Raw genomic sequence first — 57,671 nt, forward strand, 5'->3', positions numbered from 1 at the left:
ATTCTTTTCCTCATAGTTTAAGAAGGCCTTTTCCTCTATCACCGCACAAACTAATGCCACTCCAGGTATTTTTTCTAGTTCTCGCTTTCGCGAAAGCGGGATACCAACAGTCTTACCACTTACAGGTAAGATCTTAAGGTCTGGATCAAAATAATTGGAAAATTCAGTGCTAAAATCCTTAAGTCCTGAGAAACCAGAAAGCACAATAAAAAGTGCTGCAGTGCCCACTACAGTGATAATAAAACTAAGAATATTGATAATGTTAATGGCGTTTTTGCCATTTTTTGAAACCAGGTAACGTCTTGCTATGTAAAAGGAAAAATTCACTAAGACCTCTTACGTCGTGGCAGGATATCTGGATTTTCTATAGGATTATTTTCGCCTTTGAGCTCACGGTCTATTTGATCCATGTATTCTAAGGAGTCGTCATTGAAGAACTGAAGCTCTGGCATGCGACGGAACTGGTGGCGCACTCTAGAAGCCACTTCATAACGTATCTCAGCACCCATTTCAACAATTTCCTTCACTACAGTACTGGCCTTATCTGCTGGAAAAACAGATAGGTATACTTTTGCATAACCTAAATCTGGAGTAACCGTAACTTTGGTAACGGATACTATCAGGTTAGTCACAACGTTCTTTCTCATTACGTCTTGAATAACAGCTGATAAGTCTTCCTGTAAGACTCCGGCAATTTTTTTCTGTCTATTACTTTCTTCCATACTGCAAAGGTAAGTAGTTCCTCGTGAATAGTTGATAGTCCATTGGTTAATATGACAATAGAAATACATTCTTGTCGTCTAACTGTACTAACTTTGTAAGGTAAAACAACAAAATATGTTTGGCAAAATAGAACACTTAGGAATAGCCGTTAAAAACCTGGAAGAGGCAAATGAAGTATATACCAAACTTCTAGGCCGCAAACCCTATAAAAAAGAAACAGTAGCAAGCGAATCTGTGGACACCAGTTTTTTTCAAAGTGGCGATAACAAAATTGAGCTATTGAGCGCCACTAGTGAAGACAGCGCGATAGCCAAATACATTTCCAAAAGAGGAGAAGGAATCCATCACATAGCATTTGCTGTAGAAGACATTAAAGCAGAGCTTCTTAGGCTTGAGAAAGAAGGTTTTCAAATCCTCAATAAAGAACCCAAACGCGGCGCTGATAATAAGTGGGTAGCCTTTGTACATCCTAAAGGAACAAATGGAGTTCTTGTAGAATTGTGTCAAGAAATTAAAGAATAGTTTGCGGGTATGAATGAATAGTTTAAATTTGCAGACTTTTTAGATAAGGTAATACCAGCATTTATCTTATTGGGCCTATAACTCAGCTGGTTAGAGTATCTGACTCATAATCAGAAAGTCCCTGGTTCGAGCCCAGGTGGGCCCACCATATCAACCTCAACGCAAGTTGGGGTTTTTTTGTGCTTATAAATTAGATAGAGATTTTATAGAACCTCCCAACTGGGCGAGAAGCCTGTGCCGCGCTTGACAAGCTAAGCCCAGAGTCTATTCCGATTTTTTTCGGAATGGGCCGACAAGAAAAACCTCAACGCAAGTTGGAGTTTTTATGTGTCCTGCGTTTATAAGATTGACACCTAAAGACGCCGCTCTCTTAGAGTTGTGAGGAATAGTTTTTGAGCTCCTTCTCTAGTTACCTCTCAATTCCTTCATCTGCATTTCTAGCATAGCAAGTTTATCCTCAAAACTATCTGACAGATCTGGGATTCTTCTAAAAAACACATAACGCACGCGCCACAATTGCTTTACTTGCTTTTTATCAATGCAAATATCTTCGATTTTTTTATGATCAGCCCGCAGCACAAGACCTTTATGAGTTACATAAAGTCGGCGCAGGATAAGTTCTTTATCGGTGACCGCAAGCACTATGGTACCGTTATTTAATTTGGCAATCACATTCTTAGGCACCTTCTCTGCTACCACCACATCTTTAGGATACAAGCCTTTATCATGGCTGGTCATTTCCAGACTGGTTACCGTATATCCTATAAATTCTTTTTCGGTATTCAGCGGCAAACTAAGCTGAGGTAAATCTGCTAGAAAAGCTTTATTATCGTAGTATTCTATATAATCCTCCACTGTTTTTTCTGTGATACAAGGAATTTGTGCAAACTGTTCTCTGGCTAGTTCTTCTGACGTTAAAGCAAGGCTGTCGTTAAATTTCAACAACTGATTTACGGTTAATTCTGCCGTTAGCATATCCCCTATAGCAATGCTAAAATGATTAGCAATTAAAATAATAGTGTCTATTTTGGGTTCACTCCTTCCTTCTTCATAAGCCCCTAGGGTTCCTCTCTTTAAGTCAAATAAGTCTGCAAAAGCTTGTTGACTCAAGCCCTTTACTCCACGTATTTTTTTAATGTTTTTTCCAAAAAACGACATTGTTTTGCTAATTTTATTTGCATTTAAATATATTTGTGTATATTTACACTAACAATATTAGCTAAATGTTTTTGTTTACACTAATATTTTGAGCATTCTTTCTCGAGATAAAGCGTCTTGAAAAAGTCCTCCTCTAAAAAAGCAACTGTAAAATAGGCCTAGTTTATAGTTCGCAAAACGGCACTCCTAGCATATCAAAGTGAGTAAAGAAAGCAACCGTATTTATAATCTTTAAACTAAAAACCTATGACTCCTATAATTCTTTACATTATTGAAATCGCTTTTCAGATTTTAATGGGATAGAACTAAGCTTTTTCGTAATATTAGATTTACAATAAAACCTATGAATAATTACTTCCATACTATAAAAGAATACTTGTTACAAATAGACTTTGATATCATAAGAGAAAATCCCAAGGATGGAATTATGGTGGTAGAGAAAGAAAGTGCCGGCGTTAAAAATATGATCTTAGGAATTGCTCCACCCATTTTAATTATGGAGCAATACATATTTAAAATCAATAACAAGAACGAAGAAGTCTTCAAAAGCCTGCTACAAAAAAATCGCGATATGGTTCATGGTGCTTTTGTACTGGATGAAAGTGGTACTAAAGTCATATTTAGAGATACCCTTCAAATAGAAAACCTAGATTTTAATGAATTGGAAGGTACCCTCAACTCTTTGAGCTTATTAATGAGTGAGTACTCCGATCATATAATTAAATTTTCAAAATACTAAAAACATATATTATGAACATATTTAAAAATATATTCAAAATAGGAGAGGCACAAGCAAACAAAACCGTGAACAACCTAGAAAGCTCAATCATCATGGCCGAGCAAGGTATACGTGATATGAAAGCAAGCCTTAATAAAAGTGTAGAAGCAATGGCACACGTAAAAGCTCTTGCTATAGGTTCTAAAAACGAGCGTGATAAGCAGGAAGCAAAGGCTAAAGATTATGAATCTAAAGCCACGCTTATTCTTACAAAATCACAAGATGGTGACATAACAATTGCTGATGCCGATAGGCTTGCAAAAGAAGCCCTTGCCAAAAAAGAAGAAGCACAACAACACGCAAACAGAGCCAATGCCGATAACAAAAAGTTTGACAAAAATATATCTGAGTTAAAAAATACCATCGAAACTATAAAAGGAAACATCACCAATTGGGAAAACGAGTTAAGGACTCTTAACGCACGAGTAAAAGTGAGCGATGCAACTAAAAATGTCAACAAACAAATGGCAGAGTTAGACAGCGCTGGAACGGTGAGCATGTTGGAGCGTATGAAAGAAAAGGCAGCTCAAGATGAGGCGCTTAATGAAGCTTCTGGAGAACTCCTCCACACTAAGAAGTCTATAGATGATGAAATAAACGCCGCTGCCGAAACCACTGAAGCAAAACTAGATGATGATCTTGGAAAGCTTAAAGAGCGATTGGGGATGAAAAAAGGTAATACCTAAGAGAAGGTCGCACACGCCTGGATGGTGCTGAGAAAGCAGCCTTATATTTTCACCTAAAAAAGCAACAATGAACGATATCAATTTTAAATGTGTCAAATGTGGTCATCACGACTATGAAACCGGAGAAATGCGTGCGACTGGTGGTACCCTCTCTAAAATATTTGACGTGCAAAATAAAAAGTTTTCTTATATAGCTTGTGCTCGTTGTAAATACACTGAGTTTTATAAAGCCAGTACAGGAGCTTTAAGTAATATATTTGATTTCTTTACAAACTAAAAACCCTTAAACGCCAAAACATTATTCTCTAGGGGACCATCACGATTAGCATGCGATTAGTCATTCTTTTTCTTTATTGGCTACACACTCTAATTACCGGTCTCGATTTTGACCTAGATATTGACGTAGATGTAAATCTTGAGTTCCCAAGCTTACTAATTCATCGTAATAAAGGTCTCTATTTCCAGTTACGGAATGACCTTGTGATTCTAACTTGCTTTGTAGCACGTTCAACAGTTGTCTGCTAGCACTAGCTTCCTGTAAAGGGCTGCTGTCAATTCTAAGAATATTCATAGTATGTAGGTATACATAAATTAGCTGTTAAAACAACTGATCATATATGGAATAATGCTCCACCAAACTTCTACCTTTAATCGGTTTTAAGATGCCCTAAGCTCTATACCGCCCTTAACATCTCGACCAGATCCTTCTCCGTATCTTTTCCTTTATCCTTATTGTACCAGTTTTGTAATTCTTGTTTAAATTCTGGTAAAAGTACTCCTTTTGCAGCTTTTTCGTCTGCTACTAACTGTGTAGCTTTAGTGGGCCTTGGTCCCCAAGTTGTGATAGGTAGATGTGTATTCTTATCTATTAAAATAAGTTTTGCTATAGAACGAGCGCCATTTGTCAAGAAGTGATCCATCAACAACGGATGTTCATCTCTTAAGACTACTTTAAAATCTATTCCAGCGGCTTCGGTCACTTTATTCACCATGGGCATGGTTTGAGCCGCATCACCACACCAACTTTCGGTAATGATCAGAAAGTAAACCTCTTTATCAAACGCGCTTAAAAACTCCTGATATTCTGGTAAAAACTTCAAAGTTTTATCCAGTCGCTTCATGCGCTGATTATTGAGTCTGGTATATGTTGTTAGGGCTTCTGTGAGTTCGTCCCCGCTATTCGTTCCATTAAGAGTATGTGCTTCTACAAAGGCTCTATATTGCTGGTAAGAAATAGCTTGATCTGTTGCTTCTTTGATAATTTGTTCTAACTCCATAGCGCAAAAATAGCTCCAAAAGTTCGTTAAGACCGTTGATAAAAATCATTAATAATGATACATTATTCCTTAGCCCATCCCTAAGCCTTTCCATTAGTAAGGGAATTTAATTCTCATAATTAAAATACGAAACGAATACTATGAAGTCCTTTACCTTAAATGAGTAAGTATAACTATCTCCTATGAACTCAAAAAACAGCAACCAATTCTAAAGTAGCTTGATAAATGGATTTCTTCTCCATTTTAGCTTTTAAATACGCATAAAAGCTCATGACAAAAATATCCTCTCGAGCGGCAGTTTTCCATTCAAAGGCTTGTTCCACCTTATTTTGAAAACGCTCCTCTGTAATCTCATAAGGGCGATCGTAATAGCTTTGCAGCAGCTTCATAAACACCATAACTCGTTGTTCGTTTAAGTCTTCTAATCGCCCTTTAAACCGCCTTATAAAACTCCTCATTTTTGAAGCCACTAGATCTGGTTGTTGTAACTCTATATAAATCAAAATTTCTAGTAGGTTCTTTTGTATCACCCATAATACCCCTTCTTTTTTCTCATAAAACTGATCGCTATGATAAAAATCATTCATCATTTTACGTGCTCTAATAAAACTTTGTTGTTGAAACAAAAAAGTAATATGAACCAGTTGTGTAGATAAATCAGGCTTTTGAATTTGCAGTATATCTTCCATAGCTCTTTCAGGTTCCCCTGTATAATTACGATTCAAGGCCTTTAACAAAAGAGCCCGTCCTAGAAACTGCTTTTTGTAGGCTCCTTTGTTTTTCTGCATTTCTAGCTGCAGTTCACCTACTAGTTGTTGGGATCGTATAAAATCCTTATTCCTAAAACAAGTTCCCGCCATGAGGTTAAGGATCTCTAAATGATAATACAAATGCTTATCTGCCAGGTGTTTTTTATTTTCTACGACCTCATAGATATGATTCATAAAAATGGAAACCCCCGCGTAATCTGATGTTAAAGTTGCTGCATCTGTTACGACTCGCATTAATTGATAAAGCGACTTAAAAGACAAGTTATGATCTATAGAAATATCAAAAACAGCCAATTGTTGTTGGATCACTTGATACACATTTGCTGGATGCGACTTCAAGGTTTTTTGAAGGGTCGCGTAGGCCATTACTAATCTGGACTCGATCAAGTATCTTTTTTCATTCTCTTGATAGGCCGTGATGATTCGTTCTAAAGTAGCTTTAGGATCTAAGTGTGCGTTTTGCACGTGGGTATGATAGATCTCTTGCAGAATAGCGTATGATTCTAAAGATATTGCCTTGGCGGTAGCCTTTTTCAGTGTTTTAAATCCTATCGCATAGTGTTCTTGTTCTAAGAAAATTCGCGCTGCCAGTACTAATTTAAAAAGTTGCATTTCTTCCTGTGAATCACTAGAAAAGCCTCTGGTGGCTGTAAAGTCTACTAAGTTTTCTTTTAACCGATTTTGAAGTGCATGCAACGCATTTTTATTGGCCTTCCCATAGATTTTTAGATCGAGATCTACTCGTACATCTTTGCGTAAGAGTTGAAATAATTGGATGTTTTTTACATCTGTTCGTTGGTTTTTCGCTTTCGCGAAAGCGAGAAAAGCACCCACCTCATCACTACTTAAAGAACTTATCAATGTATTTAAATCGTTCATATCTGTAGTTTAAAACATTGATTTATAGTAATTAATCATATTTAATTATTATTTCAATCGTAAGGATAAGACAAAAATAGGTTATTTGCTGGTAAGATCCTGCTACATATTTGCAGTATCAAAACAAACAAAAATGGAACATCAAGTAAATTACAAAACCGAAAAAAAAGAAGTCCAAAAATCAGAGGCTTTTACTGGAAAACCAACAGCGGCATTTATCGCTGCATCATGGACAGCACTACTCGTGGGAATGGTTTCCTATTGCGTAGGCTTGTGGCGATCTGATATGCTGCTCAACGAGCGCGGGTATTATTTTGTCATCCTGCTCTTTGGACTGTTCTCTGTCATCTCTGTACAAAAAGCGGTTAGAGACAAGCAGGAAGGAATAGCGGTAACTGACCTGTATTACGGTATCAGCTGGTTTGTGAGCATGGCATCTATCGTATTGCTCGTCATAGGCTTATGGAATGCCGATTTATGGCCTAGTGAAAAAGGGTTTTACGGCATGTCCTTTTTATTGAGCCTATTTGCCGCCATTGCAGTACAAAAGAACACGAGAGATGTGGCCTTTATAGACGAAAACTGGAAGTGATAAGAAATAGTAAACCCTAGTGATCGCAAGTGTATAGAATGTCCTTACGGTCTTTGTAACCAATCAAAGAAAAACCACCAAAATTATTATAATTATGAAATTAAACAACTTATCTGCCTTTATAGCCATTTCAATTCTCGGAATGTTATCTATCATACTTCCCGTATTTATTCTAGGGGATTTAAAACCCTATGAATCCCCGTTATTCCCTTTAATTAGAACTGGAATCGAAGGGATATCCCTTTACAGTATAAGCTTCCTTTTCTTATCCAGCTTTATTGTTAAATTATTTAGTAAGCCGTCCTTTTGGAAAATTGGATTAATGAGTGTGGCTTTATTTCCATTAGCCACTTTCTGTGAAATGATATTCGATCCGACTTCGCATAATCTGTTTCCATTTGAATTCATATTCTATGCTATTTTAACGGTTCCAGCAATAATAGGAGCAGCTGTATCTCAAGTTATGAAACGTTTTGTTATAAAAAAAGAAGTAAATACAGGCTACAACAAAATGTAAAAACAATAGGCCATTGCAGTACAAAAGAACGCTAGAGAGGTTACATTTATAGATAAAAACTGGAAGTGAAAAAATTCAGAGTTAGGAGTGAAGTATTATAAAAAAATAGATAATTAAAGGAAGAACGATGAAACAGTATCAAGGCCTATTCATCGCAAGTATTTTGAATGCTGTATTCTTTATCTGGGTTTATATCATACAGATTTATGAAATCAAGTGGACCATCGTTGGTGTGTTTTATGAATTGCTGATTATTCCTATGATGTTACTCGCACCAACTCTATTAGTCCTGTCTGCCATCCAAATCAAGAAGAAGGGTTTACAGGTTCCAAGTTTCATCTCTTTGCTGCTCTCTACAGGAATAACCGTTAGCCTAGTAAGCCTCTTCATCATGGATTAAATACCAATTTGTTTTTAAATGATGTATTGGTATAAAATAGCAAAACCGGCTGTTTACAAATAGAGCAGCCTGTTTTGATAATTAGGAACGACCTTTTCATGATGAGAAGGTCGTTTTTTATTTGGCTTTTATTCAACACCAAAGGTTTTATAAACTTGTAAGATTTAACGGCAAACTAGCACCCTGCTAAGTCAGTCTAAACAATTTACCTGGCAAGGGCTGTACCACACCTTTGAGCTCCATGCTCATCAATTGACCAGCCACTTTATGGACCGGTTGGTTAATGTTTAGAGCAATAATATCCAGCAGTGCTTTTTCATTTTCTTTAAGGTACCTGTAGATTAACTTTTCTTCATCTGTGAGTTCTACAAAAAGTTGTTTCTGTATGGAAACCGTCGGTTCTTTCCAGCCTAGAATATAGGGAACATCGGCTGTTTTAGTGAGCATGTGGGCTTTTGCTTGTTTGATCAGATCGTTACAGCCCATAGCATATTTATCGTTGACCCGTCCAGGTACCGCAAACACTTCCCGATTGTAACTACAAGCAAGGTCTGCAGTAACCAGTGAGCCTCCTTTGGAAGCACTTTCTATCACGACAGTTGCCTCACTCATACCTGCAATGATGCGATTGCGCCCTAAGAAATTATTTCTTTCAAACGTATCTGTATGCCAAAAATCAGTCATAAAGCCGCCGTTTTGCATCATGTCTTCATTATAAGCGGCATGATTACGTGGGTAGGTTTGTTGGAGTCCATGAGCCATAACGGCTATGGTCTGTAACCCATTTTCTATAGCCATTTTATGTGCTAAAATATCCACCCCATAAGCATAGCCACTGACGATAATAGGTTGTAGAGGAGCAATTTCATTAATAAATTTTTCTAAAAAAGCAGCTCCTACGCTGGTAATTTGCCTGGTCCCAACGATGCTCAAAATATACGGATGGTCTAACTGGATCTTCCCTTTTTCAAAATAGATGATAGGCCCATCAATACAATATTTCAACCGCTCAGGATAGTCCTCATTGTAATAAACGCGGTATTTGATCTTGTTCTCTTGTATAAACCTCAACTCTTCTGTCGCTTTAGAAAACAAGCCATCTTTGTTTCTTATAAACTGAGCCTTCTTCTCTCCTATTCCTTCTATGGATGCGATATCACGATACTGCTGTTCAAAAACACCCGCAGCACTTCCGAAAGTACGGATGAGCTTTTTGGCCATAATATCTCCTATAAGCGGTGCTTTTTTAAGTGCCAGAAGAGAAAGGAGTTCTTGTTGGTCCATGTATAAATATAAAACTAAAAATAAAGGGGGAATAAATTTAAGCTTAAATCTAAACTTAAATTTAAAAAAAGATTTGTAAGCCCCATTGTCCTGCGGACATTTCCCCAAAGGGGAAAGTTTCAAAAGCTAGTTATTTAATAGTTGAGAAAGTTTGCTAACCCAATTGCTTAAAATTTCTTTGCGTGAGAAGTGTTTTAGAACGTATTCCCGAGCTTCTTTACCCATGGATGTTCTCCAATCGGGGTCTTGTCTCCAGGCTTCTAATTGGTCTATAGCGGTTGATACATCTGGTTGCGAGAAATAGAGTCCTGCGTTTGCATTTTCTAGGACGGTTTTTACTTCGCTTGCTGGATTTCCTAAAACTAATGAAGGTTTCTCACTCGCCATCATTCCGAGTAATTTTGAGGGCATTACCGTATCTAGTACTTCTGTTTTTTGGAAAAGGAAATGCGCATCGGCACTGCATAAAAGATCTGATAATTCTGCAAAAGGTACTGGGTCGTAAAACGAGATGTTTTCCTGATCTACAGCTTGCATTACTTGCTGGTATTTTGCTCCTGCACCTACTATAATGATCTCGTAAAAGTCTTGTGGTAGCGCTTTCGCGAAAGCGAGAAAATAATCCCAATCTTGCTTATCACCTACATTACCGCTATACAGCAACTTAAATTTTTCACTTTGTAAATAGGAGTGTTGCTTTGCTGTAGATGGATCTACTTGATGTGCATCAATCCAATTAGGCAAATAATAAGTAGGCTGACTGGTCTTCGTTTGCAGCTTTGCGATCATCTTGTGACTGATGGTACTTATGGTAGTTGCTTTGCCTAAAATTCGTCGCTCTAAACTGAAAAGAAATTTAAAAATAAACTTCTTGCTCCCGCTAGAGATTCCTGATTGCAATGCTGCGTCAAATTCAAAGTCCTGAATATGAATCCAGCTTGGGGCTTTGTGTTTTCTCGCATGATAACCACCAAGCCATGCGCTGGCGGTAAAAGGTATGACAGAGATCACCAAGTCTGATTTTTTAATCTTTCTCAAATTAAAAAAACTTCCTTTTGTAAAACTGAGAATGTGAAGGATGCGCTTTAAAAAGGTAGGGTTTTCTGGAACGTACTGTTGGTAACGATACAATTTTGCTCCGTTGTGATCTTCTTGTAAATACTTAGGTTGCGACTGGTATTCTTGAGCAATTTTCCATTGTGGATAATAGGGAAAAGCCGTTACCACGTTTACCATTGCACCAGCGTCAACGAGTGCCTCCACCATTTGAGTAGAATACAGTCCTATAGCAGTGTCTTCTGGAGCATAGTTAAGCCCTATGAATGTGATGTGTTTTCCTTTCAACAATTGAAAATATTTACTTTCAGCAAATTTACTTTATAATCGTTTGTTAATCGACTAATCCATTCCCTAGGTGTTTTTATCTTAAATTTGAGAATAAATCTCTTCCTATGACTCAAATATTGAACTATAAAACCTTTTTATATATTGTATTATCTGGAATCTTCATGTCTTTTACTAGTTGTTCAAGCCAAAATAATGAAGAAACTACTGATAAAATATTGATTGATATAGGTGATTCTTTAACAAAGGGTTCTGGAGGTCAAGGTACTAGTATGTCATCGGTGACCTCAACCCTGTTAGGAGAACAATGGGTTGTTAAAAACATGGGAGTAGGTGGTGAAAACACTTTAACTATAGGGGCAAGATATGGTGCAATCCCTATGTACATAAAAGAATCGATTATCATACCTAAAGACGGTACTACAGTTGAAATTCCATTGGGATTATTCAGCACATATAATAACTCCAAAATAAAGCCTCTTATTCAAGGTGACGCAGGAATCAATCCTTGTTTTGTGGATTCATTGAAATGTACACTTAGTAGAGTTGAAAATTCATACTTTATCAAGCGTAATGATATAGGGGCATCAGATCATTTAACTGAGCCAAATACAACCATAGAAACATCTCTTTCAAAACAAACGAAAGGTATTGCCACTATTTTTATAGGTCAAAATGGTGGATATGAATCGCCACAAGAATTCTTGGAACAAATTGATTTGTTCGTAGCGCATAAAGGTGATTCCAACTTTATAATTATTACGTCACATGGAAATGGGTCAAATGAATTAGTAGCTCCCGTCAAAGAAAAATATGGAGATAGAGTTATTGATTTCAAAAAGTATATGACTACAAAAGCAATAAGCGATGCAATTGAATATGGTTTGTTACCAGATGATGGAAGTTTTCCAACCAATCAAGATATAGAGCTTATGCGTAATAATAAGGCACCCGCTTCTCTACTTATAGATATTGTACATTTAAATCCTATAGGTTATACTTTATTAGGAAAATTGAGATACAAAAAAGGATTAGAATTGGGTTACTGGTAATATCATTATTTTAAATAACCGGTATCAAGTTATCCGAGCTATATCTTGTTAACAATCATCTATCTTTAACAACTTGAGCTGGACTACCTAGGCATATTTTACCTGCTGGAAGATCTTTAAAAACAGCACTTCTTGCCCCTACTAATGTCCCGCGACCAATGGTTATTCCTGGCGCTACGTATACATCTGTTGCAATCCAGCATTGATCTTCTATGATGATCTTATGTGCGTAGATATCAAAATTTACCGCTTGTGAATCGTGCGTTCCTGTGCAGATGTATGATTTTTGAGATATCACCACCTGAGCTCCTATTTCAATTTCGCCTAGACTGTATAAAACTACATCATCTCCTATCCAGCTGTGATCCCCTATGATCACTTTCCATGGAAACTGTATTCTTACAGTAGGTCTTATGATTACTTTTTTGCCGATTTTTGCTCCAAACGCCCGTAATAGAAACCTGCGCCAGCCGTACATAAACTGTGGTGACCAAGCAAAAAGTGTGCTTTGAACCAGCCACCATAATTGTACAGTAACTGCTCCTTTCCCACGGAAGTTTTGTGGCAATTGGAATTTATCGAGTTGTTGGTAGTTTTTCAAATGGTATTGGTTTGTTAAAAACAAAGATAATTTTTTACGGCAGTAACACTGTCATAGAGTGTTCACTATTCTTCACTTGTTTGTATGGCAGCTGTAAAGTGGGTCATCAAAATATGTTCTAAAAGTAATTTTCCATCATCATTAGGGTGAATACCATCTCTTAATAAGTCTTGCGGCGCCACTTCCTTATTTAGATCTAGAAACTTATGCCACTCGCCACGTAAATCAATAAAACCAAAAGCATATTTTAAAGCTAATTTTTCCATTTCTATTGAAGTTTTATCTTCTAGATCGGTTAGCTTTTTATTGTGTTTTTTATCTTCTGGATACGACAAGTGATGATTAAAGATAATCACATCTCCCGTGAAATGGGTTTTTAAGTTTTTAAAGAACTGTTCCAATTCACCAGTTTCTGTGCCGCCATAGGCGTGAAAAAAAAGTAAATCAGCATGTTGCGGATAAATATCTTCTGCCATTAGCGGTAGTAATTGTGGCACTTGAAGACCACTACGAGCAGTGTTTATAATTTCAAAATTAGTAGCGGTAAAAGCACCTTCTAAGGTTTCCTTAATACGTTTTTCTTTGATTCCTTTGACTATGGACTGACCATGGAATTGTATTTTAAAAGAAGTTTTTTTTGAGGACTTATCGTTATCAGTTATAAGCTTGTGAGAATTGTAAAGCTCTGTAACAAGAATTTGCGATGTAGTGATTTCCGGAAGTTGGTATTTATCTAATGGGCTAGAACAAGCACTCAAAAGAAATGTACAGCTTAAAACGCATAAGGAATTTCTCATGTCATAGAATTATAAATCGCTTCCCATTTAGGTTTATTTACTTTCCACGAATACTCCTTAATTACAAATTCTCTCAGTTTCTTACCTGCCATGTCCCTTTCTTGATTGGTCCATTTTGAAGTATCAACCATGGCGTTTCTTAATTCTTCACGATTAGGATTGATAAGAATTCCACCATTATGACTCCATTCATTTAGAAGTCCTGTTTGATGTGTTGTAATTACAGGTGTTCCCATCATGGCAGCTTCTAGGTTCACCATTCCAACTACTTCAGAATAACTAGGCGCTACAAAGGCGTGTGCATCTCTATAAAGGTGTTTTTTATCTAGCCCTCTTACCTCCCCTAGAAACCTAATGCGAGGGTCTTGTTGTGCGAGTCGTTGTAATTCTTTGCTGTGATCGTTTTCTGGACCTGCAATTTTTAAATCAAAATCAAGCATTTTAAGCGATGCAAAAACATTGAGCAATAATTCTAGGCCTTTCTTGGGATGAATACGTCCTAAGAACAAGAAATAGGGTCTTGACGGCGCTTTTCTCTCTACCATCTCTTCTATTTCTACCGCATTGGGAATACACACTACTTCCGTTTTAGGAAATAGCTTTTGTAGGTTCTTTTGTTCCTCTGGTGTTATGGCGTGTATGTATCTCGCTTTCGCGAAAGCGGAACTAGAAACCCCCTTGAAATACAGTTTCTTTTTAAGCCTACCCTCCTTCCAAAGCCAAGGTTCATACATACCATGTGGAGAAAGCACAAAAGGAATATTACTCTTTGCAGCAGTTTTTGCAGCGGCATATTGTGCATGCATCCACACACCATGGATATGAAAAATAGACGTTGAGACTAAACCATTTAAATGGGCTTTTAAATCACTGGAATACAACCATGGCCCTTTATTAGAAAACTCCTGAATATCAAGGTCGTCTTGATCTTTTACGGTCGTTAGAATTTTTGAATCTGGAAATTGTATTTGAATGTCTTTAACAACCGTGCGCACCCCTCCGCTAGCTCTAGAAACATCCTCTGCTATGTGGTAAAGGTTTTTCAAGGAGACGTTTTAAAATTATCTAAAGGAGGTGACTTTAGTCGCTTCTTGTCAAAATTATAATCCAGCATCAAAAATAGGTTTATAAAAAAAGAAAAGAAGAGCACTCCGTTTTCTCTTTCTAAAACATTTTCTGAGAACATCACTATACAGTAGAAAAGAAGTACTGCAATAAATAAATAATTTTTTTTATAAAAGGCTCTGATTAGGTGGTAGAGTAGGAATAAGGAGAAAAACAACAATCCAAGATAGCCTACATTTAAAATGATACCTAAAAATTGATTGTGAGAATTATAGCGATGAGATGCTAAAAACGCTGCGTCTTCCTTGTAGCAATCTATGAGCTGATTTTTTCCATCTCCTATACCATAACCGAAAATTCCAGCATCAGGAATAACGCTGGTAACACATTTATAAATTGAATACCTAATGTTAGTAGAGTTGGTTAAAGAGGCATCTGCATCTTGCACTTGTAACAGTTCAGAAAAACGCTCGTTCACTTTAGGATTAAATACAATTACGGATAATAAGCCTATTGCCCCTAGTCCAAAGACGTAGTACAATTTCTTGTTCTTAAACATGAGTACGAGATATGCCGCAACAAGAATTAATGCTATAATGGGTCCTTTTTTGATCATTATCAGTAAAAAGCCTATAAAGACAATATTGATGATAATGAGTAAAATAAGTTTTTTCCAATGGAGTCCTTTTTGAACTAAAAACAAAGAAAAGATCATCGCAACACCTATATGCATACTGAGATAAATGGGATGAATTTTCCATCCTGAGATATCTGACCTTATGATGTTGACAAAATGCAGAATGACCTCGTCAAAGCTGTACTGCTTACTAAATATGATAAAAGCGCCTACATTGACTATCAAGGTTGCTATGATAAAAAACCACATTAAGGTATAGCGCCTGTCTAGAATATACGATAAGCATCTTTTACTCATGCTAGCGGTAACTAGTGGAAAGATAATTAAGGCAGCTCCTGTAGAAATCTTACGGAACCCATAGGATAAGTCTTCAGTATACAATAAGCTGATCAAAAAGAAGAAAAACAGACTAGAATTAAGTAAAAAATAATTCCATTTAAAACGCTCTCGGTCAATTATTTGACTAGAAATTGCTGCCATTGCATAAAGGCCGATCAAAATAGGCCGCGCGCCTCTAGGGATAATAGGCATAAGAAACATGGCCACGGTCATGTAAAAAAGCAGTTGAGGTAGATATTTAGTTAGTTTTTCTTTGAAACCCATATTTTTTGATCGAGAACAATACCTATTAAATAAATGATTGATTTAGGAACGATGTAAAGCCCTATTAAAGTACCTATAAAGTAGCTAAATCCATTTGTAAAATCCCCTCTTAATAGGAAGATCAAATGCATAGCAAAATAAAAAGCTATTGCTTTTTTTAAATAGTCCTTACTGTTGAGCCAAGTTAGAAAATATACAATTGTGATTGCTAGTAAAAAGGCCATTAGAAATACTCCAAAATAGCCGAAGTTCATATAACCTTCAGAAACTAGAGGGTTAGACAAATTTGCAAACCAAAAATCGTATCTCTCAATGAGATGATCTCCTACTACAAGACCCGAAGAATCTGGCTTTGATAGCCATAAACTTCTAGGGACAAAAAATAAAAATGCACTCAGTGATTGAAAACCATAGGACAACCCATTTTCTTCTACTATTTCAATAACAACACCTATGTTAATAAAGGCGTCATAATTGAGCGACATATAACCAAGGTTTAAATCATTTTTTCTCAGGAATAAACTGGGATTAGAAATTAGGTCTGCAATACCATAATCTACATGTGTTAAAAACTGAAGTGCAGGAAATGCAACTATCATGGAGAAAAAAAGCAAAAATGTTGTTTTAACGTTACTATTCATCAATTTAGGATAAAAAAGGAAAATAAGTAATAAATAAATGGGTCCTAATGCATTTCTTTTTTCTGTCAAAGGGTTCTTTAAAACTAATAGGAAAATCAAAAAAACAGCAATACTGATTATTAAGAAAAGCCACTTACTTGCGGTCAATTTTGATTTTATCAAGTAACTGGTAGAGATAACAATTCCTGCTAAAGGAATTATGAAAAGAACCTTAGTCCTGATTAATAAATCACTGATGTTATAATCGGAAACTTTCCAGCTGGGCCGTGTAAACTCATCCACAAGAAAACCAAAGTTAGTGATGATTATTAAGGCTGATAGGATTAAAAATATAAAAGGAATTATATAAGTTTTACCTTTTAAATTAACCGGTGGTTTTTTAGTGGTTTTAATTAAAGTTTTTGTGCCTATATAAGTGAGAAAAAAAACAATATGAAAACCAGAAATTAAAAAATTAGTTTTGATAAATACCCATTCATCAAAGGGAAACTGATTCCCATAAACCGGGAATTCCATAGCTGTCATGGTGCTTGCTTGAGACATGGGAGCTACCAGAAAAAACAGGAAGTTGAAAACTATATAAGTACTTAAAAAAGGACTGTATGTCTTTTCAATAAAAATATGGAAATACGTTATAAACGTAATGATAATTGCATTACTGAAGAAAGACAACCATAAGGAAATACTTGTATCAAATGTTGCAAATATGAACGCCGTTACAAGTAAGTAAACAAATATGAATGTGTTTCTTAAAAACATTATTCCTAATTTTTTATTTTCCCTACAAAAACATGTCTGTTTATGTCAAGTTCTTCATCAAGGATGTAATCAAATCTATCTGAAAAGTTGGTTTTAAACCATTCTAAAGTATAATATTCTGGAACCTCTGGTATGTTATCCATATCACCAGAATATAGTCCCAGCGGCATGAATTCTATTATAACATATTTAGTAGCTAGAGATTCTAACACGTTAAAAATATGATCTACAGTAATGTCTTGAGTAAGTATAAGATGATGTGTCACGGCAAGTGCCATTACTACATCAGCATTAATTCTATCTTCAATTTTATTTGTGTTTGTTCTATTATTAGGACGTACAAAATCATAAAGCAAAGGCAACACTTTATCACTAAATCTATTGTTTAAATAAATCTGATCAAGAGCGTTTTTATCATAATCAGTGGCAATAATTTGATTCATCTGAGTATTCTCTCTGACATAATCAGCAAATTTACCTTGATTAGAAGCTAGCTCAATTAAAGAAGTAGCGTCACTTAGGTCTTTATTAATGATTTCTGTTATTCTCAAAAATCTATTGTCTTGAGAAGGATTTTTATTATTGTGATAATCCTTCCAGTAAGAATCTATATGGCTTGTTGATACTCTTTTCAATAGTCGCTTTGCGTAAGAAACAGAATATTTATTTTGAAAGAGTTTTTTAAATTTTAAAAGCTTATCAATATGTTTATGCTTCCCGTATTTTTCAATAACTCGTACATATCGAGCTGCTGCAAGTCTCCTTTTGCTGTTATGAATTTTAAAAATCCAGGAAGTGATTTTCTTTCCTAGAATTGTGACATGTTTATTTCTTAACAAGAACAAGTCTCGATCACTAAAGAGTCCGTAATGTAAGTAGATACTGTTTGATAAATCAGAAAACCCTTTATTATACAAATATAAAGGCATGTAAAAGGAATTATAAAAGTTGTTAAAACCCGTCCAAGCCTTATCGTTTTTGGCATCTACTTTTATAAAGCTACCAAAATCTAAATAAACCGGCTGAGCCATGTTAAAGACCACATTAAAAGCATGTACGTCAAATAGTTCATATCCGTATTTGTTTGCAACTTCATTACAATCTAAAACCGTATTTGCCGCATCTTGTAACATCGAGAATGACCACTCATACGGGTAATTCCAAAACTCTATATTTTCATGTTCAATGACTAGATCAAATCCTTCTATTTTCAAGTCAGAGATCCATGTTTTAACAAAGAGTTTTTTGGTAATTAATTCATCTAGCATACCACCAGACATCATATCCTTAACTTGCTCTATATATTCCTTATTAACGCCTCTAATGACTCTATCTCCATAAAAAAATAAAGTGCATACTTGATCAATAGAAATCTCAAGCGTTTTTAATTCTTCCCTTCTAATAACTTCACTCATAATGGTTTGATCCATGTTTTAGGTCTCAAAACATTAATAATAGACCTGGTTTGTAAGTAGAAATTCTCTCTTGTTTTCTTGAAGAAAAAATTTATAAAATAACTCGATATAGAATATGAAATCAAGGTAGCATAAGCAGCTCCTTTTAAACCATAATCCTGAATCAAATATATATTCAACGATATATTTAATACGGCACCTAATATAAGTCTAAAACTCGCTAACTTTTCTAATCCTTCATTAAGATAATAACTCCATGAGGCATTACTTAAAAAGACAAAAACTATGGACCAAATATAAATACTTAATAATCCACTGCTTGCCGCATACTCTTCACCAAATAATACTTGAACCATTATAGAGCCGAAAAAAGTATAAAGAACACACGCAGAAATAGCTATTTTCATTAATAAATCATATAATTTTTGCAATCTATTAATGAATTGTACTCTGCTTTTTTTTCTCAAAGCAACTAATGATGGAAAAATAGACTGTGTAATCGTTACTGTAATAAAAAGCCATACACCAGTAAGTTTAACAGCAACACTATATATACCTACTTCATACTCGCTAAGGAATTGCTTGATCATTACTTGATCTATTTTCATATAAAGCGCCGCCGCAACAGAACCTAATATTAATAACTTCCCTTTATTAAAAAGCTCTATTGCTACTTCTTTTTCAAAGCTCCAATTTAATGGGTTTAATTTTTGCCCTTTATAGACAATTATGTAGGCTATAGCTAGTAAAACCCATTCTAGAAGTATAGCAAATGCAAACCACAATAATGAGTATTCAAATAGTATAAAATACACCTTTAATAAGGCTAAACATCCTATGACAATTATATTACATATTGCGGTGTATTTACTTTTAACTTCACTTTGAAAATAAAAATCAATTATTTTAAAACTTTGAAAAGCCACTGATAATGAAAGAAGTCCAATAATATAAAGTGTCGTTGTGCTTTCTTGTTGATAATAAAGAACTGGCAACATAATAAACACCATCGCCATAAAGCCTAAGGTCCTTAAAACCATTGCTGTGCCTATAATCTGATCTCTTTTTTCAGGTGTTTTTACCAGTTCTTTTACTACTATTTGATCTAAACCTAGTCCGGCTATGGCAGTAAATAAATACACAAAAGACTCTGAATAACTTAAGGTTCCATAATCATTAGGTCCTAAATATTTTGCAATCCATATACCTACAAAAAAAGCATCGATAACTCGTACGCCTTTTTCTACTAGAAGCCATAGTGCGTTATTGAAATACCTAGATATTTCTACAGATTTGAATATTTTAGATAACAATATTTTAATTTTCTATATAAGCCGCATACATCATCTCCACTCCTTTTTCCAGCTCCACCTCGTGTTTCCAGCCCAGCTTATGAAGCTTGGATACATCAGTGAGTTTGCGTGGGGTACCGTCTGGTTTTGAGGCGTCCCAATCGAGATTGCCTTGATAACCTACGGTCTTTTTGATCAGCTCTGCCAAGTCTTTGATGGCAATATCTTCTCCTGTCCCTATGTTAAGATGGGTATTTCTTATGTCTTTGTCAACTCCTTTTACCTCCTTAAAATCAATATTTTCCATTAAATAAACGCAAGCTTTGGCCATATCATGTGACCATAAAAATTCCCGTTTAGGAGTTCCTGTTCCCCATAACGAAATGCCGTTTTCTGTGATGCCATTTTTTTGTAATTCCGCTTTCACTTCGACAAGCTCTGTGCGGCGCGCGATTTTATAGTCCACACCTAAATCCTCACATAAAGCTTGCTCATTGCCTTGCATCAACAACTTGCCTAGATGCATTTTACGAATCAATGCTGGTAGTACATGAGATTTTTGTAAATCAAAATTATCATTAGGCCCATACAAGTTGGTAGGCATCACTGAAATGAAGTTGGTGCCGTATTGTAAATTATAGCTCTCGCACATCTTGATACCCGCAATTTTTGCAATGGCATAAGGTTCGTTGGTATATTCTAAAGGCCCGGTAAGCAAACTGTCTTCTGACATAGGTTGTGGCGCCATTTTAGGATAAATACAGGTGCTTCCTAAAAACAATAATTTCTTCACCCCATTCAAATAACTCTGATGTATCACATTATTCTGAATCATCAAGTTTTTATAAATAAAGTCGGCTCTATAGGTGTTGTTTGCCACAATACCTCCTACACTTGCTGCTGCCAGAAATACATATTCTGGTTTTTCATCAGCAAAAAATTGGGCGGTAGCTTGTTGGTTGGTAAGATCTAATTCTTTGTGAGTGCGCAAGATAAAGTTCGTAAAACCTAAGTCTTTTAACTCCGTCACAATAGCGCTTCCCACCAGACCACGATGCCCAGCAATGTATATTTTTGAAGATTTCTCCATTCTTTATTCTTAGCCTATCCTAAATCCTCTCCAGGGGTGAGGACTTTTTTCTTAATGATTTGTATTTATATGTTCTTTATAATAACTTTTCCAATCCTAAGTACTTCACTTTGGAATGAACTTCTATATTCCATATTCTTTACTCAAAAGCCTCTTAGCCTATCCTAAATCCTTTCCAAAGGAAAGGACCTCATTTCGATCGTTTATTGCTTTCATCTTATATTAAAGCGCTTCTTTTATAAAACACACATCACAACTTCTATATTCCATATTCCTCAATCGATATTCTTTACTCAAAAGCCTCTTAGCCTATCCTAAATCCTTTCCAAAGGAAAGGACCTCTTCTCGATCGTTTATTGCTTTCATCTTATATTAAAGCTGTTTTCTTATAACACACCCATCCCAAGCTTCCCTCAAGGGAAGGGGTTGTTTGTTTTTCAATTACAACTTCTATATTCCATATTCTTTAATCGATATTCTTTATTCAAAAGCCTCTTAGCCTATCCTAAATCCTTTCCAAAGGAAAGGACCTCTTCTCGATTGTTTATTACTTTCTTCTTATATTAAAGCTGTTTTCTTATAACACACCCATCCCAAGCTTCCCTCAAGGGAAGGAGTTGTTTGTTTTTCAATTACAACTTCTATATTCCATATTCTTTAATCGATATTCTTTACTCAAAAGCCTCTTAGCCTATCCTAAATCCTTTCCAAAGGAAAGAACCACATTTCGATCGCTTATTGCTTTCATCTTATATTAAAGCGCTTCTTTTATAAAACACACATCACAACTTCTATATTCCATATTCCTCAATCGATATTCTTTACTCAAAAGCCTCTTAGCCTATCCTAAATCCTTTCCAAAGGAAAGGACCTCTTCTCGATCGTTTATTGCTTTCATCTTATATTAAAGCTGTTTTCTTATAACACACCCATCCCAAGCTTCCCTCAAGGGAAGGAGTTGTTTGTTTTTCAATTACAACTTCTATATTCCATATTCTTTAATCGATATTCTTTATTCAAAAGCCTCTTAGCCTATCCTAAATCCTTTCCAAAGGAAAGGAACACATTTCGTTTTTTTAATTTGATCTTTTATAAAGGCTATTTACTTTATTAAAAACTATTTCAATTTTCGAGTTCAAGTTCGAGTTCAAATTCCCTTTCCATTGGAAAGGGCTAGGCTTATTCAAAATAGTTGTTGATGCGGTAACCGCCTTTTTTCAAATATTCCTCGCGAGACATGAGGTGTAAATCACTTTGCATCATATCATTTACCAGTTCTTGGAGTGCAATTTCTGGAACCCAACCTAATTTTTCTTTAGCTTTTGTAGGATCTCCTATCAATAAATCTACCTCTGTAGGACGGAAGTATCGCGGATCTACGGCTACGACTTCTTTACCTATTTCTAATTGGTAGTCCGGATTGGAGCAAGATTTTATTGTTCCTTTTTCCTCCACGCCTTCGCCTGTAAACTCTAAGTCTATACCTACATACTGAAATGCCATGCGTATAAAATCTCTCACGCTAGTCGTAGTTCCTGTAGCGATGACCCAATCTTCTGGCTCATCGTGTTGCAGGATCATCCACATCATGCGCACATAATCTTTGGCGTGTCCCCAATCCCTTTTGGCATCTAGGTTTCCTAAATAGACTTTGTCTTGAAGACCTTTTACGATCTTAGAAGTCGCACGAGTAATTTTTCTAGTAACAAAGGTCTCTCCTCGTACTGGAGATTCATGATTAAAAAGAATTCCGTTACAAGCAAACATGCCATAAGCTTCCCGATAATTTACCGTTGCCCAATACGCATACATTTTTGCTACGGCATAAGGACTACGCGGATAAAATGGGGTGGTTTCTGATTGTGGTATTTCTTGCACTTTACCATATAATTCTGAGGTAGAGGCTTGATAGATTTTGGTTTTCTTTTCCAAACCAAGTATACGTACCGATTCTAGAATGCGTAGGGCCCCTATACCATCTGCATTTGCGGTGTATTCTGGCATTTCAAAAGAAACTTGTACGTGTGACATCGCCGCGAGGTTATAAATCTCATCTGGCTGCGTTTCTTTAATAATTCTGGTAAGGTTAGTCGTATCTGTAAGATCACCGTAATGCAATTTAAATTTTACATCAGTTTCATGCGGATCTTGATACAGATGATCGATACGATCTGTATTAAACAAAGAAGCACGGCGTTTGATACCGTGTACTTCATATCCTTTTTTTAATAAAAACTCACTTAAATAGGCGCCATCTTGACCGGTAACTCCAGTGATTAAGGCTACTTTATGATGCTGTACAGACATATTCTTTTTGTAAAGCTGTAAAAATAAGGTTTTGAAGCCGTTTATTAAACAATGTGATTATGAACTGTGCGATCTCTTTTCTAAAACCTAAGACTTGATGGTGTAATGTGAAACCACCTCATCCAAGCCTTCTTCAATAGAAGGAATCTGATAATCAAAAACACTTTCTGTTTTCTCACAGTTCATCACACTATAAGCGGGTCGTTTTGCAGCGGTTTTAAACTCTGCTACTGGAGTTATTTTTTTACCTAAATCCAACTTGTTATTAATCGCTTGTGCAAAATCAAACCAGGTCCACGCTCCTTGATTGGTAAAGTGATAGGTGCCATAAGCTGTAGGATCGTTTTTAATGGTGTGATGTATAAAAGCAGCTACATCTAGCGCACTGGTAGGAGAACCGGTTTGAGAGTCGACTATTTTCAATTCCTTCATGTCTGTTCCAGCCACCCATTTAAAGAAGTTTTTGCCGTGTGGTGCGTACAGCCAGGAAATTCTAAAAATATAATGTTTGCACCCTATTTGAGTAATGGCCTTTTCTCCTGCAAGTTTACTCGCGCCATACACATTTATAGGATCTGTTTCATGATCCGTCTCGTATGGAGTTGCAGCATCGCCTTTAAAAACATAGTCTGTAGAAAAATGAATTAAAGTAGCCTTGTATTGTTTTGAGATTTGCGCCATTTTCTGAACAGCAAGCGCGTTTATTTTAAAAGCTTTTTCTTCTTCGGCTTCTGCTAAGTCCACCGCTGTGTAGGCCGCACAATTGATGATGTAATCTGGTCGTATATTTTTGACCTTTTGATCCAATTGAAAACTACAGCAAATATCCAGTTCCTTACTTGAAAAACAGAAGAGTTCTTGTTCTTGCAAGGCTGCTTTTATCGCAGTTCCCAACATGCCATTTGCACCTGTAATAAGAATTTTCAAAACGGTAAAATTTAGTGGTTATTTGAGGAATCCCAACTTCTCATCTTTTTCAGAAAGGATCATGTCTTCTTCCGGCAGTTGCCAGTCTATGTTTAATTTTGGATCGTCGTACCTCAAGCCCACTTCCATTTCTGGCTGATAGGCATTGTCTACTTGATAATTCACAATAGCCGTTTCTGAAAGTACGGAGAAGCCGTGTAAAAAGCCTCTAGGCACAAGTAACTGTTTGTGATTATCTCCTGACAACTCTATAGTAAAATGCTTTAAATAAGTAGGTGAGTCTGGTCTAAAATCTACTGCAACGTCTAGTATACGACCTTGTACACATCTTATCAGCTTGGTTTGTGCTGCATCTGCTTTTTGGGCGTGTAAGCCCCTTAAAACACCATAAGAAGAGGTGCTTTCATTAATAGTAATAAAAGCTGCTTGTTGAGGTAAAGCTTTCGCGAAAGCGATACTGTCAAAAGCGATACAGAATTTACCTCGAGCATCTTTAAAAACAACGGGTTCAATAATCTTACAGTCTAAAAGTGGTGTCTCAATTATATTCACTTGATAGCTTCTTTTTGATAGTTATTTAAAAATCGCAATACCAATGGTACCAATGCTATAAGAAGACCTAAACCAAAAAACACCAATGCGTAAGTAAGCGTAAGGTGCTTTTTCTCTATCACTCCTTTTTTAATAAAATAAGAAACGATATTTACGGTGTTTTCGTAACTGTATTTCTTTTCCCGCTCAATTTCCAGGTTAAATAAGGTTTTGGACTTTTCGTTAAACAAATCTCTAAACACATCGGTTTTATTCTGTCCATTGACAAATACACTGGTGCCTTGAGAGGCCTTAGAATCGGTGTTTTTAATGGACACTTGAAATGCTCCTATTAGGGAATCAATCTCTTGCAATTGATACTCCATATTGCGAATATTAAAGGCCGTTGTTTCCCTACTGGCTAATCGTTGCGCCTTGATCAGTGGGTTATCCTCTACTTGAACAGCTACTGAGGCTGCTTTTTCTAAAACTGCTCTATCCTTAGAAACTATTTCTACTTTATAAAATTGGTAATCAATAGCTCTTTTTGCCTGTTTAAAGCCTTCAAAGGTGTAGTTTTCTAGTGCAATAGTGTCTGCGCTGCGTGCCAAGAAATCGTATTCTTCAAGAAGCTCTGTATCGTTAAAATTAGCTTCTATCTCAAAGTTTTTCAGCTGACTAGCTTCTTCTATAGATATGTTTAACTCCTTCCCTAGGTTCTTAAAATCTTCTTGATCTACTAAGGACTTGTAGTATTCGAGATTAGAAATTAATTGTCCAGCACTTTCAAAATTAGGTTGTACTCTTAATTGTGCCGTAAAGTTCTTTTTATTTTCTCTACTGGTATACATCCCAAGGCCTCCTCCTAAGATGGATAGGACCCCTAATAATATGATGTTATTTTTAATAAAGATTAAAAACAAAATAAGGAAATGTGCAATTCCTTTAAAGAATCCTCCTATGGCACTAAAAAGATTCTTAAATCCATTGCTGATCCACACAAAAACAGGTACTAAATCTACCTCTTGTTCTTGATTATTGTTAGGTTGGTTGTCCATGAAGTTGTTATTTTTTCAAGTCTTCAAATATAATTGAAGTCTCTGAATTCTTTAAACGCATAATTTTCAGTAAAATTATTGCTCTTTTTCTTCCTCTTGTTGCGGTACTACTTTAATACTACTTTCTATGATTTGTTCCAGTATCTTCTCTGTAATAACATAAACAGGTTTTACCCCTATCAATCCCAAACCACCACTTGCTAGCGTATGTCCTGTTTTTAACGGGTTATCACTTGCGTAATAGGCATACCGCACTTTTACTTTTTTACGTATGCTGCGTCTTACTCGAGATGCTGCCTGTATGGCTTTTTGATAATGAGCACCTTCCATTTCTAGACCTATGACTTTCCAACTGGAATTATAGAAAAAGTCTAATAAATCTTTATTTTGTAGTGAAGTCCCTAAAACAGTCACCATAGATCCAGTAACGACTTTGATATCATCGCTCTCGAGGTCTTTTTTAGAAAGTCTGTTTTTAAAGGGGTAATTATCTGCTGTACCTTCAAAAACATGTGCATCAGGCACCATTATATCGCCTTTATCTCCTTCCAGAATACCTGCTTTACCCATGATATTGATGGATTGAACATTCATCTGGTGTGTTTTTCCTTGCTCATCTTTAAAAGGTTTGAGCAACTCGTCCATCGTTTCATAAGCCTGCTCGCCAAAAGCATAATCCATCACGATAAGAACTGGTTTTGTGTCGTTCTCGCTTTCGCGAAAGCGTGGATCGCAAAAGTCTACTTTTTCAAATTCACAAGTCGCAAGATCAAAAATCTGTACATCTATATTAGTGCCGCTTTTATCCTTAAGCTCCGTCATTCCCCTGGATAGTGCATGTTTCTTGATCAAGTCGCGGTTTTTCTTCCCGCTATCGTTGCTCAAATCTGCAAAGATTTCCATCCGGCTTTTCTTTGCCATTTGAGAGGCCAAGGCTACAGGACCATAAAGCGAATTCATAACGCTGTGTAGGTTAGCGCTAATAATGTGCAAGGGTCTTTCAAAAAGTCCTTTTTCAATCAGGTGTTTTTTGATTCTCAAGGCCCAAGCATCACCGTGAATGTGATGACCTAGTCGTTCTCTTAACACTGGAGAAAAAGTCACAAGACGTTTTTCTTCATCGAGAACTTCTTGTTTTGCAAGCTTACCTAAGTGGTAAATGATGCTTAAAAACCTATTAGGGTTTCCTTCGGTAGCAAAGTCTGCATAAACAGAGGTCACCTCATCAAAGGTGCGCCCTAGAATATTTGCTACATGAGTAATAGCTACTTCTTTTTCTTCTTGAGTGAGTTTTTTCTTTGAAACAGCTGTTTCTAGACTTTTCCAGTCTCTTGTAGTATTTCCATTATCACCCACGATCACTTGTTTCATGATCTTATGAGATTCTATCATCAAAAAAGTAAGGTGTGTTAGAATGTCATAGATTTCAGATCTTCCACGAGTCACCTCAATATTCATTTGCTGCCCATCAATACGGTAACAATTACGTCTTCTTTTTTTAGGAATAATAGCCTTAAAATGAGAGCCTTCATAACCTTCATCACTAGTAAGGTTGATGTAAGTGCACTCTTCTATTCCTACTGGAAGTCGGTCCATGACGTAAAGTAAACCGTTTAATTCTATCTTGTCCTCAGCAATGGAACCGTAGATTTCTGGTCTTACTGTGAGTAAGGATTCTCTTAAAGATTCACCACTCACTCCCATAGGTTTATAAAAGCCTCTATTAAAAAGATGTCGCATGGTGATGTACATGCGCTCTATAGCATTAGTACTTTCTTGAGCTCTGGTCCGTGGTTCTACGTTAATTATCGGCATAAATATTCTTTCGTAGCAAAGATACATCTTTGTAGAATCGTCTTAAGAAAGATTTTTATTCATTTATATAAGCGCTACACAATAATTTTAAGACAGTTTTTCTTCACCGTAATATGAAATGGAGATTTCAGATGAATGGGTTCCCCGTCCAGCTGTGCTGAACAACTATCATTGCTGCTCAATACAACCTCACTTACTGAGTGTGCAAAATTCTTCTTGAAAAGAATCGATCCTGCCATTTTTAAAGCAAGGTCTATTCTTGAATTTGCAAAAACGATATCTAACAATCCGTTATTGATCTCTGCCTTAGGAGTAAGGGATACGTTATAGCCTAGATATTTGGTGTTAGAAATGAGTACACAAAATTTTGGCTTATCAGATTTTTCTAGCATAATCACATCTTTATTTTTACTAAAAAAGGATTTCAAACTGTGGTGGACATAAGTAGAAAGGCCTCTTTTAGTATCCTTGTCGTATCGGTGTATCACATCAGCTGGATAGCCTAGGGCAAAGTTGGAGAAAAAATAAGTTCCATTTACTTCTCCACAGTCTATGTGAACGGTCTCGGCATGCTTTATAGAGGAGCAGAGTTTTTTTATAGATTTTGACAAGCCCAAATGACTTGCAAGGCCATTGCCAGATCCTCTGGGAAGTATGGCTAATTTAATATTTGAATTCACTAGAAATTTTGCAATTGTGTTCACCGTACCATCACCTCCAGAAGCAACGATGATATCGCAACCTTTATGAATACACTCTTTTGTCAATCGCTCTAAATCACTTTTAGAAGAAGAATAGCGTATTTCAATAGCGTATTTATCGAAGTCAAAGAAGGTGTTGATTTGCTTGAACTCTAGTTTATTTCCGTTTTTTCCAGAAATAGGATTTACTAAAAAGGCGATTTTAATCACTAATTAATTTGCTTTAAAATTCCAGTCATCAGCATACATGCCAAAAACAGAACCCAATTTATATTCAACTGCATATTTCTCATTCCTTCCTGCTTGAAAATTAACATACTAAACATAGATCTTAACTCCTACTTGACTAAGTTGATTTAACAACTTTTTGCTTTTACTAACGGATTCTCTAGAAAAAACAAGGTGCTTTATATGGTGTTCTTTAACGTATTCTAGTGTTTTATCCTTGAGGTTGTTTAACCGGTTTTCTGATAACATAAGCTCTACTCCACCGCTGCAGCTATAAGGACGTCAGAAAAGTAAAAATTTCCATTCTTAAGCGATGCTGATCTGCAAAGCTATATGCAAACTGTTCTTTACCCCTCGTTTTATCGGTTATTAATACCGCTTATTTATGAGAACCGAACCCTGTATTAATAGCACACATGTCTAAAGAATTAAAAAAATTCAAGATCTTATAACTGTTAAATACTTCTAGGGATACTGATGTATCTCCTTGATAAACGCTTTCTTAACCAGCTATGTATTTACTAAACTTACTTTGCACATCAATGGAGTCATGGGTGATTCTCGCACCTTTTTTATAAGATCCTATTCATTCACAATAAAATCAATTCCAATTAGTAGGAATAAAAAATCAAGCCTTTTGCTGGATAATCTTCTCTAGCACCTCAGCTATTTTACGATCGTTTGATAGTCTAGGAAGTTTATTTTGCCCTCCTAGTTTGCCTATGGTTTTCATATAAACCTTGAAACCGTTTTCAGGTACAACGGTTAGCTTTAAAGGTTGTAGTATTTTTCCTGTAATTAAATCGTCGTAATAGCTGTTTTGTTCTCTCATTTTGAGGTCTAAAACTTGAGATAACTGTGGCAGGTCTAAGTCGGTATTCGCACCAAATTCCACAAACCACTCGTGGTAAGGAAGCGCATCGTTTTCTGGACTCAATTGAGGCGCTACCGTAAACTCATTGATGATAATGCTCAATGGAGTAGCTGCCGCTTTCATAGCTTCTTCTACTTCTTTGCCTATAACATGCTCGCCACTCGCGCTGATGTAATGTTTGATACGACCAGTCACAACAATTTTATAAGGGCTTGTACTGGTAAAGGCAATGGTGTCGCCTATGTTGTAGGCCCACAATCCTGCGGTAGTAGAAATAATCATGACGTAATTGATTCCTATTTCAACTTCTCCTATGCTTAATCGAGGTGGGTGTTCCTCCTGGAACTGATTTGCAGGAATGAATTCATAAAAAATACCTGCATCGAGAAGCAATAACATTCCTTTCTCGTTTTGCTTGTCTTGATAGGCAAAGAAGCCTTCGCTTGCAGGGAATAATTCTATACTGTCTACTTGACGGCCTATGAGTTGATCAAATTTAGCGCGGTAAGGTTCAAAATTAACCCCTCCATAAATAAATAAATTGAAGTCTGGAAAAACCTCGCCTACTTTTTTACCTGTACGTTGCACGATGCGCTCAAAATACATTTGTACCCAACTAGGAATTCCAGAAATAACGCTCATTTTTTCTGGTAAAGTTTCATCGATAACAGCCTCTACTTTTGTTTCCCAATCATCAATGCAATTGGTTTTCATAGAGGGCAATCTATTTTTCTGTAGGTAATTAGGCACATAATGTGCAACAATACCGCTCAATCTACCGAGTTGGATGCCGTTTTTAGACTCCATTTCTGGACTTCCTTGAAGAAAAATCATCTTAGCATCCACAAACTTTGCTTTACCAGTTTCATGTATATAACTCAATATGGCATTACGAGCTGCCTTGATATGCTCAGGCATGGACTCCGCAGTAAGGGGAATGTATTTTGCGCCACTGGTAGTCCCAGAGGTTTTGGCAAAGTAAAGAGGCTTTCCTGGCCATAAAATATCGCTTTCGCCAGCGACTACTCGGTCTACAAACGGGCGTAATTGCTCGTAATCTCTTACTGGAACCTGTTGTATAAAGTCTTTATGTGTTTGGATGCTGGAAAAGGAGTGCGCTTTCGCGAAAGCGGTGCCCGAAGCAGTCTTTAATAAATTTTTAAAAACCTTATCCTGTGAGCCTACCGGATCTGTAGCCCATTTTTTAGTTTTTCTATCAGTTATTGCGGCAAAAATCTTTGCGCCGAGTGACTTTAACGACATTTATTCAAAATTGATAAAGTTAGTAGGATCTAGCGAATACCCATCGCTCCAAATTTCAAAATGAAGGTGAGGCCCTGTGGTCAGTTCTCCCGTATTTCCAACGCTAGCGATCACCTCTCCTGCAAGTACCTTGTCATTTTGCTCTTTGAGAAGACTTCCTGCGTGCTTGTAAACCGTAATCAAACCATAAGCGTGCTCTATAAGCATAGTATGACCAGTTTCTACACTCCAGCTGGCAAAAACTACCGTTCCATCAGCAGCGGCTTTTATAGGGGTGCCTGTAGTTGCTGCTACATCCACTGCATAGTGTTTGATCTCTGCATCGTAGTCTCCAGAAATAATTCCTTTTACTGGTGGGAAGAAGACAAAGTTCGTTTTGGCCTTTGCTCCGGCAATGACACTGTACCGTTCTTCCTGAGCTACTTCTTCTCTCAAAAGACTGTCTTCTTTGATAGGTTTAAGGTTTGTGATTTCTATATCCGTTTCTACCTTAGCTGTGCTGTCAATACGCTCGTATTCTTCTGAAGTAATATCTCCATTGAGCAGCATTTTAATACGAGAATAAAACTCCTCATTGGTACGTAAAACCTGCTGTATAGAATCTGTTTCCTTAGTGAGTTGTATAGAGTTTCTCTTAGTGGTTACATCAGCATATCCAGGAATGTATTCTCGTATAGGTGTAAATGCAATGAGAACTGTGGTTGCTCCTATCAATAAAACAGCACTTATAAGAGTTACTATAAATACATTGAGTCTATTTAGCTTAAGACTAAAACGTTCTTCAAAAGTGTCGTCATTGAGCACCACCATGCGGTAATGGTGTGTCCACTTGCTTTTTTGGTTTTTATTTTTTTTCCTTTTTGCCATCTGTCGTTAACATTCAACAAATATAATTAGTTTTTACAGGTATGAGGTATGTCCAATGAGGTAATCCTTTATTAGGTATAAAGAAGGTGTCCGGATAAGGTGGGATGTGGAATGTGGGATGTGGAATGTGGAATGTGGAATGTGGAATGTGGAATGTGGAATGTGGAATGTGGAATGTGGAATGTGGAATGTGGAATGTGGAATGTGGAATGTGGAATGTGGAATGTGGAATGTGGAATGTGGAATGTGGAATGTGGAATGTGGAATGTGGAATGTGGAATGTGGAATGTGGAATGTGGAATGTGGAAAAATAAATTTTTTGAGCTTATAAGGCAAATAATGAATTGATTATTAAGTTTTGATTTTACCATGCCCTATCCTAAATCCTTTCCAGCTTAAAGCACCTATCTAGATATACATGGAATCTTCAGGTCCTTCTAATTTATCAGCTCCACAACAACATCGTTTTTCAAGTTCAGGTTCAAGTTCAGGTTCAAGTTCGAGTTCGAGTTCGAGTTCAAGTAGTTTCTTTTTAATTTTTTTAGTTTTAAAGATTAACAGCCTATATAGGTGTTGTTATATGGCTTGTTGTATCTTTGTACTTTAATAAAAGAACAAATCATGTCAGCAAATTTCTTTTTAGCAATGCCAGGTTTATGGAGTATTATCCTTATTGTGGTTGTGGTTTTACTTCTTTTCGGAGGTAAAAAAATACCAGAATTGATGCGCGGTCTAGGTGGCGGAATCAAAGAATTTAAAGATGCCTCCAAAGAGGACGAGACTAAAAAAGAGGATTCTAAGAATCTGAACAAATAGTTAGAAGCACTTAGAAACAAAAAATCCGCATCATTTTAAAATGATGCGGATTTTTTTGTGGTTACAAACTAATTTTAGTCTTCCTCTTTATCTACAAACCTCACACTCTTCAAAATAGATTCTATTTCAAATAAGTAATTGCGCTGCTTGCTGCTCGGGGCACTCACATATCCTTCTATGATCAACCAGTTGTCTTTTTCTTTATTGTAAATCGCATAGTTGACAAATGGTCCTGCCATAAACATGTTTTTTACTTCCCAAGTTCCCTTGGTTTCAAAGGCAAAGTTTCCATCGATCTGGCTTTCATTTAAAAATGGAGAAAAAGCAGGCTCTGTCTGAAATGGGCCACCGTCTGTTAAGATTTTAATTGCTCCTATAGAATCTCGCACCTTCACAATATCCATCACCGTACTGTCACTGCGCTTAATTCTATTGCGATCTACTTCATAAATCATTAAGTCCATAGTGCCTTCAGTAATATTTCTACGCAACCAGAAAAAATCATTGTCCATTTCTCCATTATAGGTAGCAAAATGATAGGCTCGAGGAACAATAATTTCAAAGCCAAAACGCTCTGTTAACCTATCGGTATTTAAGGCTACTTTATCCATGAGGTATTGCTTGCGCTCCACTTCTCCTTGATTGAAAAGAGCAATCATTTTATCGGCATTTTCTGAAATGACTTGAGCGATTTCCTTTTTATTTTTACCCCTTACTACAATTCCCAACTGCGGGTTGGCGTACACATCCTTCTTAACACTCACCCCGCTGCTATCTGATTTTTTTAAGTACAAATAATTACGTGATTTTTTAAGCATCCCCTTAAATGCGGTTGGTTTTACATGATTCAGTGTAAAGATGGGCTCTTCTCTCACGATACCGTCAAGTGGTCTCGCAAACTCTTTTCTAATCGTATCACCTAGGGCTCCATCCCAATCGTTATTTTCTATAACTACTAAAATATCATTGAGTCTTCCCGCACTATCTTGAACAACAATTGCTTGATCATTGCAACTTATAAAAGCCAGACATATGGCGAGAATTACGTATACTTTATTCATATTACTTTAGTTTTAAAATGTCCCCTATTTTGAGGTCATCTGACTTGGCAGGGTTCATTTTGCGTATACTAGCAATAGATATGCCATATTTATTGGCTATTTTCCATAAGCTATCTCCACTTTTTACTTTGTAAGTAGATGGCGTTTCAGTAGGCTTTGAACTCGAGGTCGTTACCGGATTTCTAGAGTGGATGTACAATCTTTGTCCAATACGCAAATTATTACTTCTCAAGCTGTTCCATCGCTTGATCTGACTTACCCTGACACCGTATCTGTTGGCTATTTTACCTAGATAATCTCCACTTTTAACTCGGTATACCGTTCGGCTTTCTGCTTTGAGAAGTTCTGGTATTGGTTTTTCTATTTTTTCAAATTCCGCTTTCGCGAAAGCGTAGACAGCATCCTCATTGCTAACAAATTTTGCCGCATCCCTTATAGGTAATCTCAAATTATAAGTTTTACCCTCCACTACCGGGATAATATCCAATTTATAAGAGGGATTATGAAATTGGATCACTTCCAGATCCTGATCGGTAAATTGAGCGACGTGTTCTAAAGAAATCATTCTTTTAATACTAATCGTATCGGTAGCAATAGTTTTATATAAGGTCTGTTGTGGCTGGAACCCATGCTCTGGTCCATATTTAAACAAATACATCATCGCTTGAAAAGCAGGAACATAACCAGCCGTTTCTCGTGGAAGATAAGGTCTGATGTTCCAGTAATTTTTATATCCCCCACTGCGACGTATGGCTTTATTCACATTTCCTGGACCCGAATTATAGGCTGCCAAGACCAAGTCCCAATCCCCATAGATATTGTACAAACTGCGCATAAATTTACAGGCAGCTTGCGTAGACTTTATAGGGTCCATGCGCTCATCTACATAAGAATTCACTTCCAGATCAAAACTACGACCTGTAGTAAACATAAATTGCCATAATCCTGTAGCTCCTACCCGACTTTTGATACGCGGGTCTAAAGCACTTTCTACAACGGCCAGGTATTTCATCTCCAAGGGTATATCGTACTGATCGAGATAAGGCTCAAATAAGGGGAAATAATAATCACTCAATGTCATCAACCGCTCCATATATACGCGTTGATAACTGAGCTTTTTATTGATAAGCTTTTCCAGCACTGGATTGTAATCTATCTGAAAAGGTGTGGTTTCATTGATGGCCGCCAGTCGTGCTTTAAGCGTGTCTGTAGGAAGTGTTTGTTTTACCGTTTCGCTATAATCCATTTGCACCAATTCATCATACATATAATCGTATAAATCATTGTTGTACAATTCATTAAGTAGATTTTTATCAAAATCATCTGCTTCTGGATATAGCTTTAAAGGCTCGCCAGTCACAGCGGTATCCATGGCTATTTCTTGGACAGGTATTTCTCTGACTACCTTCATTCCTAATTCTAGCGAATCCTTTTCAGCTTGCTGCTTTTCAAGCTCTTTATGAACAATTACTTTTTCTGGAATACTTGTAGAATCTTTCTTTACTTGCGCTGATAGCGGTAGAAATAAAAAAGAGACGACGAGTAGAAACAAAGCATATTTATTCATGTAAGTTTTTTAGAATTTAAGATTAAAATGAATAGCTACTTATTCATTGCAGCAATACCAGGAAGTGTTTTTCCTTCTAGCATTTCTAGCATGGCACCACCACCAGTGGAAACATAACTTACTTGGTTTTCAAAACCAAATTGCTTTACTGCAGCTACAGAATCGCCACCACCTACTAACGAGAAAGCACCACTTTTTGTTGCCATTGCAACAGAGGCCCCTAAAGCTATCGTTCCCTTTGCAAAAGGGTCCATTTCAAAAACTCCTGCTGGTCCATTCCAAAGAATAGTTTTAGCGCCTTGAAGTACGTTGTGGAAATCCTGACGAGATTTTTCTCCTATATCAAGGCCCATCCAGCCATCTGGAATTTCATTGATCGCAGATGTATCAATGGATGCCAATTCTGAAAAAGAGTTTGCAATAACTACATCTACTGGTAAATGTATATTGGTATTAGTCTCCTTTGCTTTAGCAAGGATTTCCAGTGCTAGCTTTTGTTTATCGTCTTCTACTAGAGAGTCTCCTATTTTTCCTCCTTGGGCTTTGATGAATGTATAAGCCATTCCCCCAGCGATGATCAGGTCATCTACTTTAGTTAATATGTTCTCGATTACGGTGATTTTAGAGGACACCTTTGCACCTCCCAAAATCGCTACTAATGGTCTTTCTGGAGTTTTCAAAACTTTATCTAAGCTTTGGATCTCCCGATTCATGAGCATACCAAAACATTTTTCTTTAAAGAATTGGGCAATTATTGCCGTACTCGCATGGGCTCTGTGAGCAGTCCCAAAGGCATCATTGATATAGACATCGCCTAGTTGTGATAAAGCTTTCGCGAAAGCGGTATTCCCAGCAGTCTCTTCACTATAATATCTAAGGTTTTCTAATAAAAGTACTTGGCCTGGCTCCAGATCTTGTGCTGCCTTTTGAGCAATCTCCCCTTTGCAATCTTCTACAAACTTTACCTGTACCCCTAAAATATCGCTCGCCTTCTCTACTACATGACGCAGTGAAAATTCTTCTTCTCTATTCTTAGGACGACCTAAATGTGACATTAAAATCACAGAACCACCCTGTTCTAAAACATAAATAATCGTGTCTTTTGCGGCCTCAATTCTGGTCGCATCAGTTACTTTAAAGTCTTCGTCTAGTGGTACGTTAAAATCTACTCTTATTAGCGCCTTTTTATTCTCAAAGTTAATTTGGTCTATAGTCATCTTATGGTATTCAAAATTGTTGAAAAACAAATATAACGGTTCTCTATTTACCATAGGCAGATTGTTATTTAAAGAAAACTAAAAAGTGAAGTCCTTTCAAGTTTCCTGACCTACAGGGATCCACCTATATTTGCACTATGCAATATCAAGACGTTTTAGGACTGGAACATATCAAAAAGCACCTGCAATCCACGGTGCAAAACGAGCGTATAGCTCATGCTCAGTTATTAGTAGGTCCTACTGGAAGCGGTGTTTTACCTCTTGCCGTTGCTTATGCGAGACAGATTTTATGTGGTGCTTCTAATGAAAGTTGTCATGCACAATTGAACAACCTCGCCCACCCAGATTTACACTTTTCTTTTCCCATGCCATCATCTGTTGGAAGCAGTACTACCAAAGCAACATCAGATATGTTCTTAAAGGAGTGGCGCACTTTTTTAGTTTCTAACCCTTATGGAAGCCTCCCAGACTGGTATAAAGCCATCGATATAGAAAAAAAGAATGCTGAAATACGGGTAGCAGAAGCACAACTCATCATGAAAAAGCTGAGCTTAAAATCTTATGAAGGAGGTTTTAAAGTGGTTATCATTTGGGGTGCCGATAAAATGAATACCGAAGCTGCAAACAAACTCCTCAAGCTTATAGAAGAGCCGCCAGCAAAGACGATTATCCTTCTTGTTGCCGAATCTGAAGATCGAATTATCAATACTATTAAGTCCAGGTGTCAAATTATCAATGTCCCTAAACTCAATGCTGCTGTCATCGCTCAAGGACTACAAAAAAACCTTAATCTGTCTGAAAGTCAGAGCTCTATAGTTGCTAGGCAAGCAGATGGAGATTACAGAAAAGCCGTACAGTTTTCACAAAATAGCGCTGAAGACCTGCAATTTGAACAGTGGTTTGTGGAATGGGTACGAACAGCTTTTGTAGCTAAGACAAAAATGACGGCCATAAATGACCTTATGGAATGGGCTCATAACATAGCTGCGGTCAACAGAGAAACCCAAATACGTTTTCTAATGTATTGTATGGAATTCTTTAGACAAGCCATGTTGAAAAACTACAAAGCAGATACTGCTGTATATCTATCTCCTCAAAGCGGTTTTGACTTAAGTAAATTTGCCCCTTTTGTAGACGGTAATAGAATGATGGAAGTACAAAAGCAGCTTCAAGAAGCCATATATCATATAGAACGTAATGCTAATGGCAAGATTGTTCTTACTGATTTGAGTATAGGGATGACGCGTATCTTACACGCTAAATAGGTGTAGCATAAAATCTTTATGTCTATTACTGAATTTTCTTCCCAAATAGTTAGAAGCACAACACATTGTATTACTTTAGAATAAAAAAATGATGTTCACCTACTCAGGGATAATCCTTATTCTGATTTTTTTGCTAGTCACCTATTTACTGTCTGCTTATGAAAAAATGTTTGATTGGAACAAAACATTTGAAGACTACTGCGATATGTATAAGGGTATATTTAATCCTATCCTTGTTAGGTTAAGTATCATTATCATCTTAGGCATAGAAATTATACTGAGTACCATAATCGGTATTGCCGTATATGATATTATAAGCGTTCAAAGTTTTCTATATGCTCAATACGCATTAGTACTTTCCGGTTTTCTTATTATAATTTTGCTAATAGGTTTAAGACTTATAAAAGATTACTCCGGATCTTCAGGATTAGGAATTTACTTTATCATTAGCATGATGGGGCTCTTCTGGTCTCAATATATATAATGTCTATAGCAATCTTTATTTGTATAAGTAAAAACTATGTGTTTATAAACAAAATAAGGCTGTTTAAGCTGGTTTAAAGAAATTGGCAACACCAAGTTTGATTGACTAAAAAAGCGCTTTTAAATGGTTTTAAAAGCGCTTTTTTAGTATGTAAGTGATGGAACTGGGCTCCTTAGTACTCATTGCCATCAAATTGGAGAGCAAGCCAATGAACATTCCTGAGAAAAAGGGAAAAAGTGATTTTTTATATCTAGAGGATAAAATCGAAACATAAAAACTATCAAACCACATCGGTTTCATTTTTATGATTTCAAAATCCTTTTCAAATAAACTTCTTACCGCTTTTTTATTAAAGTGAAATAAATGTCTAGGCACATCATAACCTGCCCAATACTTTCCATAAAACTTAGCATCAAAAGATTTGTAATTAGGTAAGGCTAGGATTAAAACACCATTGGGTTGTAACAACTCAAGGATTTTTTCTTTCTGCTTTTCTACATCTGGAACATGTTCTAACACATGATACATAGAAATTAAATCAAAAGAATGTGGATCAAATACTTCTAGACTTGCATGCAAATCAATTCCCTTTTCTTGAGCCACCAACCTTGCCTTAGCACTAGGTTCAAAACCGGTACCTTCAATTCCGCAATTTTGTAATGCTCCAACCAGGTCTCCTACCCCTGCACCTATATCCAACACTCTCCCGTTTAACGCAAATTCCTTAATTAAGGAAGTCTTGGACTTTAAATTAAAACCCTTAGCAAAATTATAGCATCGTGCAAAAAAAGAGGTAGCCGTGTCATCATGAGAAAGATAATCTTCGCTTTCGTAATATGGATCTAACTCCTTTGGTGGAGGAGTAGTTTTTATCAATTCTGTATTTAAATCCTGATACAACTCAAACTTTTCCTGGGTCAGAAAGTAGTCGTTAAGTGTCAGAAAGTGTTTGGAGAAATTCAAATTCATTAATTGTTTCACGTGAAACTATCGGCCCATGTGTACTAATAAAACAGAAATATCACTAGGTGACACACCAGAGATACGACTAGCCTGCGAGACAGTCACCGGTTGTATCTTAGTTAATTTTTCTCTAGCTTCATAAGAAAGTGATTTGATGCTTTTAAAATCATAATTAGACGGAATCTTTACATTTTCCAATCTGTGAAGTTTATCTGCATTGTCTTTTTCCTTGGAAATATATCCTGCATACTTCACATGTACCTCTACCTGCTCAAGAATATCATCATCTAAATCGTTCTCTTCTAAATAAGACTTCACCTGAGAAATAGTTTTAATATCTTCCAGATTGATCTGAGGACGAGAAAAGACTTTAAATAGCTTGTCATTTTGGGTAACTACTTTACTTCCCTTTGCCTCTAGTAAAGGATTCATTTCCTTATAGTCATAACTGGTGTCCCGTAAAAACTGAACCATTTTTTCAGATTCATTAGCTTTTCGCTCCACTCGACTCAAAGCTTCAGGAGTAACAATTCCCAATTCAACCGCTCTGGGTGTTAATCGTAGATCGGCATTATCTTGTCTTAGAAGCGTTCGATATTCGGCACGAGAAGTAAACATTCTATAAGGTTCATCTGTACCCTTTGTAATCAGGTCATCTACAAGAACGCCTATATAAGCTTCATCTCTTTTAAGAATAAAAGATTCTTCATCTCTAATTTTGCGCACTGCATTTATCCCAGCCATTAAACCTTGAGAAGCTGCTTCTTCATAACCGGTAGTACCATTAATCTGACCCGCAAAGTACAAATTGCTGATTAACTTGGTTTCCAGTGTATGCTTTAATTGAGTGGGCGGGAAATAATCATACTCGATGGCATATCCAGGTCTAAAAAACTTAACCTTCTCAAAACCTACGACGCTGCGCAATGCTTTAAACTGAACATCTTCAGGTAAAGAAGTACTGAACCCATTTACATAAACCTCACAGGTATTCCATCCTTCTGGTTCGACAAATATTTGATGTCTGTCCTTAGTTGCAAAACGATCTATTTTATCCTCAATACTTGGACAATATCTTGGGCCTACCGATTTGATTCTGCCATTATACATAGGCGAACGATCAAAACCCTCTCTAAGTAGATTATGTACTTCCGGACTTGTGTATGTCATATGGCAATCCCGTTGCTGCTTTAAAGAGCTGGTCAGATTACTATAACTGAACTTTGAAGTGATTGCATCACCAGGTTGAGGCTCCATTCTAGTATAATCTAATGACCTTCCATCAACTCTTGGTGGCGTACCGGTTTTCATCCTTCCAGACTCAAAACCCAATTCTACCAACTGACCAGTAATTCCAGTGGAAGCTCTTTCTCCTGCTCGTCCTCCACCAAAGTTCTTATCACCGATATGAATCAACCCGTTTAAGAATGTACCATTAGTAAGCACCACCGCTTTAGACCTTATTTCAATTCCCAAAGAGGTGCGCACGCCAACTACTTTTTCACCTTCGATGATTAATCCTAAAACCATTTCCTGATAAAAATCCAAAAGCGGAATAGCTTCCAACTGCATTCTCCATTCCTCAGAAAAACGCATACGGTCATTTTGAGTTCTTGGCGACCACATTGCTGGGCCCTTGGATTGATTAAGCATTTTAAATTGAATAGCACTCTTATCAGAAACAATACCACTCAATCCTCCTAAAGCATCTATTTCTCTAACAATTTGTCCTTTTGCGATTCCTCCCATAGCAGGATTACAAGACATCTGTCCTATGGTCTCTAAATTCATAGTGACCAATAGAGTCCGAGACCCCATGTTAGCTGCGACAGCCGCCGCTTCACTTCCAGCGTGCCCAGCACCTACTACTATTACGTCGTATTCCTTATCAAACATTGTTTATTGTTTCACGTGAAACATACCGATTTTTTCATTTTCCTTATCACGCATCAATTGCGCTTCAGCCTCCGATTTGTCACCATAACCACAAAGATGTAAAAGACCATGTGCCATTACTCTTTGCAATTCATTTATTAAGCTAACACCAAAACTGATGGCATTTTCCTTAACCCTATCAGTGCTGATGTATATTTCACCATTAATTAATCCCTCTTCACAATAATCGAAAGTGATGATATCTGTAAAAGTATCATGACCCAAATAGTCCTGATTGATCTGTAAAAGAAACTCGTCAGAACAAAAAACATAAGAAACTTCCCCTATAGTTTTAGTCTCGGACCCAGCGATTAGATCCAACCATTTGGTATAGATCAAAGCGTCCAACTGTTCAAAATCGTTCTGATAATTTAATTCAATCATTAGCTTTAAAATAGTCCTTCACCTTATTGCGGTATTGGGGCTGCAAAGGTAAGACTTGTCTATTTAAAATCTCCTTGTTATTGAAGTACTTAGAGGCATCTGGAATTTGCGCCTTGGTGTTGTTATTAAAGTCCCGCAAATTAGTACGAGCCTCCCGTTTGTTCTCCTCACCCTGCTCCAATCCTGCATCTTTTAGTTTTAATAAATCGTGCTGAATCTCCATCATTCTCTGTTGTACTTCCCTATTAAAGCCTTGATCTAATAATTGACGCTCCACAGCCTTCATTTTGTCTGTGATATCACCTACTTTTTCTTCTAAACCCTCTCGCCTTATCATGTCTTCTAACTCATTGCGCAACTCTTGCTGCTGCTTATAAATCTCATAAATACGCTTAGATTCTTCTTCACTTTCTCTATAACTTTGTTTCTCGCCTTCTTCACCTGCATCGCCATCAGCGCTTCCTGATCCATTCTTTCCCGCTTTACCGTTTTCTCCTCCACTGCCTTCACCTTCACCACCCTCACCAGATTGTCCACCTTGACCACTTTCACCAGATTTGCCAGATTCACCACTCTCACCACCTTCTCCACTTTCCCCATTCTTACCAGATTGCCCCGAAGCACCGCTTTCACCAGAAGTTCCTTTCTCCCCGTCTTTACCCTCTTTCCCCTCTGAACCAGGTTTTTCACCCTCCCCTGATTTAGAAAGACTCTCTTGCTTCTTAATAATGTTTGGTAACTGAAACCCCGGCCCTCCGTTTTTAGATTCACCCATCCCTGGCTTAGGCATAGCATCATTCATGGCATCCAGAGAATTGCTTAGCATTTCTGCAAGTGTATTTGCTCCTTTAAAAACAAATTGTTGCGAGCCTTGACCTTCACGCATTTCGAACTCAGCAATTTGGTCCAATGATTTTTCTAAGTAATAATAAATCTCTGTAACCTCTTTATTGATTTCCTGACCTATTTTAGGGTTGCGTGTTGCCAATGCAAACAAGCTGTCGTCTACATGTTCAAAAGCCAGCTCTAAATCTTTTTGAGCTTTGAGCTTTTTACCCAGATTAGGACTGAGCCTATTCATTTGCTTCATAGATTCCATGAGTTCCTCTTCTTCTACAGAAAACACAATCAAGTTATCTAATATTTGACGCAAACTTTCCGCATCTTCCTTTTCCCCTTCCTGAGACATGGAAGACATTTGAGAAGCCATACTTGCAGCTTGTTGTTGCATTTTTTGGGCTGCATTCTTTTGCTTCTTTTTGGCATCTGATGTTTTAGATTTTTCTAAATCCTCACTAGATTTCTCCTGCTCATCTTTAATTTCTTGTGATTCTTCCGGCTCAAACTCTATGTCCATAGGTTTCTTAAGACCGTCATTTTCCTTCTCCAATTCTTTCAATTCCTTTTCCCAATCTTTATACGCTACATTAAGCTTATCCTGATCCTCCTTCTTGTTATCTAGACCATCCTTTTCCGATTGTTCCTTCTGCTCCTGCGCTATCTTTTCTAGTTCTCTACCCAATTGCTCAAACTTCTGCTTTACGTAATATCTCTTAGTCAGTTCTAAAAGTTGCTCCAAATTTCTCTTTTGCTGCTTGGATTTATTCTTAGACTTATCCATTTTCTCTTTTAATTCCTCCGGAGAAATTTTGTCTTGGTACTCCCGAAGCTCTTTGAGCAGCTCTTCATTTTTCTTTAATTCTTCAGCACTTTTCTCCATTCTATCTTCCAGCAATTCCTTTATTGGATCCTTTTGGGCAGTAGACTTTTGAAGATTATCCTTCATCTTCTCTAATTCTTGACGCATTTTTTGTTCTCGCTTCTGTTGGTTCTTTAAAGCTTGATCTAACTTACGCTTGTCATTAAAACTGCGTTCCTTTTTTTGTAATTGATCTTTTGAGATTTCATCCAGTTTCTCTTGTTGTCTTTGTTGCTCTTTGACCGCTTCTTCTAAATTAGAGAAGGATTCCTTTTGTTTATTAAGCTGCTTGTCCTCAAGTTCATCGTTAGACAGCTTACGGTAAGAAAAAACCTCAGATTTACTTGACTTATAACTGTTAACTGCATCATTATCAATAACTTCAAAGTAAAACTGGTAACTTGTACCCGCTTCTAAAGGAACCTTACCTGGAAACGTAAGTAAAAACTGATCAAAGGTCCCCCGATTGGAACCCAAGACGTAACTCTTGGTCTTGGTGACATCTCCAGATGGATAATAGACAAGCTGTATTTTACGTATTCCGTAGTCATCAGCAACTTGACCTTTAAAGTACATCAAATCGGTATCTACAGAATCCTTTTTCATTTCTATGTCCAATTCTGGATACTCATCTTTTACTACATCAATTTTAAAATTGAGAGTTTCGTATTCTTTGATATGATCGTTAGAAGTTGCAATACCGTACTTGAGAGGTTGCAATACCGCTTTCGCGAAAGCGAAACTACCATCCACCTCCTGGAACATATACCTATCCTTTGGGGTAATAAAATCTACTTGAGTTGTTTTTGATGTGTTGATTTTCCATGTAATTTGAGTTCCTTGTGGAACAATTGCATTACCAGTACTCACCAATTTCTCATCTCGTTTACCCGTATGCGACGGATAATCCAAGAAAAGCTCAAAACCAATGATAACAGGCACATCATCCACATTTAGTATAAACTTTTTACTGGTCACCTCGTTAGCTGACAACTGAAAACCAATAGCTTCTAAAGGTTTTGAAAATATAAAACTAAATTTTCCAGGGGCATCTTGGGTTAAAAAATAAGTCTGATCGTTATAGTTAATACTCGCATTCTCTGGTATTTTGCTTCCACTCACCTCTACGTTGAGCTTAAAATCCCTTCGTTGCAAGGTGGTCAGTTTTTTATTGAGAACCGAAAAAGTAAAAGGAGCTGGCGGTATATACACATTATTGAAATCGGCAACCCGCTTAGCGCTATCTGTTAGTAATTCATTATTTCCCGTAAAGAACAAGCCTGCGATAATAGCAACCGGAATAGCGAGGTAGGGCAAAAACTTTTTGTTCTTTTTATAATCAATAGCAAGGCTAAAAGGTATGGGTTTGAGATCCCCACTCTTTTGATTGATACTCGCCCAAGTCAACTCGTCATCACCTCCATTTTTATGAAGCTGTAACACGTTGATCAATTTATCTGAAACTTCAGGAAAATGAGTTCCTATAATCGTACTCGCATCTCTAAAATTAATTCCTCTAGACAGCTTCAATAATCGCGCTAAAGGAATTCCTACAAAGCGAACCAAAAGAAATAATTCCATCATCATAAATAGCCCAAACAATATGGTTCTTCCCAAAGGATTGAGCCACAAGAAATACTCTATCACTACCGTTAATAAAAAATATAACAGGCCTAGAGCAACAAATAGAATCACTCCACGTATTAAGGCGTTGCGGTAGTATTTACTGATAAAACGTTGGAGCTTTTGCTCTATAATCTCAAAGTTTGTCATTGTCTATATAGTCGCGTACTTACCGTAAATATAACGGATTAGAGCGACGTTTATGACAGGAACACTAAAGACATTAAAAATGGATGTTAAGTCTTAAAACACTATTTAAAATAAGGCCGTTCACAGCAGGCTTTTAAGAGGCAATGAACCATGATAATCATACGTATAACAAGAATAGAAGATTGCTAGTTTAAGCTCCCCAAGGTTAAAGGGTGCAGACATAAAAAACATCCCAAAACAATACATTGATTATGGAACTCGAAGAAAACCTACTAGGTTGTTAACTGCTCCTTCATACTACCAACTAATCCATATCTTTGCCACACATTAAAAAATGCTAAAAATGAGTACAGATGTACGTGTAAGATTTGCTCCTAGTCCCACAGGGCCACTTCATATAGGTGGTGTGAGAACAGCACTTTTCAACTATTTATTTGCCAAAAAACACAACGGAACCTTTATCCTACGTATAGAAGATACCGATCAAAACAGGTATGTAGAAGGCGCAGAAGATTATATAATAGAAACATTGAACTGGTGTAATATTCCTTATGACGAGGGCCCAGGAAAAGAAGGCAATTGCGGACCCTACCGTCAAAGCGACCGAAAAAATATGTACCGAGCTTATGCTGAGGAATTGGTGGAGAAGGATGCCGCTTATTATGCATTTGACACCGCTGAAGAATTAGCGCAAGCAAGAGCTGTTTGTGAAGCAAATAAAGAAACTTTTATTTACAATCATAACAATAGACTAACCTTTACTAATTCTCTTACTATAAGTGCAGAAGAAGTAAAAGAACGATTAGATCGAGGCGATGAATATACCGTGCGTTTTAAGCCAGAATTGAAAACCTTAAACATGTACGACGAAATCCGTAAAGGGATAGAAATTGATACGACTTTACTGGATGATAAAGTGCTTTTTAAAAGTGATGGTATGCCTACTTATCACCTAGCAAATGTGGTAGATGATCACACCATGAATATTTCTCACGTAATTCGTGGTGAAGAATGGTTGCCTAGTATGGCCTTACATGTGTTGTTATATGAAAGTTTTGGTTGGGATCGACCTAAATTTGCACATTTACCTTTGATTTTGAAACCTACTGGTAAGGGAAAACTGAGCAAGCGCGATGGAGACAAAATGGGCTTTTCTGTCTTTCCATTAGAATGGAAAGACCCTAAATCTGGGGAGCTTTCTACTGGGTTTAGAGAAGATGGTTTTCTACCAGAAGCTATGGTCAATATTCTTGCCTTTTTAGGTTGGAATCCAGGATCAGATCAAGAGTTATTTAGTTTGGATGAATTGGTTCAAGCTTTTAGCTTGGCTAAGGTCAACAGCTCTGGGGCAAAGTATGATCCTGAAAAGGCAAAATGGTTTCAACAGCAATGGTATGTACATCAAGACGATGAAGTTGTAGGTGCCGCTTTCGCGAAAGCCTTACAAGAAAAAAATATTCCCTACGGTTCTGAAGATTATGTAAGCATGGTCGCTGGAATGGTAAAGGAACGTGCTGTATTTACCCAAGATCTATTTGAGTTGGCTGGATTCTTTTTCACAGCACCAACTGTTTATGATGAAAAAGCAGTAAAAAAAGCCTGGAAAGAAGATACTAATGAAATAATGTCTGACGTCATTCAAGTGATAACCGACACCGAAGATGATACTGCTGCTGGATTAAGTACTGCCATCAAAGGCTGGATTACTTCTCAGGAAATGGGATTTGGCAAAGTGATGATGCCTTTGAGGCTAGCACTGGTTGGTAGCCTTATGGGCCCAGATGTATTTGAAATTGCCTCAATGATAGGTAAAGAAGAAGCTATAAGTCGTATCAACACGGCGATGGAAAAATTGGGTTAAACCTTCTTTTTACACCAATAAAAAGCCTGCTGAAATTAAGTTTCAGCAGGCTTTTTTTATAACGTATAAATTGCTAGAAATAGAACCTTCCACCTACACTTAAAAAACTAAAGTTTCCATCTATATCGTCACCGATAAGGTTCGTACCCGTCAAGGAATCCACCAGTGAATAATGGTAATGTGCTGTTACTCTAAAATTGCGTACCCCTCCAGAAAAACCAATAACACCGTTTAAATTAACTGGCATCGTATTTTGAAATTCTTGTATAGCAACTGGATTTGATCCTCCTATAAAAGATTCTCCATAACGTTCTTCGTTACCTATTTTAAGTTCTCCATTTAATTGCAGTGCAGGTCCTGCTTCGATGGAAAAATAATCACTTTGAGCTATCTTCCAAGCAAGCAGAAATTTAATCTCTACTCCCAAGGTGCTCATATCAATTTTATCATTGGTCACATTTTCATTTACCGAGAAGTTGTGATTGAAGATACCTAAGGAATAAATCAAATCAAAATCATCTCTAAAGTCTCCTCTCGTTTCAAAATTTACTGACCAACCTGTTCCTTGTGTAACATTTACGTCATCACTAGTAATATTGAAAAAGGTAGCGTCCCCACCTAAACCTAAGCGATTATTATAAGAATATTTACGAGTAGTAGAAACATAGTTAACAGGGTAACTGTTTTTATCTACAATGCTTTCAAATAGATCAATAGCTTGGTCTGGATTTTCAAAATTTATAAAAGGAGCGTCCAACAGTTCTTGTGAATAGCTCGTAAATACTGTTGCGAGGAAGACTAATAATAGGAATGTATTTTTCATAATAGCTGTAACAAATTGCGCAAACATACTACTAATCTAAAGTAAGCGGGTACAATCAGTTTTAAAATATGGTCATACTGCCATAATAAAGCCCAACTTGTTTACATTTATACTTACTAATTATCATTAACCTTTTAAACAAACACCATGGGAGGATTTGGGATATTTCTAATACCTGTATTACTAGTAGTAGGGTTTTTTCTATTATTAGGCACATTTTTTACCGTAAAACAACAGACTGCTGCGGTAGTAGAGCGTTTCGGTAAGTTTACCACAATGCGTCAATCTGGACTTCAACTTAAAATACCGCTAGTTGATAAAATTGCTGGAAGAATCAATTTGAAAATCCAACAACTGGACGTTATCGTAGAGACCAAAACTAAAGATGATGTATTTGTACGTCTTAAAATTTCGGTACAGTTTCAAGTAAGAAGAGAGAAAGTTTACGATGCCTTTTACAGACTTCAAAATCCGCATGATCAGATTACCGCTTATGTATTTGATGTAGTGCGTGCCGAAGTTCCTAAAATGAAACTGGATTACGTATTTGAAAAGAAAGATGATATTGCCATTGCTGTAAAACGCGAATTAAACGAAGCCATGATGGATTATGGTTACGACATCATTAAAACACTTGTAACAGACATTGATCCAGATATACAGGTGAAGGCAGCTATGAATAGAATTAACGCAGCAGAGCGTGAGAAAACAGCTGCTGAATACGAAGCAGAAGCAGATCGTATCAAAATAGTTGCAAAAGCACGTGCAGAAGCAGAGTCCAAACGTCTACAAGGACAAGGTATCGCAGATCAAAGACGTGAGATCGCTCGCGGTTTGGAAGAAAGTGTGGATGTGCTCAACAATGTAGGTATCAACTCTCAAGAAGCAAGTGCATTGATTGTTGTTACACAACATTATGATACGCTGCAATCTATAGGTGAAGCGACACAATCTAACTTGATCTTACTTCCTAACTCACCACAAGCCGGTAGCGACATGTTGAATAACATGATTGCTAGTTTTACCGCCAGTGCGCAGATAGGGGAACAAATGAAAAAAACAAATGCTAGCAAAGAAGCAAAAGTAAAAAAAGAATCACGCTCTAGAAGAGACGACTCTACTTATGATGAAGGCAGAAGCCAAGAATAAGTTTTTAATAATAATTCATTTATAAAAACAAAAACGCGATCTGTAAGGATCGCGTTTTTTATGCTTTGTCTTTTTAAAAAGCAATTACTTTTTTAATCCTAGAAGCTTCTTAGCAACTTTAAGAAGCTCTGCTTTTTTAGCTATTGAACTTATGATATTTGATAATACCGCTACCGCAGACAACTTATCCTTAACTTCATTTATTTGAAGTTTCATAGTCTCTTGTTGTACTTGTTGTTGCAATTTTAGATATCTTAAATCCCGATCTATCTCGTCAAAACTATTGTAGACTCTCATGATTCTTTCGCATTTTTATCTTCATTATGATTAAAAAATTGGATGCTTGCCTTTCTCACTAAAATCTTTTCTAAAGTTCCCTTCAAGAAAAAAGAACATATGATCGTTACTAAAAGATAAAAGCCCCCTACTATTAAATATCCCAAAGCAATACTGTCCAATAATTCGCCAAGAAAAATGGATAAAGCAATGTTCAAAAAAAGTAACGCAATGAGAAGAAAAAAACCTAAAATGATTTGATAGCTTCCAGCTACCACGCCTTTCATGACTTTTTTGAAAAGGTCTAATTTGTGATAGCTTATCGAAGATTCTATATAATCTTCAACAGCTGTAGTAAATTCTCTAAGGTTATCTGTTAAGTTATTTCCCAAATCCTAGATTTATGCTTTTGCTTTTGCTGTATTTGACTTTTGCAATTTTGCGTTTTGTTCGCGTAATTGCTCTAGCTTAGTCTCTAATGCTACTATAGCCTCATCTGCCTTATAACTAGCGCTTGATAATGCTGTTTCTATACGTTCCTCTACACTCCCTTTTAATTCTGTAGCTGTAGAGTTTAAAGAAGATGTAAACTCTGAAGCTTTTTCAGTGACTTGCTCATAAGTTTTACGTGCTTGTTCATCAATGTCTCTCTGCGCCTTTTTAGCTTGCTTTTTAATTTTCTTTCTAGTCTTCTCTCCGCTCTCTGGCGCATACAACAATCCTACTGCTGCTCCTATTGCTACTCCTGCTGCTAATGCTACTAATGTGTTTGCTGATTTAGACATAATATTTATTTTTGTGTTAGTTTCAAAGATAATTTTAAACCGAACTCACCCTAGTTAATAACTCGTTAAGCTTAGAGGTATTAGTATCACATTACTCCTAATTGGCTGATGTTACCCTCAAATTTAGTTAAAATTATACATTTTTAATAACATATTACCAAAAAAGCTCACTTGTAGGTGAGCCTTTTGCATTCGTATAACTTTATTTTTACCGCAGTTGTATATATCCGCATTCATACCATTATAGAACGCCACACACTTTTTACGGTAAGAAAGAAAGCAGACTCTATATTTCCCTTCTTCTAGGTATCTAACTTCGCCCAATTATCACGTAAGGTTACTGTGCGGTTGAATACCATTTGATCTTTGGTACTATCTGGATCTAAACAAAAATATCCCATACGTTGAAACTGTACCGTATCTCCTACCCCTATGTTTTTCATAGCTGGCTCTGCCATTGCTATAATCACTTCCAATGAATCTGGATTCACAAATTCCATAAAATCCTTTTCCTTATCTGTGTCTGGAGATGGTACCGTGAATAAGCGATCATAAAGTCTTACTTCCACTGGTAATGCCTGAGCAACGCTTACCCAATGCAATGTTCCTTTAACTTTACGCATACTAGCCTCTGTACCACTTCCACTGCGTGAATCTGGATCATAAGTAGCATGAATCTCTGTGATATTGCCGTCAGCATCTTTGATACAGCCTTCCCCTTTTATAATATAGGCGTTTTTAAGGCGTACTTCTTTTCCATTCTTAAGACGGAAAAATTTCTTGTTTGCCTCTTCTTTATAATCTTCACGTTCAATGAAAATCTCTCTTGAAAAGGGTACTTCTCTAAAACCTCTAGACGCATCTTCCTGACTATTCTCTGCCTCTAGCATTTCCACTTTTCCTTCTGGATAGTTAGTAATTACCAATTTAATAGGATCAAGAACACACATGACACGATCGGCAGTTTTATTGAGATCATCACGTAAATGAAACTCCAGGTGATTCATGTCTACCAGATTATCACGTTTACCTATACCGATGGATTCAGCAAAGTTTTTAATCGCATTTGCTGTATAGCCACGACGTCGCAATCCGGAAATCGTAGTCATACGTGGATCGTCCCAACCCGTAACAATTCCTTGTTCTACAAGTTTTTGAAGCTTGCGCTTACTAGTAACTGTATGAGAAACGTTTCTACGAGCAAATTCTCGTTGTTTAGGACGTACCTTTTTGGAATCTGTAATCTGATCTAAAAACCAGTCATACAGCTCTCTGTGTGGCAGAAATTCCAGGGTACAAAAAGAATGTGAAATTTGTTCTAAATAATCACTTTCTCCATGAGTCCAATCGTACATAGGGTATATTTTCCAAGTATCCCCCGTTCTGTGATGTGAACGATTTACTACTCGATACATGATGGGATCACGCATCAACATATTAGTAGATTGCATATTAATTTTGGCTCGTAGGACATGTTCTGACTCTCCATACTCACCGTTTTTCATTCCTTCAAAAAGCGCTAAGTTTTCCTCTGCACTTCTATCGCGGTAAGGTCCATCTACTCCTGGTTGTGTTGGTGTTCCCTTTTGCTCTGCGATTTCTTCACTGGACTGAGAATCTACATAGGCTTTACCATCCTTAATCATTTGTACTGCCCAATCGTATAGCTCCTGAAAATAGTCTGATGCAAAACGCAGCTCATCCCATTGATAACCTAACCATTCCACGTCCTTCTTAATCGCATCTACGTACTTAGCCTCTTCCTTTGCAGGATTAGTATCATCAAAACGCAAGTTGACCGGTTGACCAAACTTCTCTCCTAACCCAAAATTGAGACATATAGCACTAGCATGACCGATGTGCAAAAACCCATTAGGCTCTGGCGGGAAACGGAAACGTAGGTTATCCTTTGAAAGGCCATTGTTCAAATCGTCTTCAATGATGTCCTCTATAAAATTATTAGGCTTTTTATCTTCACTCATTTGTATCCTTTTTTACCAATACAAATTTACTGTTTATTTTACTGCTAACGATGTACGACCTATCTTTGTTAGATGCATAAAATTCAACTAGAAAACGTAAGAATTTATACCAATCATGGTTGTCTTCTTGAAGAGGACTTAATAGGTAGTGAGTACCGAGTAGATTTACAAATAACTGCAGATCTATCTAAGAGCGCGCAGACTGATGAACTATTAGATACGGTGGACTATGTATCTCTCCATGCTATTATAGTAGAAGAAATGGCAGTGCGTTCTAAACTTTTAGAACATGTAGCACAACGTATTTTAAATCGTATTTTTAAAGAAGAATCTCTAGTAGAGAAAGCAGAAGTTAAAGTAGCCAAAATTAATCCACCTATAGGAGGTGATGTGCAAAGTGTTGTTGTAATAATGAGTCAGGAGAGAATAGAGTCAAAATAGCTTTACGACAAGAATCATGAAACAATAGGAATAGTTCCTTACTAAAACATTTTACTTCATTCAACATAGGAATAGCGTAAATTATTGTTATTTTTGCCAACCAATTATGGTACCATGGCCGAGCGGCTAGGCATGGGTCTGCAAAACCTAGTACAGCGGTTCGAATCCGCTTGGTACCTCTTAAATCCTCTATCTTCATTGATAGGGGATTTTTTAATTATTAAGGTGTTGATTATTGATTCTAAGAATCAATTATAGGTATTCGTTTTTCTTTAAATTCTTGTATTCCTTTTAATTCTGGGGCAACAGGTTCTACTTCCTCTGGCAACAAGTGAAACTGATTTTCAATTTTTTCTGTAGCAGTTGGAAAAGTTCCCTTAAAAATCAAAACGGCTCCACAGATAAACATGATAACTGCGATGATGCGTTTTAACCAGTAAATACGCAATAACGTTAGGTGTTTATTTAAACTTTTTGCTAGTATGATCTTCCCTATGTCAACAACAAAATAGGTTGCTAAAACAGATGAGAAAAACACCATAATACGTTCACTATCATTATCTAATTGTGGACTAAAGACAACGATCAACCCCAACCAAAAACCCAATACACCTATATTGATAAAATTGAGTAAAAATCCCTTTATAAACAAAGTGAAATAGTTGTTCCTTGGAACAGTAAGGACCTTGGTCTGTATTTCTTTAAGAAACGTCTTTTTTGTTTTTACAAAAGATACAATCCCGTAAAGACAAAGGATACTACCTCCAAATATAAAAAGCCCTGGGTCATCTTTAAGTTTTTCTAGAATACTAGAAGTCATGAAATAAGCTGCAAGCAAGAATACAATGTCTGCGATAATGACTCCCGCGTTTAGCGCAATAGCTGCCCTAAACCCTTTGATCGCACTAGTTTCTAGTAATGCAAAGAATACAGGTCCTATAAGAAAAGCCATTAACAGACCTATAGGTAAGGCTGTAAGAATATCGTCGAGCATTCAAAATTGAATTGAAGCTCAAAGGTAGGAAAACACTAAAGGTTTTCAAATACAGAAAACAATTTGTTATTTTTCTTTTGGAATGCTTGACCTGCTAGAGATAAACTCTTACTTATACTAAGTCTAATGCTTATCCACTATCTCTATTCTACCACCCAACAAGGTTTTTTTCTTCACCTTTAATGGATGGCCGTATACCATTACATCGCCACCTGCTCTAACGCTGATGTCGACTCTTTGAGTAGCATAGACTGCTACCTCACCACCAGCCTGTACTTTTACTTTGGTATAATCTGTTGTTAATCGGGCGTTTTCTACAATTCCGCCAGTGTTTACCACTACTATTTGATCTTCTACCTGACCTGATAACTGGACAATACCACCAGTTACAGCTCTTATATCAAGATTTTTAACGGTTAAGCCAGCTGTTACGGTAGCACCTTCTTGCACTCTTATTTCTAATCTATCTTGTTCTAGTAGTTCATTTGACACAATTAATGAACCTTCATTTGCGTCTATAACTGCAAGTTCTTTATAATACACGTGAACAAAGGTTTCTAAACCATCAAATATTTTTTCTGCTCGCATACGTATTTTTAAAACACCGTTTTTTTGAACGTATTCTACATCTTGTGCATCTCTGCCAGATATAATAATTTTATTTTCTAAAGATTTGACCAAATTTACGGTAACGAGATCGTAGGATTTTATGGTATCAAAATCAGAAACTACTGTTTCAATGGGATTTTGTGCTACAGATAGCAAAGTGAAAAGAATTGCTGTGGTAAGTACTAATTGTTTCATGATGATGTTTTTTAAAAGACTCCTTATTTTTTAATGTGTTACAATTGATTTAATACACTAATGAAAAAGCGGTACTTATTTCTAAGTACCGCTTTTTACTAACCTGAAAATCATGCCACAGCTACTCTTGATAACCTGCATTATAAATGATCTAAATCTCGTGCCAAAACTATAATTTGCAGCACATCTAATGTCTTTTACCCTTCCAAGTACCTCCGTATTTGTAATCTGCTAAGGATTGATTTTTTTCTGTACAAGATTTGCAGCAAAAAACCCATGGTTTATTAGCACCCATCTGCACTCGATACATAACCGTATCTTCTTTTTTACAAGTAGCGCAAATTTTACTTTTCATAAATTACAATTTAGGCTGTAATCTGTTTGAAATTACAACCTACAATTGAGTTACAATTACTATTAAAAATATAAAACTTTAGTTTTTCTCAACTTGTTCTTTACTTCCTATCATCCAGAAATCTAAGTGCTTTTTAACAAGGTCTGCGTTTTTTACTTTTACATAAACTTCATCTCCTAAAGTATATGTGTTTTTAGTTTTACGACCTACAACAGCAAATTCTTCTTCTACATATTCATAACTATCATCATCTAGATCACCTAATCGTATCATTCCTTCACACTTGTTAGCCATGATCTCAACATAAATACCCCAGTCGGTAACTCCAGTAATAACACCTATGAACTCCTCATCAGAATGATCTTTCATATACTTCACTTGCATGTACTTGATAGAATCTCGTTCTGCTTTTGAAGCTAATATTTCCATTTCTGAAGAATGCTCACATTTCTCCTCAAAAAGTTCTTCACTTGCTGTCTTACCACCATCTAAATAGTGTTGCAATAATCTATGCACCATAACATCTGGATAACGACGTATAGGACTTGTAAAATGTGAGTAATAATCAAAAGCAAGACCGTAATGACCAATATTATTAGTAGAATATACCGCTTTAGACATAGTACGTATCGCAAGGGTGTCTACCATATTTTGCTCTTTACTCCCTTTTACATCACTTAGTAATTTGTTTAATGATTGTGTCACCGTGTTACGATCTCTTAAATCCAGTCTGTGACCAAATTTTACCACAATATTTGCCAGTGCTCCTAATTTTTCATCATTTGGCTCATCGTGAATACGATAAATAAAAGTCTTTTTAGGTTGTTGTTTACCTATAAACCCTGCTACTTTTCTATTGGCTAGTAACATGAATTCTTCAATCATTTTATTGGCATCCTTAGAAGTCTTAAAATAAACTCCTATAGGTTCTGATTTTTCATTTAAATTGAACTTTACTTCTGATTTATCAAAACTTAAAGCTCCAGCATCCATACGTTCGGCACGCATCATCTTAGCTAGTTCATCTAATTTTAAAGTCGCATCTACGATTGCGGGTTGTATGGTAGTTTGCTTTCGCGAAAGCGATATATCAGCAGGTATTTCTCCTTTACCAGTTTCTATAATATGCTGGGCTTCTTCATAAGCAAATCGCTGGTCAGAATGAATTAGAGTACGACCAAACCACTCGTTATGAATCTTACAATTGCTATCCATTTCAAAAACAGCAGAGAAACACAATTTATCTTCATGCGGATTTAAAGAACATACCCCATTAGAAAGTACTTCTGGAAGCATAGGTACTACTCGATCGACAAGGTAAACCGAGGTTGCGCGTTCATAAGCTTCATCGTCCAGCGGTGTGCCTTCTTTTACAAAATGAGAAACATCAGCGATATGAATTCCTATCTCGTAATTTCCATTTTCTAAACTTTTAAATGATAAAGCATCATCAAAATCTTTAGCATCGGCAGGATCAATAGTATAAGTAAGCGTATCTCGCATGTCGCGGCGCTTTTCTACTTCTTTTTGAGAAATAGTTTTATCTAATTTTTCTGTATATTCTTCTACTTCGGCTGGGAATTCATAAGGAAGACCGTACTGTGCCAAAATTGCGTGAATCTCTGTATCGTGTTCACCAGGTTCTCCTAAAATATCTTTAACTCGACCATTAGGGGAATCTTGTTTATCATTCCACTCTACAAATTCTACTAGAACTACTTGACCATCTTTTGCTCCATTGATCTCACGACCTGGAATAAAGAAATCAGTTTGAATTTTAGGATCGGTAACTTTTACAAAGGCAAATTTTTCATGTACCTGTATCTCTCCTACAAATTCTGTCTTTTTACGTTTAATCACTCTGGTAATCTCTCCTTCTGGTTGAGAACCACGTTTTCTATTATAGACGTAGACTTCTACTTCATCGCCATTGAGTGCTTGGCCCAAAGAACGTTTTGGAATCATTATATCTTCATCCAGTTCTTCAGTAATTACATACCCTGTACCGCGAGTACTTACATCTATTCTTCCTATGTAATAATCAATAGCTTTAATGATCTTAAATTTGCCACGATCAATTTCTTCTATTTTACCTTTAGATTTAAGCTGGTGTAATTTCTTTATAACCTGATTACGACCGCTAGAATCGGTAATATTTAATAGGGCACAAATTTGCTTGTAGTTATAACTCTTATCAGGATCTTGCTTTATAGCATTGAGAACTGACTGACTCAAATTTGGAAAATTCGTCTTTGAATTGCTTTTTTTATCTTTATTCATATATCCTACAAAGTTAATCTTTTAGTATTGCTGAGTACTAAATACTTGTGAAAACCAATAAAATAACACCTTAGTTAACTTAGATTAACATTAAATTAAGAAAATACTTTAAATTTGTAGGATTATTTCAGTCTATTTGCTGATCAACGTTTCCCTATGCGCGTGAAAAAACCCTTACTATCTACAATTATATTTGCCGGAATCCTTCTTGCAGGTATTATAGCTTTGTATGTACTTACTTCTAGAGCTTTACAAACTGATACCGATACCATTGATAATAACGCTGTACATTATATTACTGAAGCAGAAGTTAACGTATAATTTTTATTTACCTCTACCCTATAAATATTCTCTTTTTATAAAACTGTATTAGAATATACTCAGATAGATTAATTCTACTTTCAAAAGGGGGATTTAGAAAAGGAATCCAACTATCTGTTTTTACTGTTATCAACACATATAAACAATATCATTATTTCTTTTTTTAAATTTAAATCAAATTGATGATGATGATGTAGTGTGAATAGCGGTATAACTTTTACTCCTAAAATTAGGAATCTCAAAAACTAACAACTTATATGTACTTATACACAGGTTATTTTAAAGTTAAGATACTGTTAAGTAATATAATACTATTATAAAATGACGGTTGTACACATTTGTTGACAAGCCTTATGAACATCAAATTGTAAAGAAATGAGCTCCTTAATTCTTGTTGACTTCTATCGATTTTGGTCTTAAAACTATCTTGAAAATACCTTAGTTATATTTTGGTTTTCCCAGATTAAAAAGGGTATGGACTATTCCTTTTAATATTCCTAATACAATCTTTCCTTTTCTATTAACAGGTTATATATCGCTTATGAATTATTTAAAAAACACATTGTTAACAACCTTAATAATGAACTATATTAGATAAAATCAATTACTTAAAAACATTTTTTATAAAATAAAACATAATATTAATATATTGAATTTCAATATATTATACTGTTCATATCTGTTGTTAACAAGTCTATTCTTTTGACGTGCTGTGCTTATCAGTAATTTAAAAATCAATCATTAAGTGTTTATGAAAGAGAGCTTCATTTATTAGGTATTTCTATCTATTAAAATTTACTTTTGTGCAAACACACCACACATGAAAATCTCTATAGGAAACGATCACGCAGGACCAGATTATAAACAAGCAATTGTAAAAATGCTTAAAGAACGTGGTCACCATGTTACTAATCACGGTACTGATACTTTTGACAGTGTTGATTATCCAGACTTTGCACACAAAGTAGCTCAAGATGTAGATA

The 57,671-nt window shown here is 36.5% G+C and carries 56 protein-coding genes and 2 tRNA genes (2 of these 58 cut by a window edge); 18 read left to right on the forward strand and 40 right to left on the reverse strand.

Annotated elements, in window-relative coordinates; translation table 11 throughout:
- Positions 1 to 327 carry the 5' end (the start) of an ABC transporter permease gene (locus CW736_RS04135; protein WP_101012702.1) on the reverse strand. The gene continues 891 nt to the left of window position 1, outside the view, so the window shows 327 of its 1,218 coding nt (coding positions 1-327); it begins with the start codon at positions 325 to 327; the stop codon falls past the left edge of the window.
- Positions 327 to 722, reverse strand: a complete 396-nt coding sequence (gene rbfA / locus CW736_RS04140; RefSeq protein WP_101012703.1) for a 30S ribosome-binding factor RbfA — start codon at positions 720 to 722, stop codon at positions 327 to 329. Before rbfA ends, CW736_RS04135 begins: the two co-directional genes overlap by 1 nt.
- Before the next feature lie 115 nt (positions 723 to 837).
- Between rbfA and mce the strand changes: the two genes are divergently transcribed.
- Positions 838 to 1,245 (forward strand): methylmalonyl-CoA epimerase, encoded by a 408-nt coding sequence (gene mce / locus CW736_RS04145; RefSeq protein ID WP_101012704.1) that lies wholly within the window; start codon positions 838 to 840, stop codon positions 1,243 to 1,245.
- A 71-nt stretch (positions 1,246 to 1,316) separates the two neighbouring features.
- A tRNA-Ile gene (locus tag CW736_RS04150) sits at positions 1,317 to 1,393 on the forward strand.
- Positions 1,394 to 1,650: 257 nt separating this feature from the next.
- On the opposite strand, the gene CW736_RS04155 is transcribed toward CW736_RS04150, so the two are convergent.
- Entirely contained in the window at positions 1,651 to 2,403 is a 753-nt protein-coding gene (locus tag CW736_RS04155) for a helix-turn-helix domain-containing protein (protein ID WP_101012705.1), read from the reverse strand.
- Positions 2,404 to 2,746: 343 nt separating this feature from the next.
- Here CW736_RS04155 and CW736_RS04160 point away from each other — a divergent pair, with 343 nt between their 5' ends.
- The 3 genes from CW736_RS04160 (at position 2,747) to CW736_RS04170 (ending at position 4,144) form a co-directional block, all read left to right on the forward strand.
- On the forward strand, positions 2,747 to 3,142 hold the full coding sequence (locus CW736_RS04160) for a molecular chaperone Tir (RefSeq protein WP_101012706.1): 396 nt from the start codon (positions 2,747 to 2,749) through the stop codon (positions 3,140 to 3,142).
- A gap of 11 nt (positions 3,143 to 3,153) precedes the next feature.
- Positions 3,154 to 3,867, forward strand: coding sequence for a PspA/IM30 family protein (locus CW736_RS04165; protein ID WP_101012707.1), 714 nt, complete (start codon positions 3,154 to 3,156; stop codon positions 3,865 to 3,867).
- A gap of 67 nt (positions 3,868 to 3,934) precedes the next feature.
- The gene (locus CW736_RS04170) at positions 3,935 to 4,144 is read left to right on the forward strand and encodes a zinc ribbon domain-containing protein (RefSeq protein WP_101012708.1); all 210 of its coding nucleotides are present in this window, start codon (positions 3,935 to 3,937) and stop codon (positions 4,142 to 4,144) included.
- Positions 4,145 to 4,237: 93 nt separating this feature from the next.
- Here the strand turns inward: CW736_RS04170 and CW736_RS04175 are convergent, their stop codons facing one another.
- The 3 genes from CW736_RS04175 to CW736_RS04185 all read right to left on the reverse strand — a co-directional run bounded on the left by CW736_RS04175 (position 4,238) and on the right by CW736_RS04185 (position 6,793).
- On the reverse strand, positions 4,238 to 4,438 hold the full coding sequence (locus CW736_RS04175; RefSeq protein WP_101012709.1) for an NAD(P)H-dependent oxidoreductase: 201 nt from the start codon (positions 4,436 to 4,438) through the stop codon (positions 4,238 to 4,240).
- A gap of 103 nt (positions 4,439 to 4,541) precedes the next feature.
- On the reverse strand, positions 4,542 to 5,144 hold the full coding sequence (locus tag CW736_RS04180) for a thioredoxin family protein (protein ID WP_101012710.1): 603 nt from the start codon (positions 5,142 to 5,144) through the stop codon (positions 4,542 to 4,544).
- A gap of 188 nt (positions 5,145 to 5,332) precedes the next feature.
- Positions 5,333 to 6,793 carry a hypothetical protein gene (locus CW736_RS04185; RefSeq protein ID WP_101012711.1) on the reverse strand — a complete coding sequence of 487 codons (1,461 nt, stop codon included), beginning with the start codon at positions 6,791 to 6,793 and terminating at the stop codon, positions 5,333 to 5,335.
- A gap of 133 nt (positions 6,794 to 6,926) precedes the next feature.
- Between CW736_RS04185 and yiaA the strand changes: the two genes are divergently transcribed.
- From yiaA to CW736_RS04200, 3 genes are all read left to right on the forward strand, one after another.
- Positions 6,927 to 7,385: an inner membrane protein YiaA gene (gene yiaA / locus CW736_RS04190; protein WP_101012712.1), complete on the forward strand. Its 459-nt coding sequence runs from the start codon at positions 6,927 to 6,929 to the stop codon at positions 7,383 to 7,385.
- 94 nt (positions 7,386 to 7,479) lie between these two features.
- The gene (locus tag CW736_RS04195; protein WP_157810876.1) at positions 7,480 to 7,902 is read left to right on the forward strand and encodes a hypothetical protein; all 423 of its coding nucleotides are present in this window, start codon (positions 7,480 to 7,482) and stop codon (positions 7,900 to 7,902) included.
- A 127-nt stretch (positions 7,903 to 8,029) separates the two neighbouring features.
- Positions 8,030 to 8,302: a hypothetical protein gene (locus CW736_RS04200; protein ID WP_101012714.1), complete on the forward strand. Its 273-nt coding sequence runs from the start codon at positions 8,030 to 8,032 to the stop codon at positions 8,300 to 8,302.
- A gap of 186 nt (positions 8,303 to 8,488) precedes the next feature.
- Here CW736_RS04200 and dprA read toward each other — a convergent pair whose 3' ends face one another.
- Complete coding sequence (dprA, locus tag CW736_RS04205) at positions 8,489 to 9,586, reverse strand: DNA-processing protein DprA (protein WP_101012715.1); 1,098 nt, start codon at positions 9,584 to 9,586, stop codon at positions 8,489 to 8,491.
- A gap of 126 nt (positions 9,587 to 9,712) precedes the next feature.
- A complete protein-coding gene (locus CW736_RS04210; RefSeq protein WP_198519340.1) occupies positions 9,713 to 10,933 on the reverse strand; it encodes a WcaI family glycosyltransferase in 1,221 nt (406 codons plus the stop codon).
- Between the two features lie 104 nt (positions 10,934 to 11,037).
- Between CW736_RS04210 and CW736_RS04215 the strand changes: the two genes are divergently transcribed.
- On the forward strand, positions 11,038 to 11,982 hold the full coding sequence (locus CW736_RS04215) for a hypothetical protein (RefSeq protein ID WP_101012717.1): 945 nt from the start codon (positions 11,038 to 11,040) through the stop codon (positions 11,980 to 11,982).
- A gap of 55 nt (positions 11,983 to 12,037) precedes the next feature.
- On the opposite strand, the gene CW736_RS04220 is transcribed toward CW736_RS04215, so the two are convergent.
- The 16 genes from CW736_RS04220 to CW736_RS04295 form a co-directional block, all read right to left on the reverse strand.
- Positions 12,038 to 12,583, reverse strand: coding sequence for a putative colanic acid biosynthesis acetyltransferase (locus CW736_RS04220; protein ID WP_101012718.1), 546 nt, complete (start codon positions 12,581 to 12,583; stop codon positions 12,038 to 12,040).
- A 65-nt stretch (positions 12,584 to 12,648) separates the two neighbouring features.
- Complete coding sequence (locus CW736_RS04225; protein ID WP_101012719.1) at positions 12,649 to 13,380, reverse strand: SGNH/GDSL hydrolase family protein; 732 nt, start codon at positions 13,378 to 13,380, stop codon at positions 12,649 to 12,651.
- A complete protein-coding gene (locus tag CW736_RS04230) occupies positions 13,377 to 14,426 on the reverse strand; it encodes a glycosyltransferase (protein ID WP_101012720.1) in 1,050 nt (349 codons plus the stop codon). Before CW736_RS04230 ends, CW736_RS04225 begins: the two co-directional genes overlap by 4 nt.
- On the reverse strand, positions 14,423 to 15,685 hold the full coding sequence (locus CW736_RS04235) for an O-antigen ligase family protein (RefSeq protein ID WP_232735416.1): 1,263 nt from the start codon (positions 15,683 to 15,685) through the stop codon (positions 14,423 to 14,425). Before CW736_RS04235 ends, CW736_RS04230 begins: the two co-directional genes overlap by 4 nt.
- Entirely contained in the window at positions 15,664 to 16,869 is a 1,206-nt protein-coding gene (locus CW736_RS04240; RefSeq protein WP_232735417.1) for an O-antigen polymerase, read from the reverse strand. Before CW736_RS04240 ends, CW736_RS04235 begins: the two co-directional genes overlap by 22 nt.
- A 221-nt stretch (positions 16,870 to 17,090) precedes the next feature.
- A complete protein-coding gene (locus CW736_RS04245) occupies positions 17,091 to 18,515 on the reverse strand; it encodes a hypothetical protein (protein ID WP_101012722.1) in 1,425 nt (474 codons plus the stop codon).
- Positions 18,497 to 19,813 carry a flippase gene (locus tag CW736_RS04250; RefSeq protein ID WP_101012723.1) on the reverse strand — a complete coding sequence of 439 codons (1,317 nt, stop codon included), beginning with the start codon at positions 19,811 to 19,813 and terminating at the stop codon, positions 18,497 to 18,499. Before CW736_RS04250 ends, CW736_RS04245 begins: the two co-directional genes overlap by 19 nt.
- 4 nt (positions 19,814 to 19,817) lie before the next feature.
- Positions 19,818 to 20,882, reverse strand: a complete 1,065-nt coding sequence (locus tag CW736_RS04255; protein ID WP_101012724.1) for a GDP-L-fucose synthase family protein — start codon at positions 20,880 to 20,882, stop codon at positions 19,818 to 19,820.
- Between the two features lie 1,179 nt (positions 20,883 to 22,061).
- Entirely contained in the window at positions 22,062 to 23,189 is a 1,128-nt protein-coding gene (gene gmd / locus CW736_RS04260; RefSeq protein WP_101012725.1) for a GDP-mannose 4,6-dehydratase, read from the reverse strand.
- An 87-nt stretch (positions 23,190 to 23,276) separates the two neighbouring features.
- Positions 23,277 to 24,116 (reverse strand): dTDP-4-dehydrorhamnose reductase, encoded by an 840-nt coding sequence (gene rfbD / locus CW736_RS04265; RefSeq protein ID WP_232735418.1) that lies wholly within the window; start codon positions 24,114 to 24,116, stop codon positions 23,277 to 23,279.
- An 18-nt stretch (positions 24,117 to 24,134) separates the two neighbouring features.
- Entirely contained in the window at positions 24,135 to 24,668 is a 534-nt protein-coding gene (rfbC, locus tag CW736_RS04270; protein WP_101012726.1) for a dTDP-4-dehydrorhamnose 3,5-epimerase, read from the reverse strand.
- Positions 24,665 to 25,705 carry a hypothetical protein gene (locus tag CW736_RS04275; protein WP_101012727.1) on the reverse strand — a complete coding sequence of 347 codons (1,041 nt, stop codon included), beginning with the start codon at positions 25,703 to 25,705 and terminating at the stop codon, positions 24,665 to 24,667. The genes rfbC and CW736_RS04275 overlap by 4 nt, the downstream gene beginning before the upstream one ends.
- A 75-nt stretch (positions 25,706 to 25,780) precedes the next feature.
- Entirely contained in the window at positions 25,781 to 27,520 is a 1,740-nt protein-coding gene (locus CW736_RS04280; protein WP_101012728.1) for a DUF6909 family protein, read from the reverse strand.
- A gap of 74 nt (positions 27,521 to 27,594) precedes the next feature.
- A complete protein-coding gene (locus CW736_RS04285) occupies positions 27,595 to 28,431 on the reverse strand; it encodes a diacylglycerol/lipid kinase family protein (protein WP_101012729.1) in 837 nt (278 codons plus the stop codon).
- Between the two features lie 646 nt (positions 28,432 to 29,077).
- Entirely contained in the window at positions 29,078 to 30,586 is a 1,509-nt protein-coding gene (locus CW736_RS04290; RefSeq protein ID WP_101012730.1) for a GH3 auxin-responsive promoter family protein, read from the reverse strand.
- A complete protein-coding gene (locus tag CW736_RS04295; RefSeq protein ID WP_101012731.1) occupies positions 30,587 to 31,453 on the reverse strand; it encodes a M23 family metallopeptidase in 867 nt (288 codons plus the stop codon).
- Positions 31,454 to 31,557: 104 nt separating this feature from the next.
- On the opposite strand from CW736_RS04295, the gene CW736_RS14015 reads away from it, so the two are divergent.
- Positions 31,558 to 31,767 (forward strand): hypothetical protein, encoded by a 210-nt coding sequence (locus CW736_RS14015; protein ID WP_157810877.1) that lies wholly within the window; start codon positions 31,558 to 31,560, stop codon positions 31,765 to 31,767.
- Positions 31,768 to 32,074: 307 nt separating this feature from the next.
- Entirely contained in the window at positions 32,075 to 32,269 is a 195-nt protein-coding gene (tatA, locus tag CW736_RS04305) for a twin-arginine translocase TatA/TatE family subunit (protein WP_157810878.1), read from the forward strand.
- Positions 32,270 to 32,343: 74 nt separating this feature from the next.
- Here tatA and CW736_RS04310 read toward each other — a convergent pair whose 3' ends face one another.
- Genes CW736_RS04310 through CW736_RS04320 form a run of 3 tightly spaced genes read right to left on the reverse strand, consistent with a single transcriptional unit; the run spans position 32,344 to position 36,168 of the window.
- On the reverse strand, positions 32,344 to 33,330 hold the full coding sequence (locus tag CW736_RS04310; RefSeq protein WP_101012733.1) for a DUF4837 family protein: 987 nt from the start codon (positions 33,328 to 33,330) through the stop codon (positions 32,344 to 32,346).
- Between the two features lies 1 nt (position 33,331).
- Positions 33,332 to 34,897, reverse strand: coding sequence for a lytic transglycosylase domain-containing protein (locus CW736_RS04315; protein ID WP_101012734.1), 1,566 nt, complete (start codon positions 34,895 to 34,897; stop codon positions 33,332 to 33,334).
- Positions 34,898 to 34,932: 35 nt separating this feature from the next.
- On the reverse strand, positions 34,933 to 36,168 hold the full coding sequence (locus CW736_RS04320) for a phosphoglycerate kinase (RefSeq protein ID WP_232735419.1): 1,236 nt from the start codon (positions 36,166 to 36,168) through the stop codon (positions 34,933 to 34,935).
- An 83-nt stretch (positions 36,169 to 36,251) separates the two neighbouring features.
- Here CW736_RS04320 and CW736_RS04325 point away from each other — a divergent pair, with 83 nt between their 5' ends.
- Entirely contained in the window at positions 36,252 to 37,379 is a 1,128-nt protein-coding gene (locus CW736_RS04325) for an ATP-binding protein (protein WP_101012736.1), read from the forward strand.
- Between the two features lie 613 nt (positions 37,380 to 37,992).
- Here the strand turns inward: CW736_RS04325 and CW736_RS04335 are convergent.
- From CW736_RS04335 to CW736_RS04350, 4 genes are read right to left on the reverse strand one after another with little or no spacing between them, the layout of a single operon-like run.
- Entirely contained in the window at positions 37,993 to 38,832 is an 840-nt protein-coding gene (locus CW736_RS04335) for a class I SAM-dependent methyltransferase (RefSeq protein WP_101012738.1), read from the reverse strand.
- 18 nt (positions 38,833 to 38,850) lie between these two features.
- Positions 38,851 to 40,722 (reverse strand): tRNA uridine-5-carboxymethylaminomethyl(34) synthesis enzyme MnmG, encoded by a 1,872-nt coding sequence (mnmG, locus tag CW736_RS04340; protein ID WP_101012739.1) that lies wholly within the window; start codon positions 40,720 to 40,722, stop codon positions 38,851 to 38,853.
- 3 nt (positions 40,723 to 40,725) lie between these two features.
- Positions 40,726 to 41,145, reverse strand: coding sequence for an rRNA maturation RNase YbeY (gene ybeY, locus CW736_RS04345; protein ID WP_101012740.1), 420 nt, complete (start codon positions 41,143 to 41,145; stop codon positions 40,726 to 40,728).
- Entirely contained in the window at positions 41,138 to 44,617 is a 3,480-nt protein-coding gene (locus tag CW736_RS04350) for a hypothetical protein (RefSeq protein ID WP_101012741.1), read from the reverse strand. The genes ybeY and CW736_RS04350 overlap by 8 nt, the downstream gene beginning before the upstream one ends.
- A gap of 343 nt (positions 44,618 to 44,960) precedes the next feature.
- Here CW736_RS04350 and gltX point away from each other — a divergent pair, with 343 nt between their 5' ends.
- Positions 44,961 to 46,478: a glutamate--tRNA ligase gene (gltX, locus tag CW736_RS04355; protein ID WP_101012742.1), complete on the forward strand. Its 1,518-nt coding sequence runs from the start codon at positions 44,961 to 44,963 to the stop codon at positions 46,476 to 46,478.
- A 73-nt stretch (positions 46,479 to 46,551) separates the two neighbouring features.
- On the opposite strand, the gene CW736_RS04360 is transcribed toward gltX, so the two are convergent.
- Positions 46,552 to 47,301 (reverse strand): hypothetical protein, encoded by a 750-nt coding sequence (locus CW736_RS04360; RefSeq protein ID WP_198519341.1) that lies wholly within the window; start codon positions 47,299 to 47,301, stop codon positions 46,552 to 46,554.
- Positions 47,302 to 47,448: 147 nt separating this feature from the next.
- Here CW736_RS04360 and CW736_RS04365 point away from each other — a divergent pair, with 147 nt between their 5' ends.
- Entirely contained in the window at positions 47,449 to 48,450 is a 1,002-nt protein-coding gene (locus tag CW736_RS04365; RefSeq protein WP_101012743.1) for an SPFH domain-containing protein, read from the forward strand.
- An 84-nt stretch (positions 48,451 to 48,534) separates the two neighbouring features.
- On the opposite strand, the gene CW736_RS04370 is transcribed toward CW736_RS04365, so the two are convergent.
- The 4 genes from CW736_RS04370 to CW736_RS04385 all read right to left on the reverse strand — a co-directional run bounded on the left by CW736_RS04370 (position 48,535) and on the right by CW736_RS04385 (position 51,493).
- Complete coding sequence (locus CW736_RS04370) at positions 48,535 to 48,747, reverse strand: DUF6327 family protein (RefSeq protein ID WP_101012744.1); 213 nt, start codon at positions 48,745 to 48,747, stop codon at positions 48,535 to 48,537.
- Positions 48,744 to 49,118 carry a phage holin family protein gene (locus CW736_RS04375; RefSeq protein ID WP_101012745.1) on the reverse strand — a complete coding sequence of 125 codons (375 nt, stop codon included), beginning with the start codon at positions 49,116 to 49,118 and terminating at the stop codon, positions 48,744 to 48,746. The genes CW736_RS04370 and CW736_RS04375 overlap by 4 nt, the downstream gene beginning before the upstream one ends.
- A gap of 9 nt (positions 49,119 to 49,127) precedes the next feature.
- A complete protein-coding gene (locus tag CW736_RS04380; RefSeq protein WP_101012746.1) occupies positions 49,128 to 49,511 on the reverse strand; it encodes a YtxH domain-containing protein in 384 nt (127 codons plus the stop codon).
- A 302-nt stretch (positions 49,512 to 49,813) separates the two neighbouring features.
- A complete protein-coding gene (locus CW736_RS04385; protein WP_101012747.1) occupies positions 49,814 to 51,493 on the reverse strand; it encodes a glutamine--tRNA ligase/YqeY domain fusion protein in 1,680 nt (559 codons plus the stop codon).
- Positions 51,494 to 51,565: 72 nt separating this feature from the next.
- Here CW736_RS04385 and folB point away from each other — a divergent pair, with 72 nt between their 5' ends.
- Positions 51,566 to 51,934 carry a dihydroneopterin aldolase gene (gene folB / locus CW736_RS04390; RefSeq protein ID WP_101012748.1) on the forward strand — a complete coding sequence of 123 codons (369 nt, stop codon included), beginning with the start codon at positions 51,566 to 51,568 and terminating at the stop codon, positions 51,932 to 51,934.
- Between the two features lie 108 nt (positions 51,935 to 52,042).
- Positions 52,043 to 52,113 (forward strand) — tRNA-Cys (locus CW736_RS04395).
- Between the two features lie 62 nt (positions 52,114 to 52,175).
- On the opposite strand, the gene CW736_RS04400 is transcribed toward CW736_RS04395, so the two are convergent.
- The 4 genes from CW736_RS04400 to rnr all read right to left on the reverse strand — a co-directional run bounded on the left by CW736_RS04400 (position 52,176) and on the right by rnr (position 56,367).
- On the reverse strand, positions 52,176 to 52,928 hold the full coding sequence (locus tag CW736_RS04400) for a LysE family translocator (RefSeq protein ID WP_101012749.1): 753 nt from the start codon (positions 52,926 to 52,928) through the stop codon (positions 52,176 to 52,178).
- Positions 52,929 to 53,051: 123 nt separating this feature from the next.
- Positions 53,052 to 53,732 carry a head GIN domain-containing protein gene (locus CW736_RS04405; RefSeq protein WP_101012750.1) on the reverse strand — a complete coding sequence of 227 codons (681 nt, stop codon included), beginning with the start codon at positions 53,730 to 53,732 and terminating at the stop codon, positions 53,052 to 53,054.
- A 187-nt stretch (positions 53,733 to 53,919) separates the two neighbouring features.
- Positions 53,920 to 54,087, reverse strand: a complete 168-nt coding sequence (locus tag CW736_RS14195) for a hypothetical protein (protein ID WP_198519342.1) — start codon at positions 54,085 to 54,087, stop codon at positions 53,920 to 53,922.
- A 78-nt stretch (positions 54,088 to 54,165) separates the two neighbouring features.
- Complete coding sequence (gene rnr, locus CW736_RS04410; protein WP_101012751.1) at positions 54,166 to 56,367, reverse strand: ribonuclease R; 2,202 nt, start codon at positions 56,365 to 56,367, stop codon at positions 54,166 to 54,168.
- Positions 56,368 to 56,523: 156 nt separating this feature from the next.
- Between rnr and CW736_RS14020 the strand changes: the two genes are divergently transcribed.
- Together CW736_RS14020 and CW736_RS04415 are read left to right on the forward strand one after the other, a co-directional pair.
- On the forward strand, positions 56,524 to 56,688 hold the full coding sequence (locus tag CW736_RS14020) for a hypothetical protein (protein ID WP_157810879.1): 165 nt from the start codon (positions 56,524 to 56,526) through the stop codon (positions 56,686 to 56,688).
- Positions 56,689 to 57,508: 820 nt separating this feature from the next.
- On the forward strand, positions 57,509 to 57,671 hold the start of the coding sequence (locus CW736_RS04415; protein ID WP_101012752.1) for an RpiB/LacA/LacB family sugar-phosphate isomerase. Its footprint extends 269 nt past the window's final position; the window shows 163 of its 432 coding nt (coding positions 1-163); it begins with the start codon at positions 57,509 to 57,511; its stop codon lies beyond the right edge, outside the window.

Origin of the sequence: Nonlabens sp. MB-3u-79 (assembly GCF_002831625.1) — a bacterium.
GTDB lineage: Bacteria > Bacteroidota > Bacteroidia > Flavobacteriales > Flavobacteriaceae > Nonlabens.

What these genes read in the sequence shown, in the direction of transcription:
- CW736_RS04225 (WP_101012719.1), bottom strand. Translation starts at nt 13,380, where the DNA reads ATGAGAAATTCCTTATGCGTTTTAAGCTGTACATTTCTTTTGAGTGCT.
- CW736_RS04335 (WP_101012738.1), bottom strand. Translation starts at nt 38,832, where the DNA reads ATGAATTTGAATTTCTCCAAACACTTTCTGACACTTAACGACTACTTT.
- CW736_RS04290 (WP_101012730.1), bottom strand. Translation starts at nt 30,586, where the DNA reads ATGTCGTTAAAGTCACTCGGCGCAAAGATTTTTGCCGCAATAACTGAT.
- CW736_RS04315 (WP_101012734.1), bottom strand. Translation starts at nt 34,897, where the DNA reads ATGAATAAATATGCTTTGTTTCTACTCGTCGTCTCTTTTTTATTTCTA.
- CW736_RS04385 (WP_101012747.1), bottom strand. Translation starts at nt 51,493, where the DNA reads ATGAGTGAAGATAAAAAGCCTAATAATTTTATAGAGGACATCATTGAA.
- CW736_RS14195 (WP_198519342.1), bottom strand. Translation starts at nt 54,087, where the DNA reads ATGAAAAGTAAAATTTGCGCTACTTGTAAAAAAGAAGATACGGTTATG.
- CW736_RS04245 (WP_101012722.1), bottom strand. Translation starts at nt 18,515, where the DNA reads ATGGATCAAACCATTATGAGTGAAGTTATTAGAAGGGAAGAATTAAAA.
- CW736_RS04400 (WP_101012749.1), bottom strand. Translation starts at nt 52,928, where the DNA reads ATGCTCGACGATATTCTTACAGCCTTACCTATAGGTCTGTTAATGGCT.
- CW736_RS04275 (WP_101012727.1), bottom strand. Translation starts at nt 25,705, where the DNA reads ATGGACAACCAACCTAACAATAATCAAGAACAAGAGGTAGATTTAGTA.
- yiaA (WP_101012712.1), top strand. Translation starts at nt 6,927, where the DNA reads ATGGAACATCAAGTAAATTACAAAACCGAAAAAAAAGAAGTCCAAAAA.
- rnr (WP_101012751.1), bottom strand. Translation starts at nt 56,367, where the DNA reads ATGAATAAAGATAAAAAAAGCAATTCAAAGACGAATTTTCCAAATTTG.
- ybeY (WP_101012740.1), bottom strand. Translation starts at nt 41,145, where the DNA reads ATGATTGAATTAAATTATCAGAACGATTTTGAACAGTTGGACGCTTTG.
- CW736_RS04280 (WP_101012728.1), bottom strand. Translation starts at nt 27,520, where the DNA reads ATGCCGATAATTAACGTAGAACCACGGACCAGAGCTCAAGAAAGTACT.
- CW736_RS04310 (WP_101012733.1), bottom strand. Translation starts at nt 33,330, where the DNA reads ATGAATAAAGTATACGTAATTCTCGCCATATGTCTGGCTTTTATAAGT.
- CW736_RS04215 (WP_101012717.1), top strand. Translation starts at nt 11,038, where the DNA reads ATGACTCAAATATTGAACTATAAAACCTTTTTATATATTGTATTATCT.
- mce (WP_101012704.1), top strand. Translation starts at nt 838, where the DNA reads ATGTTTGGCAAAATAGAACACTTAGGAATAGCCGTTAAAAACCTGGAA.
- CW736_RS04295 (WP_101012731.1), bottom strand. Translation starts at nt 31,453, where the DNA reads ATGGCAAAAAGGAAAAAAAATAAAAACCAAAAAAGCAAGTGGACACAC.
- CW736_RS04370 (WP_101012744.1), bottom strand. Translation starts at nt 48,747, where the DNA reads ATGAGAGTCTACAATAGTTTTGACGAGATAGATCGGGATTTAAGATAT.
- CW736_RS04405 (WP_101012750.1), bottom strand. Translation starts at nt 53,732, where the DNA reads ATGAAACAATTAGTACTTACCACAGCAATTCTTTTCACTTTGCTATCT.
- CW736_RS04160 (WP_101012706.1), top strand. Translation starts at nt 2,747, where the DNA reads ATGAATAATTACTTCCATACTATAAAAGAATACTTGTTACAAATAGAC.
- CW736_RS04325 (WP_101012736.1), top strand. Translation starts at nt 36,252, where the DNA reads ATGCAATATCAAGACGTTTTAGGACTGGAACATATCAAAAAGCACCTG.
- folB (WP_101012748.1), top strand. Translation starts at nt 51,566, where the DNA reads ATGCATAAAATTCAACTAGAAAACGTAAGAATTTATACCAATCATGGT.
- CW736_RS04165 (WP_101012707.1), top strand. Translation starts at nt 3,154, where the DNA reads ATGAACATATTTAAAAATATATTCAAAATAGGAGAGGCACAAGCAAAC.
- CW736_RS04240 (WP_232735417.1), bottom strand. Translation starts at nt 16,869, where the DNA reads ATGTCTCAAGCAAGCACCATGACAGCTATGGAATTCCCGGTTTATGGG.
- CW736_RS04255 (WP_101012724.1), bottom strand. Translation starts at nt 20,882, where the DNA reads ATGGAGAAATCTTCAAAAATATACATTGCTGGGCATCGTGGTCTGGTG.
- CW736_RS04195 (WP_157810876.1), top strand. Translation starts at nt 7,480, where the DNA reads ATGAAATTAAACAACTTATCTGCCTTTATAGCCATTTCAATTCTCGGA.
- CW736_RS04320 (WP_232735419.1), bottom strand. Translation starts at nt 36,168, where the DNA reads ATGGTAAATAGAGAACCGTTATATTTGTTTTTCAACAATTTTGAATAC.
- CW736_RS04200 (WP_101012714.1), top strand. Translation starts at nt 8,030, where the DNA reads ATGAAACAGTATCAAGGCCTATTCATCGCAAGTATTTTGAATGCTGTA.
- CW736_RS04380 (WP_101012746.1), bottom strand. Translation starts at nt 49,511, where the DNA reads ATGTCTAAATCAGCAAACACATTAGTAGCATTAGCAGCAGGAGTAGCA.
- CW736_RS04365 (WP_101012743.1), top strand. Translation starts at nt 47,449, where the DNA reads ATGGGAGGATTTGGGATATTTCTAATACCTGTATTACTAGTAGTAGGG.
- CW736_RS04360 (WP_198519341.1), bottom strand. Translation starts at nt 47,301, where the DNA reads ATGAAAAATACATTCCTATTATTAGTCTTCCTCGCAACAGTATTTACG.
- CW736_RS04175 (WP_101012709.1), bottom strand. Translation starts at nt 4,438, where the DNA reads ATGAATATTCTTAGAATTGACAGCAGCCCTTTACAGGAAGCTAGTGCT.
- gmd (WP_101012725.1), bottom strand. Translation starts at nt 23,189, where the DNA reads ATGTCTGTACAGCATCATAAAGTAGCCTTAATCACTGGAGTTACCGGT.
- CW736_RS04155 (WP_101012705.1), bottom strand. Translation starts at nt 2,403, where the DNA reads ATGTCGTTTTTTGGAAAAAACATTAAAAAAATACGTGGAGTAAAGGGC.
- CW736_RS04170 (WP_101012708.1), top strand. Translation starts at nt 3,935, where the DNA reads ATGAACGATATCAATTTTAAATGTGTCAAATGTGGTCATCACGACTAT.
- dprA (WP_101012715.1), bottom strand. Translation starts at nt 9,586, where the DNA reads ATGGACCAACAAGAACTCCTTTCTCTTCTGGCACTTAAAAAAGCACCG.
- CW736_RS14020 (WP_157810879.1), top strand. Translation starts at nt 56,524, where the DNA reads ATGCGCGTGAAAAAACCCTTACTATCTACAATTATATTTGCCGGAATC.
- tatA (WP_157810878.1), top strand. Translation starts at nt 32,075, where the DNA reads ATGTCAGCAAATTTCTTTTTAGCAATGCCAGGTTTATGGAGTATTATC.
- CW736_RS04350 (WP_101012741.1), bottom strand. Translation starts at nt 44,617, where the DNA reads ATGACAAACTTTGAGATTATAGAGCAAAAGCTCCAACGTTTTATCAGT.
- mnmG (WP_101012739.1), bottom strand. Translation starts at nt 40,722, where the DNA reads ATGTTTGATAAGGAATACGACGTAATAGTAGTAGGTGCTGGGCACGCT.
- rbfA (WP_101012703.1), bottom strand. Translation starts at nt 722, where the DNA reads ATGGAAGAAAGTAATAGACAGAAAAAAATTGCCGGAGTCTTACAGGAA.
- CW736_RS04185 (WP_101012711.1), bottom strand. Translation starts at nt 6,793, where the DNA reads ATGAACGATTTAAATACATTGATAAGTTCTTTAAGTAGTGATGAGGTG.
- CW736_RS14015 (WP_157810877.1), top strand. Translation starts at nt 31,558, where the DNA reads ATGTGGAATGTGGGATGTGGAATGTGGAATGTGGAATGTGGAATGTGG.
- CW736_RS04180 (WP_101012710.1), bottom strand. Translation starts at nt 5,144, where the DNA reads ATGGAGTTAGAACAAATTATCAAAGAAGCAACAGATCAAGCTATTTCT.
- CW736_RS04235 (WP_232735416.1), bottom strand. Translation starts at nt 15,685, where the DNA reads ATGGGTTTCAAAGAAAAACTAACTAAATATCTACCTCAACTGCTTTTT.
- gltX (WP_101012742.1), top strand. Translation starts at nt 44,961, where the DNA reads ATGAGTACAGATGTACGTGTAAGATTTGCTCCTAGTCCCACAGGGCCA.